Origin of the sequence: Pseudomonas lurida, from assembly GCF_002563895.1 — a bacterium.
GTDB classification, from domain to species: Bacteria; Pseudomonadota; Gammaproteobacteria; order Pseudomonadales; family Pseudomonadaceae; genus Aquipseudomonas; species Aquipseudomonas lurida.
In genome coordinates, this window is record NZ_PDJB01000001.1 from 2,052,383 (window position 1) to 2,108,551 (window position 56,169).

At 61.5% G+C, this 56,169-nt stretch carries 51 protein-coding genes, 4 tRNA genes and 1 pseudogene (2 of these 56 only partly in view); 32 read left to right on the forward strand and 24 right to left on the reverse strand.

Annotated elements, in window-relative coordinates; translation table 11 throughout:
* Window positions 1–1,110: the 3' portion of a branched-chain amino acid transport system II carrier protein gene (brnQ, locus tag ATH90_RS09450; protein WP_034102940.1), read on the forward strand. It extends 204 nt beyond the left edge of the window; only the last 1,110 of its 1,314 coding nucleotides appear in the window; the start codon falls outside the window, past its left edge; it ends in the stop codon at window positions 1,108–1,110.
* A 247-nt stretch (window positions 1,111–1,357) separates the two neighbouring features.
* Window positions 1,358–2,095, forward strand: a complete 738-nt coding sequence (locus ATH90_RS09455; protein ID WP_034102942.1) for a DUF599 domain-containing protein — start codon at window positions 1,358–1,360, stop codon at window positions 2,093–2,095.
* A gap of 90 nt (window positions 2,096–2,185) precedes the next feature.
* Here the strand turns inward: ATH90_RS09455 and ATH90_RS09460 are convergent, their stop codons facing one another.
* Window positions 2,186–2,437: a hypothetical protein gene (locus ATH90_RS09460; RefSeq protein ID WP_010211724.1), complete on the reverse strand. Its 252-nt coding sequence runs from the start codon at window positions 2,435–2,437 to the stop codon at window positions 2,186–2,188.
* Window positions 2,438–2,595: 158 nt separating this feature from the next.
* On the opposite strand from ATH90_RS09460, the gene ATH90_RS09465 reads away from it, so the two are divergent.
* The 4 genes from ATH90_RS09465 (at window position 2,596) to ATH90_RS09480 (ending at window position 6,310) form a co-directional block, all read left to right on the forward strand.
* Complete coding sequence (locus ATH90_RS09465) at window positions 2,596–3,072, forward strand: PaaI family thioesterase (RefSeq protein ID WP_098466137.1); 477 nt, start codon at window positions 2,596–2,598, stop codon at window positions 3,070–3,072.
* Window positions 3,069–3,521 carry a PaaI family thioesterase gene (locus ATH90_RS09470; protein ID WP_034102946.1) on the forward strand — a complete coding sequence of 151 codons (453 nt, stop codon included), beginning with the start codon at window positions 3,069–3,071 and terminating at the stop codon, window positions 3,519–3,521. Before ATH90_RS09465 ends, ATH90_RS09470 begins: the two co-directional genes overlap by 4 nt.
* Before the next feature lie 89 nt (window positions 3,522–3,610).
* A complete protein-coding gene (gene htpG, locus ATH90_RS09475) occupies window positions 3,611–5,515 on the forward strand; it encodes a molecular chaperone HtpG (protein ID WP_025858543.1) in 1,905 nt (634 codons plus the stop codon).
* Window positions 5,516–5,581: 66 nt separating this feature from the next.
* Complete coding sequence (locus tag ATH90_RS09480) at window positions 5,582–6,310, forward strand: dienelactone hydrolase family protein (RefSeq protein ID WP_098466138.1); 729 nt, start codon at window positions 5,582–5,584, stop codon at window positions 6,308–6,310.
* A gap of 99 nt (window positions 6,311–6,409) precedes the next feature.
* Here ATH90_RS09480 and ATH90_RS09485 read toward each other — a convergent pair whose 3' ends face one another.
* On the reverse strand, window positions 6,410–7,276 hold the full coding sequence (locus ATH90_RS09485; RefSeq protein WP_098466139.1) for a pirin family protein: 867 nt from the start codon (window positions 7,274–7,276) through the stop codon (window positions 6,410–6,412).
* A gap of 64 nt (window positions 7,277–7,340) precedes the next feature.
* Window positions 7,341–7,757: an OsmC family protein gene (locus ATH90_RS09490; RefSeq protein ID WP_034102952.1), complete on the reverse strand. Its 417-nt coding sequence runs from the start codon at window positions 7,755–7,757 to the stop codon at window positions 7,341–7,343.
* Between the two features lie 170 nt (window positions 7,758–7,927).
* Between ATH90_RS09490 and ATH90_RS09495 the strand changes: the two genes are divergently transcribed.
* Together ATH90_RS09495 and ATH90_RS30040 are read left to right on the forward strand one after the other, a co-directional pair.
* Window positions 7,928–8,920: an amidohydrolase family protein gene (locus ATH90_RS09495; RefSeq protein WP_189663428.1), complete on the forward strand. Its 993-nt coding sequence runs from the start codon at window positions 7,928–7,930 to the stop codon at window positions 8,918–8,920.
* Window positions 8,921–9,015: 95 nt separating this feature from the next.
* A complete protein-coding gene (locus tag ATH90_RS30040) occupies window positions 9,016–10,641 on the forward strand; it encodes a methyl-accepting chemotaxis protein (protein WP_098466141.1) in 1,626 nt (541 codons plus the stop codon).
* A 189-nt stretch (window positions 10,642–10,830) separates the two neighbouring features.
* Here the strand turns inward: ATH90_RS30040 and fabB are convergent, their stop codons facing one another.
* The 5 genes from fabB to ATH90_RS09525 form a co-directional block, all read right to left on the reverse strand.
* Window positions 10,831–12,051 (reverse strand): beta-ketoacyl-ACP synthase I, encoded by a 1,221-nt coding sequence (gene fabB, locus ATH90_RS09505; protein WP_017134470.1) that lies wholly within the window; start codon window positions 12,049–12,051, stop codon window positions 10,831–10,833.
* Window positions 12,052–12,062: 11 nt separating this feature from the next.
* On the reverse strand, window positions 12,063–12,578 hold the full coding sequence (fabA, locus tag ATH90_RS09510; protein ID WP_010211704.1) for a 3-hydroxyacyl-[acyl-carrier-protein] dehydratase FabA: 516 nt from the start codon (window positions 12,576–12,578) through the stop codon (window positions 12,063–12,065).
* A gap of 249 nt (window positions 12,579–12,827) precedes the next feature.
* Window positions 12,828–14,729, reverse strand: coding sequence for an ATP-binding protein (locus tag ATH90_RS09515; protein WP_034102960.1), 1,902 nt, complete (start codon window positions 14,727–14,729; stop codon window positions 12,828–12,830).
* On the reverse strand, window positions 14,726–15,655 hold the full coding sequence (locus tag ATH90_RS09520) for an ABC transporter substrate-binding protein (RefSeq protein WP_098466142.1): 930 nt from the start codon (window positions 15,653–15,655) through the stop codon (window positions 14,726–14,728). The genes ATH90_RS09515 and ATH90_RS09520 overlap by 4 nt, the downstream gene beginning before the upstream one ends.
* Window position 15,656: 1 nt before the next feature.
* Window positions 15,657–17,789, reverse strand: coding sequence for a TonB-dependent receptor plug domain-containing protein (locus ATH90_RS09525; protein WP_316249714.1), 2,133 nt, complete (start codon window positions 17,787–17,789; stop codon window positions 15,657–15,659).
* A gap of 195 nt (window positions 17,790–17,984) precedes the next feature.
* On the opposite strand from ATH90_RS09525, the gene ATH90_RS09530 reads away from it, so the two are divergent.
* The 9 genes from ATH90_RS09530 to ATH90_RS09570 all read left to right on the forward strand — a co-directional run bounded on the left by ATH90_RS09530 (window position 17,985) and on the right by ATH90_RS09570 (window position 25,830).
* Complete coding sequence (locus ATH90_RS09530; RefSeq protein ID WP_034102966.1) at window positions 17,985–19,010, forward strand: NAD(P)H-dependent glycerol-3-phosphate dehydrogenase; 1,026 nt, start codon at window positions 17,985–17,987, stop codon at window positions 19,008–19,010.
* 10 nt (window positions 19,011–19,020) lie between these two features.
* Window positions 19,021–19,368: a DUF4389 domain-containing protein gene (locus ATH90_RS09535; protein ID WP_034102968.1), complete on the forward strand. Its 348-nt coding sequence runs from the start codon at window positions 19,021–19,023 to the stop codon at window positions 19,366–19,368.
* Entirely contained in the window at window positions 19,365–19,814 is a 450-nt protein-coding gene (gene sixA / locus ATH90_RS09540) for a phosphohistidine phosphatase SixA (RefSeq protein ID WP_098466143.1), read from the forward strand. The genes ATH90_RS09535 and sixA overlap by 4 nt, the downstream gene beginning before the upstream one ends.
* A gap of 85 nt (window positions 19,815–19,899) precedes the next feature.
* Window positions 19,900–21,549 (forward strand): AMP-binding protein, encoded by a 1,650-nt coding sequence (locus tag ATH90_RS09545; RefSeq protein ID WP_098466144.1) that lies wholly within the window; start codon window positions 19,900–19,902, stop codon window positions 21,547–21,549.
* Window positions 21,550–21,579: 30 nt separating this feature from the next.
* On the forward strand, window positions 21,580–22,023 hold the full coding sequence (locus tag ATH90_RS09550) for a hotdog fold thioesterase (protein ID WP_034102975.1): 444 nt from the start codon (window positions 21,580–21,582) through the stop codon (window positions 22,021–22,023).
* A 97-nt stretch (window positions 22,024–22,120) separates the two neighbouring features.
* Window positions 22,121–22,924 (forward strand): alpha/beta fold hydrolase, encoded by an 804-nt coding sequence (locus ATH90_RS09555; RefSeq protein WP_034102977.1) that lies wholly within the window; start codon window positions 22,121–22,123, stop codon window positions 22,922–22,924.
* Window positions 22,921–23,775 (forward strand): alpha/beta hydrolase, encoded by an 855-nt coding sequence (locus tag ATH90_RS09560; RefSeq protein ID WP_034102979.1) that lies wholly within the window; start codon window positions 22,921–22,923, stop codon window positions 23,773–23,775. Before ATH90_RS09555 ends, ATH90_RS09560 begins: the two co-directional genes overlap by 4 nt.
* A 102-nt stretch (window positions 23,776–23,877) precedes the next feature.
* A complete protein-coding gene (locus tag ATH90_RS09565) occupies window positions 23,878–24,696 on the forward strand; it encodes a DUF4892 domain-containing protein (protein WP_098466145.1) in 819 nt (272 codons plus the stop codon).
* A gap of 72 nt (window positions 24,697–24,768) precedes the next feature.
* Complete coding sequence (locus tag ATH90_RS09570; protein WP_034102983.1) at window positions 24,769–25,830, forward strand: AI-2E family transporter; 1,062 nt, start codon at window positions 24,769–24,771, stop codon at window positions 25,828–25,830.
* Window positions 25,831–25,863: 33 nt separating this feature from the next.
* Here ATH90_RS09570 and ATH90_RS09575 read toward each other — a convergent pair whose 3' ends face one another.
* Both ATH90_RS09575 and ATH90_RS09580 read right to left on the reverse strand, forming a co-directional pair.
* The gene (locus tag ATH90_RS09575) at window positions 25,864–26,904 is read right to left on the reverse strand and encodes a sensor histidine kinase (RefSeq protein ID WP_098466146.1); all 1,041 of its coding nucleotides are present in this window, start codon (window positions 26,902–26,904) and stop codon (window positions 25,864–25,866) included.
* Entirely contained in the window at window positions 26,904–27,668 is a 765-nt protein-coding gene (locus ATH90_RS09580) for a response regulator (RefSeq protein ID WP_034102988.1), read from the reverse strand. Before ATH90_RS09580 ends, ATH90_RS09575 begins: the two co-directional genes overlap by 1 nt.
* 260 nt (window positions 27,669–27,928) lie before the next feature.
* Here ATH90_RS09580 and pyrF point away from each other — a divergent pair, with 260 nt between their 5' ends.
* Window positions 27,929–28,627 (forward strand): orotidine-5'-phosphate decarboxylase, encoded by a 699-nt coding sequence (gene pyrF, locus ATH90_RS09585; RefSeq protein ID WP_010211681.1) that lies wholly within the window; start codon window positions 27,929–27,931, stop codon window positions 28,625–28,627.
* 641 nt (window positions 28,628–29,268) lie between these two features.
* Here the strand turns inward: pyrF and ATH90_RS09590 are convergent.
* The gene (locus ATH90_RS09590) at window positions 29,269–30,276 is read right to left on the reverse strand and encodes an NADP-dependent oxidoreductase (protein ID WP_098466147.1); all 1,008 of its coding nucleotides are present in this window, start codon (window positions 30,274–30,276) and stop codon (window positions 29,269–29,271) included.
* A gap of 228 nt (window positions 30,277–30,504) precedes the next feature.
* On the opposite strand from ATH90_RS09590, the gene ATH90_RS09595 reads away from it, so the two are divergent.
* The 4 genes and pseudogenes from ATH90_RS09595 to ATH90_RS29895 all read left to right on the forward strand — a co-directional run bounded on the left by ATH90_RS09595 (window position 30,505) and on the right by ATH90_RS29895 (window position 34,964).
* Window positions 30,505–31,266: an SDR family oxidoreductase gene (locus ATH90_RS09595; protein ID WP_034106546.1), complete on the forward strand. Its 762-nt coding sequence runs from the start codon at window positions 30,505–30,507 to the stop codon at window positions 31,264–31,266.
* A 203-nt stretch (window positions 31,267–31,469) separates the two neighbouring features.
* Entirely contained in the window at window positions 31,470–32,882 is a 1,413-nt protein-coding gene (locus ATH90_RS09600) for an aminotransferase-like domain-containing protein (protein ID WP_098466148.1), read from the forward strand.
* A 1,023-nt stretch (window positions 32,883–33,905) separates the two neighbouring features.
* Window positions 33,906–34,106, forward strand: a pseudogene (locus ATH90_RS29890) (HAMP domain-containing protein); the annotation flags it as partial.
* A 15-nt stretch (window positions 34,107–34,121) separates the two neighbouring features.
* Entirely contained in the window at window positions 34,122–34,964 is an 843-nt protein-coding gene (locus tag ATH90_RS29895; protein ID WP_420884286.1) for a methyl-accepting chemotaxis protein, read from the forward strand.
* 36 nt (window positions 34,965–35,000) lie between these two features.
* Here ATH90_RS29895 and ATH90_RS09610 read toward each other — a convergent pair whose 3' ends face one another.
* Window positions 35,001–35,813 carry an alpha/beta fold hydrolase gene (locus ATH90_RS09610; RefSeq protein ID WP_034106540.1) on the reverse strand — a complete coding sequence of 271 codons (813 nt, stop codon included), beginning with the start codon at window positions 35,811–35,813 and terminating at the stop codon, window positions 35,001–35,003.
* Window positions 35,814–36,287: 474 nt separating this feature from the next.
* Window positions 36,288–37,058 carry a hypothetical protein gene (locus ATH90_RS09615; protein WP_098466150.1) on the reverse strand — a complete coding sequence of 257 codons (771 nt, stop codon included), beginning with the start codon at window positions 37,056–37,058 and terminating at the stop codon, window positions 36,288–36,290.
* Window positions 37,059–37,417: 359 nt separating this feature from the next.
* Here ATH90_RS09615 and ATH90_RS09620 point away from each other — a divergent pair.
* The 4 genes from ATH90_RS09620 to ATH90_RS09635 all read left to right on the forward strand — a co-directional run bounded on the left by ATH90_RS09620 (window position 37,418) and on the right by ATH90_RS09635 (window position 37,832).
* Window positions 37,418–37,493 (forward strand) — tRNA-Glu (locus tag ATH90_RS09620).
* Window positions 37,494–37,497: 4 nt separating this feature from the next.
* Window positions 37,498–37,573, forward strand: a tRNA-Gly gene (locus ATH90_RS09625).
* A gap of 104 nt (window positions 37,574–37,677) precedes the next feature.
* Window positions 37,678–37,753: transfer RNA gene (locus ATH90_RS09630), tRNA-Glu, on the forward strand.
* Window positions 37,754–37,756: 3 nt separating this feature from the next.
* Window positions 37,757–37,832 (forward strand) — tRNA-Gly (locus ATH90_RS09635).
* Between the two features lie 89 nt (window positions 37,833–37,921).
* Here the strand turns inward: ATH90_RS09635 and ATH90_RS09640 are convergent.
* Window positions 37,922–38,713, reverse strand: coding sequence for a helix-turn-helix transcriptional regulator (locus tag ATH90_RS09640; RefSeq protein ID WP_098466151.1), 792 nt, complete (start codon window positions 38,711–38,713; stop codon window positions 37,922–37,924).
* 139 nt (window positions 38,714–38,852) lie between these two features.
* Between ATH90_RS09640 and ATH90_RS09645 the strand changes: the two genes are divergently transcribed.
* Both ATH90_RS09645 and ATH90_RS09650 read left to right on the forward strand, forming a co-directional pair.
* Window positions 38,853–39,956 carry a polyamine ABC transporter substrate-binding protein gene (locus ATH90_RS09645; protein WP_098466152.1) on the forward strand — a complete coding sequence of 368 codons (1,104 nt, stop codon included), beginning with the start codon at window positions 38,853–38,855 and terminating at the stop codon, window positions 39,954–39,956.
* 74 nt (window positions 39,957–40,030) lie between these two features.
* Window positions 40,031–40,282 (forward strand): hypothetical protein, encoded by a 252-nt coding sequence (locus tag ATH90_RS09650; protein WP_034106532.1) that lies wholly within the window; start codon window positions 40,031–40,033, stop codon window positions 40,280–40,282.
* An 11-nt stretch (window positions 40,283–40,293) separates the two neighbouring features.
* On the opposite strand, the gene pdxR is transcribed toward ATH90_RS09650, so the two are convergent.
* On the reverse strand, window positions 40,294–41,799 hold the full coding sequence (pdxR, locus tag ATH90_RS09655) for a MocR-like pyridoxine biosynthesis transcription factor PdxR (protein WP_098466153.1): 1,506 nt from the start codon (window positions 41,797–41,799) through the stop codon (window positions 40,294–40,296).
* A 78-nt stretch (window positions 41,800–41,877) separates the two neighbouring features.
* Between pdxR and ATH90_RS09660 the strand changes: the two genes are divergently transcribed.
* On the forward strand, window positions 41,878–43,539 hold the full coding sequence (locus ATH90_RS09660) for a M24 family metallopeptidase (RefSeq protein WP_098466154.1): 1,662 nt from the start codon (window positions 41,878–41,880) through the stop codon (window positions 43,537–43,539).
* A 43-nt stretch (window positions 43,540–43,582) separates the two neighbouring features.
* On the opposite strand, the gene ATH90_RS09665 is transcribed toward ATH90_RS09660, so the two are convergent.
* From ATH90_RS09665 to ATH90_RS09690, 6 genes are all read right to left on the reverse strand, one after another.
* Entirely contained in the window at window positions 43,583–45,322 is a 1,740-nt protein-coding gene (locus ATH90_RS09665; RefSeq protein ID WP_098466155.1) for a dipeptidase, read from the reverse strand.
* A gap of 95 nt (window positions 45,323–45,417) precedes the next feature.
* The gene (locus ATH90_RS09670) at window positions 45,418–46,635 is read right to left on the reverse strand and encodes a phospholipase D-like domain-containing protein (protein ID WP_098466156.1); all 1,218 of its coding nucleotides are present in this window, start codon (window positions 46,633–46,635) and stop codon (window positions 45,418–45,420) included.
* Between the two features lie 52 nt (window positions 46,636–46,687).
* Complete coding sequence (locus tag ATH90_RS09675) at window positions 46,688–47,335, reverse strand: MotA/TolQ/ExbB proton channel family protein (protein WP_034106522.1); 648 nt, start codon at window positions 47,333–47,335, stop codon at window positions 46,688–46,690.
* A 17-nt stretch (window positions 47,336–47,352) separates the two neighbouring features.
* Window positions 47,353–49,635, reverse strand: a complete 2,283-nt coding sequence (locus ATH90_RS09680) for a TonB-dependent receptor (protein ID WP_069022620.1) — start codon at window positions 49,633–49,635, stop codon at window positions 47,353–47,355.
* A 24-nt stretch (window positions 49,636–49,659) separates the two neighbouring features.
* Complete coding sequence (locus ATH90_RS09685) at window positions 49,660–50,388, reverse strand: energy transducer TonB family protein (protein WP_098466157.1); 729 nt, start codon at window positions 50,386–50,388, stop codon at window positions 49,660–49,662.
* Between the two features lie 2 nt (window positions 50,389–50,390).
* Window positions 50,391–50,798: an ExbD/TolR family protein gene (locus ATH90_RS09690; RefSeq protein WP_005786670.1), complete on the reverse strand. Its 408-nt coding sequence runs from the start codon at window positions 50,796–50,798 to the stop codon at window positions 50,391–50,393.
* Window positions 50,799–50,989: 191 nt separating this feature from the next.
* Here ATH90_RS09690 and ATH90_RS09695 point away from each other — a divergent pair, with 191 nt between their 5' ends.
* Entirely contained in the window at window positions 50,990–51,544 is a 555-nt protein-coding gene (locus ATH90_RS09695; RefSeq protein WP_098466158.1) for a GNAT family N-acetyltransferase, read from the forward strand.
* Complete coding sequence (locus tag ATH90_RS09700; protein WP_098467660.1) at window positions 51,541–53,115, forward strand: alkaline phosphatase D family protein; 1,575 nt, start codon at window positions 51,541–51,543, stop codon at window positions 53,113–53,115. Before ATH90_RS09695 ends, ATH90_RS09700 begins: the two co-directional genes overlap by 4 nt.
* Window positions 53,116–53,193: 78 nt before the next feature.
* Here the strand turns inward: ATH90_RS09700 and ATH90_RS09705 are convergent, their stop codons facing one another.
* Window positions 53,194–53,820 (reverse strand): serine-tRNA(Ala) deacylase AlaX, encoded by a 627-nt coding sequence (locus ATH90_RS09705; protein ID WP_034106513.1) that lies wholly within the window; start codon window positions 53,818–53,820, stop codon window positions 53,194–53,196.
* An 89-nt stretch (window positions 53,821–53,909) separates the two neighbouring features.
* Here ATH90_RS09705 and ATH90_RS09710 point away from each other — a divergent pair, with 89 nt between their 5' ends.
* Complete coding sequence (locus ATH90_RS09710; protein WP_069022618.1) at window positions 53,910–54,848, forward strand: LysR family transcriptional regulator; 939 nt, start codon at window positions 53,910–53,912, stop codon at window positions 54,846–54,848.
* Between the two features lie 30 nt (window positions 54,849–54,878).
* On the opposite strand, the gene ATH90_RS09715 is transcribed toward ATH90_RS09710, so the two are convergent.
* Together ATH90_RS09715 and ATH90_RS09720 are read right to left on the reverse strand one after the other, a co-directional pair.
* Entirely contained in the window at window positions 54,879–55,286 is a 408-nt protein-coding gene (locus ATH90_RS09715; protein WP_010211653.1) for a PA2817 family protein, read from the reverse strand.
* Between the two features lie 75 nt (window positions 55,287–55,361).
* Window positions 55,362–56,169 carry the end of an acyl-CoA dehydrogenase gene (locus ATH90_RS09720; protein ID WP_098466159.1) on the reverse strand. It continues 1,640 nt past the right edge of the window, so only the last 808 of its 2,448 coding nucleotides appear in the window; the start codon falls outside the window, past its right edge; its stop codon occupies window positions 55,362–55,364.

Sequence of the window (56,169 nt, forward strand, 5' to 3'; positions counted from 1 at the left end):
ATGGACGCGTTGAGCAGCCCGATCGGCAAGATCGCCGGTGGCCTGCTGGCGGCGGCGGCGTACCTGGCGGTAGGGCCGCTGTTCGCCACCCCGCGTACCGCGACCGTATCGTTCGAAGTGGGCCTGGCGCCGCTGACCGGCGAGAGCCCGCTGGCGCTGTTCCTCTACAGCTCGGTGTACTTCCTGGTGGTGTTCTTTGTCTCCCTGTATCCAGGTCGGCTGTTGGACACAGTGGGTCGTTTTCTCGCGCCGCTGAAGATCATCGCACTTGCCATCCTCGGTATCGCCGCGTTTGCCTTGCCGGCCGGTGAGGTGGGCGTTGCCACCCCGGAATACGTGGCTGCACCGTTCTCCCAAGGCTTCATCAATGGTTACCTGACTATGGATACCCTGGGCGCCCTGGTGTTCGGCATCGTGATCGTCAACGCCATTCGTTCCCGTGGTGTCGAGTCACCGACGTTGATCACCCGCTACGCCATCATTGCCGGCCTGATTGCCGGCGTGGGCCTGGCGCTGGTGTATGTCAGCCTGTTCCGCCTGGGCTCGGGCAGCCATGCCGTGGCCGCCGGTGCCAGTAACGGCGCGGCGGTGCTGCACGCCTATGTGCAACATACCTTCGGGTCCCTGGGCAGCGGTTTCCTGGCCGTGTTGATCTCCCTGGCGTGCCTGGTTACTGCCGTGGGCCTGACCTGTGCCTGCGCCGAGTACTTCAGCAAAATCCTGCCACTGTCCTACAAGACCCTGGTGGTGATCCTTGCGCTGTTCTCGCTGTTCGTATCGAACCTGGGCCTGACCAAGCTGATTGCCTTTTCGATCCCGGTGCTCACCGCGATTTATCCGCCGTGCATCGTGCTGGTGGCGCTGAGCTTCTGCAAAGACTTCTGGCAGGAGCAAGGCCGCATTGTTGGTCCGGTGATGCTGGTGTCGTTCATCTTTGGTTGCATCGACGCGCTCAAGGGCGCTGGCCTGGCCGACTGGCTGCCGTCGCAATTGGCGCACCTGCCATTGAGCGAGCAGGGCCTGGCGTGGTTGGTGCCATCGGTGATGACCCTGGCTGTGGCGGTGGTGGTTGATCGCATGCTCGGTAAGCGCAGCGAAGCCATCGCTTGATCCGCTAAAGGCTTTACCGAAATGCCCTGTATCAATCGATACGGGGCATTTTTTTTGGGTGTCAGGCAGTGTCTTTTCGCCTGAGTTAACGTCGAACAGGTTAAGAAAATTTCAAGTTGAAACGCGGTCAGTGTGGGAGCTGGCTTGCCTGCGACAGCGGTGTGCCAGTTAGCTCAGCAGTGACTGAGCAGACGCCATCGCAGGCAAGCCAGCTCCCACACGGGTCGCGCTCGTCATAGGGACCCGCATGTCGTTCGTCGAAGCCAATCAGATCCACCTGCTTGCCGCGCTCTGGTTCGTCCTGTGCTGGGGCGGCTACACCCGTTATGCCACGTGGAAGGCTCGGGATACAGCGTGCCTGGCCAGTGTGCTGCACCTGTACCGCGAAGACTGGATGCGCCGCATGCTGCTGCGCGACAACCGCATCGCCGACGCGAGTGTGATCGGCAACCTGGAACGCAATGCCTCGTTCTTTGCCTCCAGTACCTTGATCATCCTGGCCGGTATCCTCACCGTGCTGGGTGCCTCCGAGCGCGCGGTGTCGCTGCTGGCAGACATTCCCATGGTGCAGCAGGCCTCCCAGGGCATGTCGGAGATCAAGCTGCTCTGCCTGGCGCTGGTGTTTGTCTATGCGTTCTTCACGTTCAGTTGGTGCATGCGCCAGTACAACTTCGCGGCGGTGCTGGTCGGCTCGGCGCCAATGGTCGGTGAGCGGCATGTGTCGGAGCAGGAACGCAAAGCGTTCGCACTGCGCGCGGCGCGGGTGATTTCCATGGCCGCCAACCAGTTCAACTTTGGCCTGCGTTCTTATTACTTCGGCATGACCATGCTGGCGTGGTTTGTCAGCCCCTGGTTGTTCATGTTGATGAGCAGTGGGGTGGTGCTGGTGCTGTATCGCCGGGAGTTTCATTCCGACGTACTGCAAGTGATGGTGTACACGCAGACGGATACACCGCCGGCGGAAGCGGTTAAAGAGACCGCTTGATTATCCCTGGCGATAAAAACACCAGGCAAAGTAAAGCCCGCTATCTAAGCGGGCTTTCTTTTTGCAGCGAAGCTATTACAAGCCGCGGTCTCAAGAACCGGTGGCAGGGGTAGCAGGTGCTGCTTCTTTCGCGGCGGCTTCGTTCGATTCAGCCTGAGCTTTGGCAGCATCGGCGTTTTCTTTCGCAGCGTCGTTCACTTTATCCTGAGCCTTCGCCATATCTTTCTGAGCTTGCTCGGAGTGCGCAGCAGCGTCTTGGGCTTTGTCTTCGGATTTCTTGTCACAGGCGGCCAGACCGAGGGCAGCGGCCAACATCATGGAAATAGCTAACGTCTTGCGCATGGGGTGTTTCTCCTTATTGAAGATATCTACTGGCCTTTCGAGCATGGGGGTTCAGCATTAGTTCCTTTTATTACGCAGATATATAAACGACGCTCGCCGAGGAACTTCCAGCCGTCACCTCTATTGCGCGGATCCACACAAATAAGAGTCTGTATCGAATGACCGAAAATCCTTTGCTGGCGCGTGCGACGCGCTTTGTGTCCGCCTTGCGCCACTGTCAGGTGCTGGGTATCACCGCTTATCAGGCCAGTGAGGAGGGCATAACGTTGCTCATGCCTTACGCCCCGCATCTGGTCGGCGATCCGCGCACCGGCGTTATCCACGGCGGCGCGCTGACGTCCCTGATGGACACCGCCTGCGGCATGGCCACCCTCTGCGTATTGCCGGAATTCGAGGTGTGCCCGACCCTCGACCTGCGCGTTGACTACATGCATCCCGCTGCGCCACACCAGCCGGTGTACGGCTTCGCCCAATGCTACCGGTTGACCACCGACGTGATCTTCACCCGTGGCTTTGCCTACCAGGATGATCCGCAACAACCCATCGCTCATGTGGTGGGCACGTTTATGCGCATGGGCAAGCGCCTCAAGGGTGCGCAAGGGTTGAGCAATACGGTCAAGGGAGGACAGGCATGACACATCGATTCAAGACGCGCTTGGAGCAGGCCCACGAACGGGGTGATTACGAGGCGCTGCTCAACCTGATCCCCTACGCCAAGCTGATCGGCATTGAATGCACGCGGCTCGGGGATGAGTTGCTGTTCCGCCTGCCGGCCAACAAGGACAATATTGGTAACCCCATATTGCCGGCGCTCCACGGCGGAGTGATCGCCGGCTTCATGGAGCTGTCCGCCGCGCTGCACCTGCTGGTGCTCACCGGTGCGCCAGGCGTTCCGAAAATCATCGATTTTTCCCTGGATTACCTGCGCGCCGGCCAGTTTCGCGACACCTACGCCAAATGCCAGGTGTGGCGCCAGGGCCGGCGCGTGGCCAATGTGGCCATCACCGCCTGGCAAAGCACGGCGGCCGAGCCGATCGCCACCGCCCGCGCGCATTTCAAGATCGAGGAATCGAGCCGCCCTTGAAATCCTGGTCTTAGCCCCCAACTTTGATGACAACCCGCCGCTAACCCTCACGGATGCGGCCACTGCCATCCAATTGGAGTTTGATGACCATGAGTGTGGAAACTCAAAAGGAAACCCTGGGCTTCCAGACCGAGGTGAAGCAACTGCTGCACCTCATGATCCATTCGCTGTATTCCAACAAGGAAATCTTCCTTCGCGAATTGATCTCGAACGCCTCTGACGCTGTCGACAAATTACGTTTCGAAGCCCTGTCCAAGCCTGAGTTGCTGGAAGGTGGCGCCGAACTGAAAATCCGCGTGAGCTTCGACAAGGACGCCAAGACCGTCACCCTCGAAGACAACGGCATCGGCATGAGCCGCGAAGACGCGATCACCCACCTGGGGACCATCGCCAAATCCGGTACCGCCGACTTCATGAAGAACCTGTCGGGCGACCAGAAGAAAGATTCGCACCTGATCGGCCAGTTCGGCGTGGGCTTCTACTCGGCCTTCATCGTGGCTGACAAAGTTGAAGTGTTCAGCCGCCGCGCCGGCCTCGACGCCAGCGAAGGCGTGCACTGGTCGTCCAAAGGCGAAGGCGAATTCGAAATCGCCACGATCGACAAGGCCGACCGTGGCACGCGTATCGTGCTGCACCTGAAATCCGGTGAAGACGAATTCGCCGATGGCTGGCGCCTGCGCAACATCGTCAAAAAGTACTCCGACCACATTGCCCTGCCGATCGAGCTGCCGAAAGAACAGGCGGCCGCTGAAGGCGAAGAAGCGCCTGCCCAGGAATGGGAAGTGGTCAACCGCGCCAGCGCGCTGTGGACCCGTCCGCGTACCGAGATCAAGGACGAGGAATACCAGGAGTTCTACAAACACATCGGTCACGACTACGAAAACCCGCTGAGCTGGAGCCACAACAAGGTCGAAGGCAAGCTGGAATACAGCTCGCTGCTCTACGTACCGGCCCGTGCTCCGTTCGACCTGTACCAGCGTGAAGCGCCAAAAGGCCTGAAGCTCTACGTACAACGCGTGTTCGTGATGGACCAGGCGGAATCCTTCCTGCCGCTGTACCTGCGCTTCATCAAGGGTGTGGTCGACTCCAACGACCTGTCCTTGAACGTGTCGCGGGAAATCCTGCAGAAAGACCCGATCATCGACTCCATGAAGTCGGCGCTGACCAAGCGCGTGCTCGACATGCTGGAAAAACTGGCGAAGAACGAGCCTGAGCAATACAAAGGCTTCTGGAAAAACTTCGGCCAGGTCATGAAAGAAGGCCCGGCGGAAGACTTTGCCAACAAGGAAAAAATCGCTGGCCTGCTGCGTTTTGCCTCGACTCAGGGCGACGACGGCGAGCAGGTCGTGTCCTTGGCCGAGTACCTGGCACGCGCCAAGGAAGGTCAGGACAAGATCTACTACCTCACCGGCGAAACCTACGCTCAGGTCAAGAACAGCCCGCACCTGGAAGTCTTCCGCAAGAAAGGCATCGAAGTGCTGCTGCTGACCGACCGTATCGATGAGTGGCTGATGAGCTACCTCAACGAGTTCGACGGCAAGTCCTTCGTCGACGTGGCCCGTGGTGACCTCGACCTGGGTAACCTGGACTCTGAAGAAGAGAAGAAAGAAGCCGAGGAAGTCGCCAAGTCCAAAGAAGGCCTGGTTGAGCGGATCAAGGCGTCCCTGGGCGATGCCGTCAGCGAAGTGCGGGTTTCCCACCGCCTGACCGATTCCCCGGCGATCCTGGCCATCGGCGAGCAGGATTTGGGCATGCAGATGCGCCAGATCCTGGAAGCCAGCGGCCAGAAGGTTCCGGATTCCAAGCCGATCTTCGAGTTCAACCCGGCTCACCCGCTGATCGAGAAACTCGACGGCGAGCAGAGCGAAGAGCGCTTTGGCGACCTGTCGCACATCCTCTTCGACCAGGCGGCCCTGGCCGCTGGCGACAGCTTGAAAGACCCGGCCGCCTATGTGCGCCGACTGAACAAGCTGTTGGTTGAACTGTCGGTCTGACACCGTTGTAGAAAAACCCGCTTCGGCGGGTTTTTTCGTTCTGACGCACCTCAACTGGAGTAAATGATGAGCCAAGTCACTGTACGTTCCGTGGTCTATCAGATTGATGGCCAGTCTTATGAGAGCCGCCTCGCGTTCGATGCCAGCCACAAGGGCCCGTTGCCGGGCCTGCTGATGGCGCCGAACTGGATGGGTGTGGGGGCGGGTGCCGAAGAGATCGCCAAGAGCGTGGCCGGCAAGGGCTATGTGGTGCTGATCGCCGACCTCTACGGGCAGACCGTGCGCCCGTCGAATGGCGATGAAGCCGGCGCTGCGATGATGCCGTTGAAGAACGACCGTGCATTGTTGAACAAGCGCATGCAGGCGGCGTTCGAGCAACTGCAGGGCCAGACCGAGGCTGGCGTTGATACGTCGAGACTGGCGACCTTCGGTTTCTGTTTCGGTGGTTGCTGTTCCCTGGAACTGGCGCGCACCGGTGCGCCGCTCAAGGCTGCCATCTCGTTCCACGGCACCCTCGACACGCCGAACCCGGCGGACGCGAAAAACATCAAGGGCTCAGTGCTGGTCCTGCACGGCGCTTCCGACCCATTGGTGCCTAAAGAGCAACTGCCTGCGTTCGAAGATGAAATGAATGCGGCCGGCGTGGATTGGCAATTGCTGAGCTACGGCGGCGCGGTACATTCCTTCACCGATCCGCATGCGAATGTGCCGGGCAAGATGATGTATGACGCGAAGACCGCCAAGCGGGCATTCCAGTCGATGCATAACCTGTTGGATGAAGTGTTCAAGGCCTGATTCTTCAGCGCCTGCTGCGGCTTCATCGCGCTCAAGCCCAGCGCCCACATTTTGATCGGTGCACACCGGTAGATGTGGGCGCTGGCTGGCCTGGGATGGCTATCTCAACGGCAGCTCGATTCTTTCAGACTCACCCGGCACCGTCGGCCAATCCCCGGCCGCCCAGCGCTGCCTGGCCTGGTCGATCACCGCCGGATCACTCGCGACAAAATTCCATTTGATCCGCCGAGGCCCATCCAGCGGTGCGCCACCCAACACCACCAGGTGGCAACCACTCTCGGCAAACAGTGTCATCTCCTGACCGGCCGGCAACACCACCAGGCTGTGAACTTCAAGCGCCTCACCGTCCAACTGGGCGTCACCCTCCAGCACATACACCGCGCGTTCTTCATGCTCATCGGCAATCAGCAGGGTCGTGGCCGTTTGCATCTGCACCTCGGCATACAGGGTGGGCGATAGCACTGGCACCGGTGACTTGAGGCAGAACCCGCTGCCTGCAATCAGGCGGATCTGTACACCCAGGTTGTCACTCGCCGGCAGGCTCGCCGCCGGGTGATGGCTGTAGTGCCCGGGGCCCGTCTCGTGGTCCTTGGGGGAGGCCAGCCACACCTGCAGCCCATGCAGGCTGAAACCCTTGGCCCTGACCGCCTCGGGTGTGCGTTCGACGTGGGCAATCGCGCTACCGGCGGTCATCCAGCTGACATCACCGGCCTGCACCACCTGGTCCGAGCCCAGGCTGTCCTTATGCTGCAACGTACCTTCAAACAGATACGTCAGGGTCGACAGCCCGATATGCGGGTGTTGGCGGATGTTCATGCCATCACCCGGCGCGTAGCGGGTCGGCAGCATATGATCGAAGAACACGAAAGGCCCGACGCTGCGGCATTCCCGCGAGGGCAGCGGGCGCAGGATGGGCTGGCCCTCGACATCTTCGGGGCGAGGGCGGATCACGGTGAAGGGGGTCATGGTGCGTCCCAGTCTGAGCGGGTTAGGTACTGCTGAGCATAACCCGCTCGACGGGAGGTTGCCGCTATTGGCTGAACGCGCCTTCCGACAGTTGCGTGTCGATGCTGATTTCGGCTGTGGTCATCAATTTGTGCACCGGGCAGCGATCCGCCACGCGGTGCAGTTCATCACGCTGCTCATCGGTGAGTACGCCCTTGAGCGTCAGCTTGACGTTGAGCGTGTATTTGCCCTTTTGCTCTTCGGCGGCGTCATGGGTGACCTCCACGGTCACGCCGGTGAGCGGGATGTCTTTTTTCTGCGCGTACAGCTTGAGCGTCAGGGCTTTGCACGAGGCCAGGGCGGCGTCGAAGTAGTCATGGGGGGAGGGCGCCGAATCATCCCCACCCAGGCTTTTGGGCAGGTCGGTGAACAACTCGTGGTTGTCGATGTTGAGGCTGTGGCGAAAATTGTCCTGGTTCAGGGTATTTACGGTAACAGGCATGGTAAACCTCACAGGATGGCAGGATGAAGGTCATGCAGTTATAGAGCATGCTGGCACTGCGGTGTTCCGCGTTTTTTGCTGGATGAACCCCGGCGGGGCGCGCAAGGTCTACCCGTATCAGCCCTTATCGAGGTTTTACCGTGCTCTGGACCCGCCTGACTCTTGCCCTGATGCTCGCCGCCAGCAGCCTTGCCGTGCAGGCCCGTGACTATGCCTACAGCGATGCGCACCTGCATTACGTCGACTTCTTCCAGGAAACCGCGGGCATGGACAAGCTGCTCAAGGCGATGGCCGATAACCGCATCGATCACGTGATGATTTCCGGCATACCGGTCGCAAAGAAATGGCACGAAGACGAACCCAAGCGCCCGCGCTATTACGCCGGTGATGACGCGGATGCCTACTGGTACAGCGCCACCGATGTGATCGTGGCCGCAGCGGTCAATAAACTGACCCCCGAGCAGCGCCAGCACTTTCATCCGTTCCTGTCCGGCTTCAACCCCAATGACAAGAACTCCGCTGCCCACATCCAGCGCATGCTCGACCTCAACCCAGGGTTGTGGCAAGGCATCGGCGAAGTCTTCACCCGTCATGACGACCTCACGGCCATCACCGCGGGTGACACACCGCGCGCCAATAACGAAGCCATGACGCGCATCTATCACCTGGCGGCGGAAAACGACCTGCCGGTGATGCTGCACTCCAACATCACCTCCAAGCGCGAGCGCAACCCGCTGTACCTGGCCGAGGTGGAGGAGCCGCTGCGCAACCATCCCCATACCCGCTTCATCTGGGCCCATGCTGGCACCAGCAAGGAAATTCACCGCCACCAGGTGCAGATGGACTTTTTGCTGCCCACCTTGAGCCGCATGCTCGAGGCCTATCCCAACCTGTACATCGACCTGTCCTGGAGCATGCTCACGCCATACTTGCTGGATGACGCGGGTCAGCCACGCCCAGAGTGGGTAACGCTGGTGGAGCGCTTCCCGGAGCGCTTTATGTTGGGTTCGGACGTCGTGGGGCGTTTCAATAAGCTGGGTAATGAAATGCGCCGCTTTGACCCTTTCCTGGATGCATTGCCTGAGGCGGTCGCCCGTAAAGTCGCGCGTGACAACTTCCTGGCCATCCTGCCTGAACCTGCTCGCGATGGTGAGCGGCGTTGATATCGCGTTTTCGTCTTACGCAAAGGCGATAAGGCGCCGATACCTTTCAAGAGCCAGCTGCAATTGGATGCAGCGCAATTGGAAGGAGCCAAGGCATGAGTATCAGAAGTCTGAATATCGCCCCGCGCGCAGGCTTGGGGTTTGGCATATTGGCCTTGATGGTGTTTGCCCTGGGCGGCTTTGCCCTGCTGCAGATGGGCAATATGCGCCAGCAGTCGGACCAGGTGGAAAACAACTGGCTGCCCAGCGTCATGGCGGTGGGGGAGATGAGCCAGGATTTGCTGCGTATTCGTGCACTGACCTTGCGTCTGCTGGTCAACCGCGATCCCCAGGCGCTGGCGCAGAACGAGCAGAAGCTGGGTGACCTGAAAAACGGCCTGCACCAGGCCCAGGCGCTCTACGAGGCGCTGATCGTGTTGCCTGAGGAGCGTACGCTGTTTGATCGCTTCAAGGCCCAGGAGCAGCAATACCTGCAACGCCAGGAGCAGGTCATGGGGTTTTCCAAGGCCAACCAGTTGGACGACGCGATCCGTGTGGTCAATGGCGAGATGAACCAGCTCGCTGATGAGCTGGCGGCGACGCTGCATCAGTTGGTCAACCTCAACAAAGCCAGTGCCAACCAGGCAGCTAGCCTGGCGCAAACCGTGTTCACCCAGTCACGCAGTTGGGTGATTGGCATGATCGCACTCACGGCGCTGATCACCATCGGCCTGGCGGTATGGCTGACGCGCAGCATCGTATTGCCCTTGGCGCAGTCATTGAAAGTGGCCCAAAGCGTAGCCAGTGGCGATTTGACGGGTGAGATCAGCCTCAGTGGCAACGATGAGCCAGCGCGCCTGCAGCAGGCGCTCAAGGGCATGCAGGAGAACCTGCGCGATACCATCCGGCGTATTTCCGAGTCATCCAACCAACTGGCCTCGGCTTCCGAGGAGCTCAACTGCGTCACCGAAGACGCCACCCGCGGGTTGCACCAGCAAAGCCAGGAAATTGAACAGGCAGCTACGGCGGTCAACCAGATGACCGCTGCGGTGGAGGAAGTGGCGAGCAATGCCGTGGCCACGTCCCAGGCGTCACGCGAGTCCGATCGCATTGCCCAGCATGGGCGCGAGCAGGTGCACCAGACGGTGGTGTCGATCGAGGCGCTGGCCACCGATGTCACCGACAACGTGATGCAGGTCGAGGACCTGGCCCAGAAGGTCTACGGCATCAGCAAGGTACTGGACGTCATTCGCTCGATTGCCGAGCAGACCAACCTGCTGGCGCTGAATGCCGCGATTGAAGCCGCACGCGCCGGGGATGCCGGGCGTGGCTTTGCAGTAGTGGCCGATGAGGTGCGCGCCCTGGCCCATCGCACCCAGCAGTCGACCCGGGAAATCGAACAGATGATCAGCGGGATCCAGCAAGGCACCGATCAGGCGGTCAGCTCGATGCAGCAGAGCAACAGCCGCGCACGCTCGACCCTGGACATCGCCAAGTCGGCGGGCACGGCGCTGGAGGAGATTGCCTCGGCGTTCACCTTGATCAATGAGCGCAACCTGGTTATCGCCAGTGCGTCGGAGCAGCAGGCGGCGGTGGCGCGTGAGGTGGATCGCAACCTCATGAATATCCGCGACCTGGCGCACCAGACCTCGACGGGGGCGAACCAGACCAGTGCGGCGAGCCAGGAGCTGTCGCGGTTGGCGGTGGACCTGAACACCATGGTGGCGCGATTCTCGGTGTAGGGCAGTAGACCGAGGTGGCCCCTTCGCGAGCAGGCCCGTTCCTACACTCGAGCGCATTCCTTCAGGATGTACTCGGTCAAATGTGGGGGCGGGCTTGCTCGCCGAGCAGGCAACTCGGTTTTGAATTGAGTCACCCACAAAAAAGCCCCGAACCAGTCGGGGCTTTTTCATGTGATCAACCTGCGGGGTTTATTTACCCTGCCAGCGTTTCAGCACCAGGGTGGCGTTAGTGCCACCGAAGCCGAAGCTGTTGCTCATCACGGTGTCGATTTTCGCGTTCTCAACAGTCTTGGTCAGGATCGGCATGTCAGCCACAACCGGATCAATCTCGTCGATGTTGGCCGAACCGGCCATGAAGTTGCCTTCCATCATCAGCAGGCAGTAGATCGCCTCGTGAACGCCGGCGGCGCCCAGGGAGTGACCGGACAGGCTCTTGGTGGAGCTGATGGCCGGGGCCTTGTCGCCGAATACCGCACGCACGCCTTCCATTTCCTTGGCGTCGCCGACCGGAGTCGAGGTGCCGTGGGTGTTCAGGTAGTCGATTGGGGTGTCTACGGTGGACATTGCCATCTGCATGCAACGGATGGCGCCTTCACCGCTTGGGGCAACCATGTCATAGCCGTCGGACGTCGCGCCGTAGCCAACGATTTCCGCGTAGATCTTGGCGCCACGGGCCAGGGCGTGTTCCAGCTCCTCGACCACCACCATGCCGCCACCGCCGGCGATGACGAAACCGTCACGCTTGGCGTCGTAGGCGCGGGAGGCCTTTTCCGGGGTTTCGTTGTACTGGGTGGACAGTGCGCCCATGGCGTCGAACAGGAACGACTGGCTCCAATGCTCTTCTTCACCGCCGCCGGCGAACACGATGTCCTGCTTGCCCAGCTGGATCTGCTCAACGGCAGTACCGATGCAGTGAGCACTGGTGGCGCATGCGGAGGAGATCGAGTAGTTCACGCCCTTGATCTGGAACGGCGTGGCCAGGCAGGCCGAAACGGTGCTGCCCATGGTCCGCGTGACACGGTAAGGGCCAACGCGCTTCACGCCTTTTTCGCGCAGGATATCCAGCGCTTCCATCTGGTTGAGGGTCGATGCGCCGCCGGAGCCGGCGATCAGGCCGGTGCGTACGTTCGATACCTGGTCTTCGCTCAGGCCTGAGTCGGCAATCGCGTCTTTCATCGCCAGGTAGGCGTAGGCGGCAGCGTGGCCGACGAAGCGATAGATCTTGCGATCGATCAGTTCTTCGAGGGGCAGGTCGATGGAGCCGGAAACCTGGCTACGCAGACCCATTTCGGCATATTCCGGGTTGAAGCGGATGCCAGGGCGACTTGCACGCAGGTTAGCGGTGACGGTCTCTTTGTCATTGCCCAGGCAAGAAACGATACCCAGACCAGTGATAACGACGCGGCGCATGCGGATAACCCTTAAAAGTTGTCAGTGGAAGTGAATACGCCGACCCGAAGGCCTTCGGCAGTATAGATCTCGCGACCGTCGACGCTCACCGAACCATCGGCGATGGCCAGGTTCAGCTTGCCCTTGAGGACGCGCTTGATTTGAATGTTGTAGGTGACTTTCTTGGCGGTCGGCAGGACCTGGCCAAAGAACTTCACTTCGCCCGAACCCAGGGCGCGACCGCGGCCTGGCAGGCCTTGCCAGCCGAGGAAGAAGCCGACCAGCTGCCACATGGCGTCGAGGCCCAGGCAACCTGGCATGACAGGGTCGCCTTCGAAATGGCAGGCGAAGAACCACAGGTCCGGGGTGATATCCAGCTCGGCGACCAATTCACCTTTGCCGTACTTGCCACCCTCTTCACTGATATGGGTGATGCGATCCACCATCAGCATGTTCGGGGCGGGCAGTTGCGCGTTACCTGGGCCGAACAGCTCACCGCGACTGCAGCGCAGCAGGTCTTCCCGAGTAAAGGCGTTTTGTTTGGTCATGCGAGCTCCTCAATAATCCCATGCGGCAGGGTAGGGCAAATCTTCCCGAACCGAATGAAGCGTTCATGCCTCATGTCGGCAGCCTACACATAGACTATTGCGTTGTAGTGAAAGTCACAGCGGCAAGGTACTGAATGTACACTTGTTCACTGAAATTTTAAACCGGGCCTGTTTATGGGCCCGTTCGGGTGCCTAAGACTGCCGCACTTTCGTCTTTCACGCCAGTCGGAGTTGGCTGATGGCGCGGCGCTATTGCACCCAGCGTTGCAGGATTTGCTGCAAATCCGTGCGTTTGAACGGCTTGGCCAGGTAATCGTTCATTCCGGCCGCCAAACAGGCTTCGCGGTCGCCCTGCAAGGCGTTGGCCGTGAGGGCAATGATCGGCAGGTCGGCGCAGCCCGGCAATTGGCGAATCTGCCGGGTGGCTTCGTAGCCATCGATCAGCGGCAGCCGGCAATCCATCAGGATTACCGTGAAAATCAGGCTTTCAGCGCTGCGAATCGCCTCGGCGCCGTCGGCGGCCAGGCTCACTTCAAAGCCCAGGCTGCGCAGCATGGCTTCGACCACGGCGCGGTTGACCGGGTTATCTTCCACCAGCAGGACATGGCGGCCATTGCCAGCGCTGGCCTTGCCGTCAGCGTCGCTGGCAATGGCCGGTACGTTGTGCTGGTCGATGGCCAGGGGGATTTCCAGGGTGAACACCGAACCGCGGGCTTCTTCGCTCTGGGCGCGCAGGGTGCCGCCCATGCGTTCAGCCAGGGTGCGGGCGATGGGCAGGCCCAGGCCGGTGCCGCCGTAACGTCTTGAAATGGAACTGTCGGCCTGCTGGAACGCATCGAACATCAATTCCAGGCGCTCGGCGGAAATCCCGATGCCGCTGTCGCGCACGGTGCAGGTGAACCACACCAGTTCATGGTCAAGGGCCTGCCAATGCGGCTCGATACTGACGTTGCCGTGCTCGGTGAACTTCAGCGCGTTGCCGATCAGGTTCACCAGGATCTGACGGATCCGCGTCGGGTCGCCCTGCACCCGCAAGGTGTCCATCCCTGGCGGAATCGACAGCTCCAGCGCCAACCCGCGCTGCTGGGCGCTGTGCTGGAACGCCTGGGCGCAGCTGTTGATCAGGTCGGCCAGGTTGAACGGAATGTGCTCCAGTTCCAGGGCGGCCCGTTCGATGCGCGAAAAGTCGAGGATATCGTTGATGACCTTGAGCAGATGCTCGGTCGACTCGGAGGCCAACGCCGCGTATTCGGCCTGCTCCTCGGTCATCTCCGTGGTTTCCAGCAACTGCAGCATGCCCAGCACGCCATTCATGGGCGTGCGCAGCTCATGGCTCATCATCGCCAGGAAATCCGACTTGGCATTGTTGGCGCGCTCGGCCTCTTCGCGGGTCTGGATCAATTGGGCCATGGCTTGTTGCTGTTCGCGACTGGCCTGGTTGAGACCTTCGGCGAGGTTGTTGATATGCCGCGACAGGTCGCCCAGCTCCGAGTCATCCACGATCGGCAGCGGCGTCTTGTAGTCACCTTGCTGGATGGCCTTCACCGCATGGCCCATAGCGCTGATCGGCTGCGAAAGGCTGGCGGCGAGGCGCCTGGCGAGCAGGAAGGTAAACAGCAGGGCGAACAGCGCGAGGATGCCAGCCTTGAACAGGATCTCCTGCTGGCGCTGGCTGAACGCGTCGTTGGACATGCCGACGATGACCCGTCCCAGGTAGTCCGCACGGGGTGCCTTGGATTCGTTGAGGTTGTCCTGGAAGAAATCATTGCCCAACTGAATGTGTTGCAGGCGGATCGGCGCCTGGAAGACTTTTACCGACAGCGAGCGGTCGTGTTTCTCCGAGGGTTGCTCGACGTACACCAGGATGTTCTCGCTGCTGTCCTGAATCTCCAGGAAGCGCACGTGAGGCGTGGCCAGCGTGGCGCGCAGCAGGCTGTCGAGCACATCATTGTTGCCGGAAATCACCCCGTACTCGGTGGCAGGCGCCAGTTGGTTGGCGATCAGTTGGCCCGTGTGGTCCAGTTCCTGGCGCAGGTCCTGGATGCGCACGAAGGTGAAGAAGCTGATCAACAGCAACGTCAGCAACAGCGCCGGGCCCAGGGTGATGAGCTGCGTGCGGGTGTTGATGTCCCAGCGACGACGCAAGGTCATGGGCGTTTTTCTCCTTCGGCCAATCGGGTGGCGACGCTGGTTTCGTCCACCTGTTCGATCCCCAGTGAGCGCGCGACTTGCGGGTTGCCCACGACTTTGAAGTGTTCCGGGTAGAGCGAGCGTGGCCAGTTGGCCGGTGAGTGGTCGAGCAGGCGGTCGAGCACGGCCAACCAGTCGGCCTGATCGCTGTAGGTGCTGGCCAGGCTGCCCGCTCGCACGAAGCCCGCATTCGGGCCCACCAGCGGCAATTGCTGGGCATAGCTGCTCAGCAACAGGTTCTTCGCGGTTTTCGGGTTGTACAACTGCGGGTCGTCGAGGCCGAGCAACACGTCACTGTTGCGGAACAGGGTCTGCAGTGGCCGACTGTCATTAATGTTGTCCCAGCGCTGAGGCACGATCTCCAGGCCCAGGGGGGTGGCGTGCTGGCGCAACTCGGGCAGGAGGAACTCACTGTCGTCGCCGTAGAGCACGCCGATCCGCCGCGCCTGGGGCAGGATGCTGGCGATCAGGTGCAGTTGGCGATCCAGCGGCGGGTCACTCCACAGCAGGCTGATGCGCGGGTGCTGCGTGCTGCCCAGGCGCTGGTGGGCCTGCAGCCGGCTGATGCGCAGCACCAGGGTTGGCGGGCCCTGGTTGTCCTGCAGGCGCCAGTCGAGGCCGGGCAGGTCGAGCAGGATCAACCGCGTGTTGGCCGGCAGTCGACCAGGGGCTGGCAAGTCCTTGAGGACCGTGAAGGTGACGTGGTCTTCGGGACGTTGCTGCGCCAGGGCCTGGGCAAAGGCCTGCACCCCAGCGCCGTCTTCGGCGGCGGTCAGCAGGATATCGGCGCTCCAGGCCGGCGCGGGCAATAGCAGGCACACGAGCAGCACCGCGCGTCGCCAGAGCGTGGTGATCAAGAGGCAGGTCATCCGTGACGAGTCGCCCATGTCAGAACTCTAACTCCGCGCTGAAGTAGAGCACGTGGCGATGGTCATAATTGTTATCGGCCCAGGTGGTGGGCTGGTTATCCAGGCGTTCTTGCAACATGCCGGCCAGCTCCACGTTGGCTTTGCCCAGGGCAATGCGCTTGGCCACCCGCAGGTCGACCCGTTCGAAGCGATATTGGTTGAGCGCGTCATCGCCATAGTAGAACAGCGCGCTGGACCAGCCATGGCCCCACTCACGCAACCAGCCGGCGGAGCCGCTATTGCGTGCGGTCTGCGCTTTGTCCCGCGGGTTGCTGGTGTCTGCATCGACGTAAGCATAGGTCAGCCGCAGTCGGTCGGCGTTGCTCACGCGCCAGTCGAACTGGGATTCGGCGCCGGTGAACCGTGCGCTGTTGGCGTTGCTGGCAATGTATTGGTTGTTGCGCAGCGGTGAGCTGATCATGTCGGTGATCTCGTCGTAGAACAACTTCACGTCCATGTTCAGCCCGATGTCGGCAAAGAAGCCGTTGTACCCCAGTTCCCGCGACTTCATCATCTCTTTATCGAGGTTGCCCGGGCCCCGGGTCTTTACGAAGTATTGCCCGGTGGTCTGCCCGTAGGCGGGGGAGCTGAGGTTGGTGACGCGATAACTCCAGTTGACGTTGTTCTCGAACATGTCCGGCGAGCGAATCGCTTCGGAATACACCGCGCGCAAGCCATGGCGCGGGTTGATCAGGTAGTTGACCGCCACTCGAGGCGTCAGCGAGTTGCCGCTCAGGTGAGTGTCTTCATACATGGCGCCGCCTTGCAGCAGCCAATGCTCGCTGGCGCGCCATTCCAACTGGCCGAACAGGCGCCAGGTGGTGTCGTCCAGGGTACCGTCGAAGTAGGTATCGGAGTCTGCCCGGTCGTAGCGGTAGTTCATGCCGCTGACCAGGCGCAGGCTGTCGGACAGGCTGAGGGTGTCCTGAATCTCCAGGTCGTATCGGCTTTCACGGGTGCTCTGGTCGATATCACCGCACACGCTTTGGCTGGCACCGTCGCGCCACTGCTGCAGCACCTGGTTGGCCAGGGCCTGCTCGGCGGCGCTACCTGGTGGCGCGCTGCCTTGACTGTAGGTGTCCATATGCCGTGCGAGCAGTTCGGCGTAGTTGGGGTTCAGCTGCCATAACTGGGTGAGCTCCGGGCTGAAGGACACCTTGGCATCACAGGCCTTCCAGATTTGCCGGCGGTCCCACTGTTGCGCCGAGCCCTGGATGTACAGGCTGTGGTCAGGGTTGAAGTCGAAGTTCCAGCGCAGGGAGCCGGCGTAGTCCTTGGCCGTGACGTCGGAATTGTTGCCACCTTCGGTAATCCCGGCAAATACCGGACTGTAGGTATAAGGACGCTGGTTAGTACCTTCCTTCGCATCCAGTTGCCAGTCGATGCTCTGTTGCGCGTTCAACGTCTGGCTGATCGCCAGGCTGAAGCGGTTGAGGCGGCGGCTGTCACGGCGGTCGGCGCCCGCTGCATCGCTGTCGAAGCCGTCGTCCTGCTGACCGGAGAGGGACAGGCGCAAGTCACCGGTTTCCCAGCCCACGCCCTGGCTGGCATAGAAGTCATTGATCCCGAGTTCGCCGCGCACCACCTTGACCCGCGTGCCGTGGCTGTTGGCCGGTGAGCGCGTAAGAATGTTGACCACCGCCATCAAGGCATTGGCGCCATAGCTGACGGTGTTGGGGCCGCGGAAGACTTCGATCCGCTCGATATCTTCCATGGCCACCGGAATGTCGCTCCAGTCGACGGTGGCCAGGCCCGCGCGGTATACCGAGCGGCCGTCGATCAACACCTGCATGCGCCGCGCATCGCTGGCACTGGTGCCGTGGTAGTTCACGGCCGCCTGGTTGCCGGTGGTGTAGCCGACCATCATCCCGGGTACCAGGCGCAGTAACTCACTGATGTCCCGCGCGCCGCTGGCCTTGATCAGCTCGCTGTCGATCACGGTCATGCTGCCGGGCACGGCGGCGGCCGATTGCTTGAGGCGCGTGGCGGTCAACACTTGGGGCAGCGGCTGGCTGTCGAGGAACAGGTCGTCGGCCAGCGCTGCGCTGCTGCACAACGGCATGCCCAATAGCATCAGCCACACAGATGAACGAGGAGGAGGGCCCAGATACACGGCACGGCCTTGATAATTGCGGATAGCCGCCCATGTTAACTGAGGTGGGGCCTTTTGCCAGTCGTAGGACTTGCAATTACTTCATGTAAACGTGGCATTTTCCGACAAACGCATGAATTCATTCGGGGGCTGGCCGCAAGCGGGTCGGCCCGTATAATGCCGCCATCGCCACTGGTATGGATTAACGGATTGCATATGACTGAACAGCGCCCTATCGCGGTCCTGGGAGGCGGAAGTTTTGGTACCGCCGTGGCAAACCTGCTGGCCGAGAACGGCCACGCTGTGCGCCAGTGGATGCGCGACCCCGAACAAGCCGAGGCCATTCGGGTGCACCGGGAAAATCCGCGTTACCTCAAAGGCATCAAGATTCATCCCGCGGTCGAACCCGTGACGGACCTGCTGGAAACCCTCACGGCCTGCGACCTGTGCTTCGTCGCGTTGCCCTCCAGTGCCTTGCGCTCGGTGCTGGCGCCCCACGCCGAACGTTTGGCGGGCAAGCTGCTGGTCAGCCTGACCAAGGGCATCGAGCCGCAGACCTTCAAGCTGATGAGTGAAATCCTTGAAGAGATCGCGCCCCTGGCGCGCATTGGCGTGCTGTCCGGGCCGAACCTGGCACGGGAAGTCGCCGAGCACGCGCTGACCGCCACGGTGGTCGCCAGTGAAGACGAAGCACTCTGTGAACGTGTCCAGGCCGTGCTGCATGGCCGCACCTTCCGGGTCTACGCCAGCAGCGACCGCTTTGGCGTAGAACTGGGCGGTGCGCTGAAGAACGTCTACGCGATCATTGCCGGCATGGCCGTGGCGCTGGGCATGGGCGAAAACACCAAAAGCATGTTGATCACCCGTGCCTTGGCCGAGATGACCCGCTTTGCGGTGAACCAGGGCGCCAACCCGATGACCTTCCTGGGGCTGGCGGGCGTGGGCGACTTGATCGTCACCTGCTCCTCGCCGAAGAGCCGCAACTACCAGGTCGGGTTCGCCCTGGGCCAGGGCCTGAGCCTGGAAGACGCGGTGACGCGCCTGGGCGAAGTGGCCGAAGGGGTCAACACCCTCAAGGTGCTCAAGGCCAAGGCTCAGGAGGTCGGCGTCTATATGCCGCTGGTCGCCGGGCTGCACGCGATTCTGTTTGAAGGGCGCACCTTGAACCAGGTCATCGAGTTGCTGATGCGCGCCGAACCCAAAACCGATGTCGACTTTATTTCCACCAGTGGTTTCAACTGAGGAACGCGTCATGAACGATCCCAAAGCAGCCCCCACGTACGAATCCATTGCCCTGCGCATCCTTTGGATGCTGGTGTTCGCGCTGGTCTGGCAGGTGGCGCAGTTCCTGCTTGGTGCGCTGGTGGTGGTGCAACTGATCTACCGCCTGGTCTACGGCGCACCGAACCTGGGCCTGATGAACGTGGGCGACAGTCTTAGCCAGTTCCTCGCGCAGATCGGCCGTTTCGGCAGCTTCCATACCGAACAGAAGCCCTGGCCGTTCGCCGACTGGCCAACCCCGCGAGCGCCTGAGGGCGAAGCCGCCCACAGCGTGCCGCCGGCGCCGCACCCGGTGCGCGATGAAGAGCCGAAGCTGTGAAGCTGTGGGTACTGCGCCACGGAGAGGCCGAAGGGCATGCGCGCACGGATGCCGAGCGCAACCTCACTGAGCATGGCCGCGCCGAAGTGTTGCGCAGTGCTGCGCACCTGATCGGCCAGCCGCTCAGCGCCATCATCGCCAGCCCCTATGTGCGAGCGCAGCAGACCGCGCACCTGGTGCGTGAGGTATTGGGCTTCGAACCGGATATTCGCACGGTGCCGTGGCTGACCCCCGAGGGTAACCCGCAGCAGGTGCTGGAGAAACTCGACAGCGATGACAACGTGCTGCTGGTCAGCCATCAACCGTTGGTGGGCAGCCTGATCAGCTTCCTGCAGCATGGCCATCAGCGTCAGCCGCAGCCGATGTACACCGCCAGCCTGGCGGAACTGGAAGGGGATTTCCCGCTGGCGGGGCTGATGAGCCTGGTCGGTGTGAAGAATCCGTAGGCGTTTTCGCTGCTTTGTGTGTGCTATATAGTCAACCGAGCAAGTGCTTGGTTGGCTATCGTCGGACCACAAAGGAGCGCGTCCCATGCCCGTCGCTTTTCGTTTGCCGTTGCAGGTCTTCTTCGAACGTGAAGCGCGACATCCGCGCCAAACCTTTCTGGTCCAACCCGTAGGCGGTGGCGAAGTGCACCGCCTCACATGGGGCGACGTCGGCCACCAGGCGCGTTGCGCCGCGCACTGGCTGCGCGCCCGGGAGTTGCCCCGGGGCTCTCATATTGCGCTGATCTCGAAGAACTGCGCCCACTGGATCATCGCCGACCTGGCGATCTGGATGGCCGGGCATGTCTCGGTGCCGCTGTACCCCAACCTCACTGCCGACTCCGTCGCCCATGTGCTCACCCATTCCGAGGCGGCACTGGTGTTTATCGGCAAACTCGACGACTGGAGCGCCATGGCGCCCGGAGTACCGGCGAGTGTGCCGACAGTCAGCTTGCCGTTGTGCCCGTCGGGCGCATTCGATTTCAGTTGGGCCGACCTGCAAGCCTGCTCACCGATCCAGGACGAGCCACAGCCCGCCGCTGCGGACCTGGCCACGATCATCTATACCTCCGGCACCACTGGCCTGCCCAAAGGCGTGATGCACAGCTTCGGCGCCCTGGGGTTTGCGGCGACCCGTGGCACCGAGTTGTTTGGGTTGGGGGAGGGCGACCGGCTGCTGTCGTACCTGCCGTTGTGTCATGTGGCAGAGCGGATGTTTGTGGAAATGGCGGCGATCTACACGGGACAAACGGTGTTTTTTGCCGAAAGCCTGGACACGTTTCTGGCCGATCTGCGCAGGGCACGTCCCACCGCGCTGTTTGGCGTGCCGCGTATCTGGACCAAATTCCAGATGGGCGTGTACGCCAAAATCCCGGCGAAGCGCCTGGACACGCTGCTGCGCCTGCCTTTCATCGGCAAGCGCGTGGGCCACAAGGTGCTCGCCGGCCTGGGCCTGGACGCATTGCGTATCGCCCTGTCCGGGGCGGCGCCCGTGCCTGAAGCGCTGCTGAGCTGGTATCAACGCCTGGGCTTGGACGTGCTTGAGGTGTATGGCATGACCGAGAGCTGCGGCTACTCCCATGTGTGCCGTCCCGGCCAGCAGACCCTCGGCTGGATCGGCCTGCCATGCCCCGGTGTGGAAGTCCGCATCGATCCCGTGGGCGAAGTCCAGGTGCGCAGTGGTGCGACCATGCTCGGCTACTACAAGGACCCGCAGAAAACCGCCGAGACGATCACCGCCGATGGTTTCCTGCGTACAGGGGACAAGGGCGAACAGGATGCCGATGGCCGCCTGCGTCTCACCGGGCGTCTCAAGGAAATCTTCAAGACCAGCAAAGGCAAATATGTGGCCCCGGCGCCGATTGAAAACCGCCTGGCCGAACATGTGTGTATCGAGCAGGTGTGCGTGGTGGGCGATGGCCTCACCGCACCGATAGGCCTGTGCGTGCTGTCGGCGGTGCACGAGGACCCACATGCGCTGCGCAGCAGCCTTGAACGCTGGTTGGAACAGGTCAACCAGGCGTTGGATAAACATGAACGCCTGCGCCAGTTGGTGGTGGTGAAAGACAACTGGGCGGTAGAGAACGGCTTCCTGACCCCGACCCTGAAGATCAAGCGCAACGTGATCGAATCGACTTACGGTGCACAATTCCAGGCCTGGAGCGAGCGTTCCGAATCTGTTCTGTGGCAGGATTAGGACCATCATAAAACCAAAAAGGACAACGGCATGAGCCTGTGGCGCACCCAACCGAATATCGATCAACTCAATGCGATCCAGAAAAACACCATCGGTGAACTGCTGGATATCCGCTTTGAAAGCTTCGACGATGACTCCCTGACCGCCAGCATGGTGGTCGACCACCGTACCCATCAGCCCTATGGTTTGCTGCATGGCGGTGCGTCGGTGGTCCTGGCGGAGAGCGTCGGCTCGATGGCGGCCTACTTGTGCATCGACGCCAGCAAGTTCTATTGCGTAGGGCTGGAGGTCAACGCCAACCACTTGCGCGGTGTGCGCAGCGGGCGCGTGACGGCGGTGGCCAAGGCGATTCATATCGGTCGCACCACGCAGGTCTGGGACATCCGCTTGACCAGCGACGATGGCAAGGCCAGTTGCGTCTCGCGCCTGACCATGGCCGTGGTGCCGCTGGGCGAGAACCCACCGGCGCGATAGGCGTGGCGTGAGTGTCATCATTCCTGGCAGTTACAGTCATTGCTGTGCCGGCCGGGCATGGTGACAATCAATCTCTGTTTTTTTAGATGGGTCCGGTATGTCGCAGCACGTGTTTTTTGCCCACGCCAATGGGTTTCCCTCGGCCACCTACGGCAAGCTATTTGCCGCGCTGGCCCCGGAATACGCGGTGGCTCACCTGCCGCAGCACGGTCACGACCCCCGTTTTCCGGTGGACGATAACTGGCAGAACCTGGTGGACGAACTGATCCATCACCTGGAGCAGCAACCGGAGCCGGTGTGGGGCGTGGGCCATTCACTCGGTGGCGTGCTGCACCTGCACGCAGCCATGCGTTGCCCGCAGTTGTATCGCGGGGTGGTCATGCTCGACTCTCCGGTGCTGACCCGCGCCGACCGCTGGGTGATCCGCGCAGCCAAGCGCTTCGGGTTCATCGACCGCCTGACCCCGGCCGGCCGCACCCTCGGCCGTCGCGAAGAATTCAGCGACCTGGACGCCGCGCGCAGCTACTTCGCTGGCAAGACCCTGTTCCGTGGTTTTGACCCGGAATGCTTCGACGCCTACCTGCAACACGGGCTGCATCAGGTGGGTGACCGCCTGCGGCTGCGTTTCGACCCGGCCACCGAGATCAGCATCTACCGGGGCGTGCCCCACACCAGCCCCGGCCAGGTGCGCCAGTTGAAGGTGCCGCTGGCGGTGGTGCGGGGCCGGCAGAGCCGGGTGGTGATGCGTCACCATGCCAGTGGTGTCGGGCGCCTGCCCATGGGGGAAATGCTCACCATGCCCGGCGGCCACATGTTCCCCCTCGAACGCCCACAGGACACCGCGACGTTGATCAAGAACCTGTTCTCCCGCTGGGAAGCCCGCGAGCGCAGTTGCGCATGAGCACACCCGTCGAAGAAGTGCGCCTGGGCCTGCCGCATATCGAACTGGCGGCCCATCTGTTCGGCCCTGAAGACGGTTTGCCGGTGATCGCCCTGCATGGCTGGCTTGACAACGCCAACAGCTTTGCGCGACTGGCGCCCAAGCTCCAGGGCTTGCGCATCGTTGCACTGGACATGGCCGGGCATGGGCATTCGGCGCATCGTCCTACGGGCGCCGGTTATGCGCTGTGGGATTACGTCTTCGATGTGCTGCAAGTGGCCGAGCAACTGGGCTGGAAACGTTTTGCATTACTTGGCCACTCCCTCGGCGCCATCGTGTCGCTGGTGTTGGCCGGTGCGTTGCCGGAGCGCGTGACGCACCTGGGATTGATCGACGGTGTGATCCCGCCGACTGCCAGCGGCGAGAATGCTGCCGAGCGCCTGGGCATGGCCTTGCAGGCGCAGCTGAACCTGCAGGACAAACGCAAGCCGGTCTACAACACCCTGGATCGAGCGGTCGAGGCGCGCATGAAAGGCGTGGTGGCGGTCAGCCGCGAAGCCGCAGAGCTGCTGGCCCAACGGGGCTTGATGCCGGTGCCTGGCGGTTACACCTGGCGTACCGACAGCCGCTTGACCCTGGCTTCGCCGATGCGTCTGACCGACGAGCAAGCCATGGCCTTCGTGCGGCGAGTGAGTTGCCCTACGCAACTGGTGGTCGCCGCTGAGGGCATGCTGGCGAAACATTCCGAATTGCTTTCTCAGCTACCTTTTACGGTCACTACGCTGCCGGGTGGCCATCATTTACACCTGAATGATGAGTCCGGCGCGGTCCTTGTTGCAGACTGTTTCAATCGGTTCTTCTCCGCGCCTTGACTTGGGGCGGTCAACTGCCGAGGCTGGGCGGATTGAAAGGGAGTCAACCATGAACCATCTCAACACCGCTGTGCGCACCGATGGCCAGGGCTTATTTATCCGATGAGCCTACGTAAAGGATGTCTCCGTGCCCTCGGGCTGTGCTGTTTCAGCCCCCTGGTGTTCGCCGCCGATGTGCCGGGAAGTCAGGATTTACCTGCAGTGTCCCGGCAGGTCGACTCACAGATCGTCGACTACCGGCCGGCCGAAGAGAAGGAACGCATCTACCCCATGGGCGCGATTCGCAAGATCAGCGGCCAACTGCGTTACGAAGGCCAGGCCACCGCCCGTGGGCAAGCCACGGCCATTACCTATGAACTGCCCGCCGAACACAGCTCCAGCGCGGCGTTTACCGCAACGCGCGAAGCGTTGCAGGCGCAGGGCGCGCAGTTGCTGTTCTGGTGCCAGGCCCGCGATTGTGGCGAAAGCAGCCTGTGGGCCAATGAAGTATTCGGCAACGCCAAGCTGGTCGGTGCCGACGGCCAACAGGAATACCTGCTGCTGCGCCTGGCAGCCCCGCAGGACAACTCCCTGGTGGCGCTGTACGGCATCACCCGCGGCAATCGCCGCGCCTACCTGCATGTGGAGCAACTGGATGCCAGTGCGCCGCTGGGCAACCTGTTGCCCACCTCGGCGACCCTGCTGCGTGAGTTGAAAAGCACCGGTGAGCTGGATTTTCCCGCGCTCGGCGGTGACCCTGACGACACCTGGCTGACCCTGATTTCCCGCGGGTTGAACCTTGACGCGACCTTGCGCGTAAGCTTGACCGGCCCGAACGCCGAAGCGTGGCGCCAGGCCTTGGTCGACAAAGGCGTACGCGCCGCGCGCATGGGAACCGGCACCGCTGAAACCAAAGGCCTGCACCTGCATCTGATACGCTGACCGTTACAGGGCGAACGGACCCGCGCCGTTCGCCTAAGCTCTCTTCCTACAGCCTTTTTTCAGAGATACCCCATGCTCAATAACGATCGCCTGCTGGTGCAAATCCTGCTGCTGGTGCTGTTCGGTGCCAGTTTCTGGGTGATGGCGCCGTTCTGGTCGGCGCTGTTCTGGGGCGCGGTGCTGGCGTTTGCCAGTTGGCCGCTGATGGTCCTGCTCACCCGCTGGCTGGGTGGGCGCGAATCCCTGGCAGCCGGCATCCTCACGTTGTGCTGGATGTTGCTGGTGGCGCTGCCGCTGGTGTGGCTGGGCTTTAACCTCGCGGACCATGTGCGCGATGCAACGGCCTTGATCAAGGATATCCAGGTCGATGGCCTGCCGGAGGCACCCACCTGGTTGGGTTCGATCCCCTTTGTTGGCGAACGGCTGGTGGCGATGTGGGACAGCATCGACCAGCAGGGCGCGGCCTTGATGGTCAGCATCAAGCCGTACTTGGGGCAGGTCGGCAATTGGTTGCTGGCGCGCAGTGCGCAGATCGGCGGTGGCATCCTGGAACTGACCCTGAGCCTGGTCTTCGTGTTCTTTTTCTATCGCGACGGGCCGCGCCTGGCGATGTTTGTCCATCGTCTGCTGGAGCGCTTGATCGGTGACCGTGCCGGCTACTACATCGAACTGGTGGCGGGGACGGTACAAAGGGTGGTCAATGGCGTGATCGGCACCGCCGCCGCCCAGGCCTTACTGGCGCTGATCGGCTTCCTGATCGCTGGCGTTCCGGGTGCATTGGTGCTGGGCATCGTCACCTTCCTGCTCAGCCTGATCCCCATGGGCCCGCCGCTGGTGTGGATCCCGGCCACGGCCTGGCTGGCCTGGAAGGGCGATTACACCTATGCGGTGTTCCTCGGTGTGTGGGGCACGTTCATCATCAGTGGCGTAGACAACGTGCTCAAACCTTACCTGATCAGCCGAGGCGGCAACCTGCCGCTGGTGATCGTGCTGCTCGGGGTGTTCGGCGGCTTGATTGCCTTTGGTTTTATCGGTTTGTTCATCGGCCCGACCTTGCTGGCGGTGGCCTACAGCCTGCTGATGGATTGGAGTGCGACCCAGGCCCAGGGGCGCCGCGAAGACAAGCCGCTGTAACTGTTATGTGAGGGCTAATGTGGGGGTTGGCACTCAGGTCCTTGGCAGCCACATCACCGCAGTCAAGCCACCGCCTGGTGTTTCCTCCAACTCCAGTCGACCGCCGAGGCGTTCGGCCGCTTCCTTGGAAATCGTCATGCCCAGGCCGACGCCGCCGGAGTTGCGATTGCGTGACCCCTCCAGCCGATAGAACGGCTCGAACACGGCCTCACGCTTGTCGGCGGCGATGCCGGGGCCGTGGTCGATCACGCGGATGATCAACGCTTCGCGGCTGTCCGTCAGCTCGATGCGCGCCGTGCCGGCATAGCGCAAGGCGTTGTCGATCAGGTTATTGAGGCACGAACGCAAGGCCATGGGCTGCACTTGCAGTGGCGCGCAGGTGCCGGAAGATTGCACATCGGAGCCTTGGTCCTGGGCGTTTTCGCTCATCGACTCGACCAACGCTTGCACGTCCAGCCAATGCCGGGTTTCGCCGGTGCGTTGTTCGTGCAGGTAGCTCAAGGTGGCGTCGAGCATGCCGATCATGTCGTCCAGGTCCTGCCGCATCTGGCCCTGCAGCTTGGTGTCTTCGATTTGTTCCAGGCGCAGCTTGAGGCGTGACAGCGGGGTGCGCAGGTCATGGGAAACCGCACCGAGCATGCGCGCACGCTGGCTGACCTGCTCGCGGATACGCCGTTGCATCAGGTTGAAGGTCGATGCCGCCTGCCGTGCCTCCTGTGGCCCCGACTCGTCCAGGGGCGGGCTGTCGAGGTCCAGGCTCAAGCGCTCAGCGGCTTCACTCAGGCGCTGGATCGGCCGGCTCAGCAACTTGGCGCCATACCAGGCCGCGATGATCAGCGAGATGAACTGGAACGTCAGCGGCACCACTGGGCCACCGAACCAGGGGCGGCGGTGCTCTTTATGCAGTGGCTTCATGGAGCCGTCCGGCTGCTCGACGAACACTTCCTGAGGCGGTGGTGGAGGGGGCGGGCCGTAATAGCGAAACCAGGAGATCGCCAGCACGTGGGCCAGGACAATGGCCACCAACAACACGCCAAACAGTCGACCGAACAGCGTGTTGAAGGCGTTGCGCATCAGCCGATATCCCGGGCGTCGAACAGGTAGCCTTCACCGCGTACGGTCTTGATCAGTTGCGGTGCCTTGGGGTCATCCCCGAGTTTTTGCCGCAGGCGCGAGACCAGCAAGTCGATGCTGCGATCAAAGGCTTCGATGGAGCGGCCACGTGCCGCATCCAGCAATTGCTCGCGGCTCAACACCCGGCGCGGGCGCTCGATAAACACCCATAGCAAGCGGAATTCCGCGTTGGACAGCGGCACCACCAGGCCATCGTCGGCCACCAGTTGGCGCAGCACGCTGTTGAGGCGCCAGTTGTCGAAGCGGATATTGGCGCGCTGTTCGGTGCGGTCATCGCGCACGCGGCGCAGGATGGTCTGGATACGCGCGACCAGTTCACGCGGTTCGAAGGGCTTGGACATGTAGTCGTCGGCGCCCAGTTCCAGGCCGATGATGCGGTCGGTGGGTTCGCAGCGGGCGGTGAGCATCAGGATCGGGATGTCCGATTCCGCACGCAACCAGCGGCACAGCGACAGGCCATCCTCGCCCGGCAGCATCAGGTCGAGCACCACCACGTCAAAGGTTTCAGCCTGCATGGCCTGGCGCATGGCGGTGCCGTCGGTGACGCCTGTGGCGAGAATGCCGAAGCGCGCGAGGTAGTCGATCAGCAGTTCGCGGATCGGCACATCGTCGTCGACGATCAGCGCGCGGGTGTTCCAACGCTTGTCATCGGCGATCACCGCGCCTTTTTGCTCGTCGTTCATGGAGACGGGAGGGGTATGCATAATGCGATCATCTGCCCTGTTGTTGCGGTCAGCATAGGCGCCCAGCCCCATGGCTGGAAGTGCTGCTCGGTGGGTCGTGCGGGCGAGGCTAGCCGTGGGGCGTGTTGGGGGCATGTCGTGAATGTATCAGCTTTGAAATAATTGCCCGAAAACGCCCGCCTAATGGCGCTTGGTCAGTATTTACCGATCATCGGATCCCGCAACGGCGCTGCTTGCGCTACAATCCGCGCCGATTTCGACTTGCCTGAGAGCCCATTCCAATGTCCGTCTGCCAGACTCCTATCATCGTCGCCCTGGATTACCCCACTCGTGACGCCGCACTGAAGCTGGCTGACCAGTTGGACCCGAAGCTTTGCCGGGTCAAGGTCGGCAAGGAGCTATTTACCAGCTGCGCCGCGGAAATCGTCGGCACCCTGCGCGACAAAGGTTTCGAGGTGTTCCTCGACCTGAAATTCCACGATATCCCGAATACCACTGCCATGGCGGTCAAGGCTGCTGCCGAAATGGGCGTGTGGATGGTCAATGTGCACTGCTCCGGTGGCCTGCGCATGATGTCGGCCTGCCGTGAAGTGCTGGAGCAGCGCAGCGGGCCTAAACCCCTGCTGATTGGTGTGACCGTGCTCACCAGCATGGAGCGCGAAGACCTGGCTGGTATCGGCCTGGATATCGAGCCTCAGGAGCAGGTGCTGCGCTTGGCAGCCCTGGCGCAGAAAGCCGGCCTTGATGGCCTGGTGTGCTCGGCGCTGGAAGCCCAGGCGCTGAAAACTGCGCACCCGTCGCTGCAACTGGTGACCCCGGGGATCCGCCCGGCGGGCAGCGCCCAAGATGACCAGCGCCGCATCCTGACTCCGCGTCAGGCACTGGACGCGGGTTCCGATTACCTGGTGATCGGCCGTCCGATCAGCCAGGCGGCCGATCCGGCCAAGGCGTTGGCGGCAGTGGTCGCCGAAATCGCCTGAAACCTGAGGCGAACACTGTAGAAAATGTGGGAGCGGGCTTGCTCGCGAAGGCGGCCTGACAGCCAACCACTGTCTAACTGTCACCCCGCGTCCCAACTGTGGGAGCGGACTTGCCCGCGAAGGCGCCCTGACAGCCAACCACTCTCTGCCTGACACCCCACGATTCAAAAATGTGGGAGCGGGCTTGCTCGCGAAAGCGCCCTGACAGCCAACCACTCTCTGCCTGTCACCCCGCGTCCCAACTGTGGGAGCGGGCTTGCCCGCGAAGGCGGCCTGACAGCCGACCTGGATGTTGGATCAGACCGGGTACATATCCGTTATTGAGGCAACGGCTGCTATGGGTTCCGCTCTTACAGCGGGTCACTTTGGAAAAGAGCCCCAAAGTAACCAAAAGGCTCTTGCCCCAACACTCGGCACCTCGCCTAGGCTCGGTGTGCCCGTAATCCGACAGTGATTTGGGGGGCCGCCGCCCCGCGCCCTCCATGGCGCGGGGCGGCTAAACCGGCATCCCTGCCGGTTTACCCCCCAAATCCCTGTCGAATTCCGGCCAGCGTGTTTGATGGGGCGCCTGAGATCAAAAGCAAGATCACGATCAACAGCGGCTCGCTTCGCATCGTGGTTAGCGCTGGTTGCGCAGTGTGTCAGCTGACTTTGAGCACCAGTTTGCCGAAGTTTTCCCCGTTGAACAGTTTCATCAACGTCTCCGGGAACGTCTCCAGCCCTTCAACGATGTCTTCTTTGCTCTTGAGCTTGCCCTGGGCCATCCAGCTGGCCATTTCCTGGCCGGCGGCGGCGAAGTTGGCAGCGTGATCCATCACCACGAAGCCTTCCATGCGCGCGCGATTGACCAACAGTGACAAGTAGTTGGCCGGGCCCTTCACGGCTTCCTTGTTGTTGTATTGGCTGATGGCGCCGCAGATCACCACGCGCGCCTTCAACGCCAGGCGGCTGAGCACCGCGTCGAGAATATCGCCGCCGACGTTATCGAAATACACGTCTACACCTTTCGGGCACTCGCGCTTGAGCGCAGCGGGCACGTCTTCGCTTTTGTAATCGATGGCCGCGTCGAAGCCCAGTTCATCCACCAGGAACTTGCACTTGTCTGCGCCGCCAGCAATACCCACTACACGGCAGCCCTTGATCTTGGCGATCTGCCCGGCAATGCTACCCACGGCACCGGCTGCGCCGGAGATCACCACCGTCTCGCCGGCCTTGGGCGCGCCGGTGTCCAGCAGTGCGAAGTAAGCGGTCATGCCGGTCATGCCCAGGGCAGACAGGTAACGGGGCAGGGGTGCCAGTTTCGGATCAACCTTGTAGAAACCCCGTGGCTCGCCCAGGAAGTAATCCTGCACGCCCAAGGCGCCGTTGACGTAGTCCCCGACCGCAAACTTCGGAGTGTTCGAGGCAATCACTTTGCCCACGCCGAGGGCACGCATCACTTCACCGATGCCGACCGGCGGAATATAGGATTTACCTTCATTCATCCAGCCACGCATGGCCGGGTCGAGGGACAGATATTCGTTGCGCACCAGCACCTGGCCGTCCTGGGGCGTGCCCACCGGCACTTCCTGATAGGTGAAGGTTTCCCGGGTGGCCGCGCCGACCGGGCGCTTGGCGAGCAGGAATTGGCGATTGGTCTGGGCGGTCATGGCAGCGACTCTTCTGGAAATGAACCTGAAGTGATAGACCTTGAGCGGGCTGTGAGCAAGGTTCACAGAAGGCGCGAATGCCGCCCGATAGGCGCTGCTGATAGTTGTGCCGTGGCTCTTATCACTGCGATTCATGCAGCCTCACACGGCCTTCTGATAGTGCTGACGCGCCCCATGCTGCGTTGGCTAGACTCGACCCACGGTTATTTTCCCCACAGGACATCCTCCATGAGCATGACGTTTTCCGGCCAGGTCGCCCTGGTAACCGGCGCCGCCGCCGGTATTGGCCGCGCCACCGCGTTGGCCTTCGCCGCCGAAGGTTTGAAAGTAGTGGTTGCCGACCTGGATGTCGCGGGCGGCGAAGGCACCGTCGCATTGATCCATCAGGCTGGCGGTGAGGCGCTGTTCGTTCGTTGCAACGTCACGCTCGAGGCGGATGTGCAGCAATTGATGGCCCAGACCATCGACGCTTATGGCCGCCTGGACTACGCCTTCAATAACGCCGGGATCGAGATCGAGAAGGGCAAGCTGGCGGACGGCAGCCTGGATGAGTTCGACGCGATCATGGGCGTCAACGTCAAAGGCGTGTGGTTGTGCATGAAGCACCAATTGCCGCTGCTGCTCGCGCAGGGCGGCGGGGCGATCGTCAACACTGCGTCGGTCGCGGGTTTGGGCGCGGCGCCGAAAATGAGCATTTATGCGGCGTCCAAGCATGCGGTGATCGGCCTGACCAAATCGGCGGCCATCGAGTATGCGAAGAAGAAAATCCGCGTCAACGCTGTCTGCCCGGCCGTGATCGATACCGATATGTTCCGGCGTGCCTACGAAGCCGACCCACGCAAGGCCGAATTTGCCGCCGCCATGCACCCGGTCGGGCGCATTGGCAAGGTCGAGGAAATTGCCAGTGCGGTGCTGTACCTGTGCAGCGATGGTGCGGCCTTTACCACGGGCCAAGCCTTGGCGGTAGATGGCGGTGCGACGGCTATCTAGGACCTCAGGTTGTCCTCCAATCGAAAAGGTTTGGGGGACTGTGGGGCGTTTCCACAGCTGGCAGTGTGCCCTGTCAGAATGTGTATCAGCAGGTAAATAACTCAATAAAATCAATACTTTAATAAAACTTGGCAAGCGGTCTTCGGGGGCTTCTGTGCTTAACTGTCCAGGGTTGAATAACAGACAGTTGAAGTGAGTGGCGCATGGATTTAGGGATCGATCGACAAGCCCTTGTACCGGTGGTTCAGCAGATCATCAGCGCAGTGGCGCAATGGATTCGCACGAGCGGGGCGAGCCCTGGCACACGCTTACCGTCCGTTCGACAGGTGGCCCTCGATAACCTGCTCAGCCAGTCCAGCGTGATTGAGGCATTCGAGCGAATGGTCGCTCAGGGCATGTTGGTTTCCAAACCGGGGGCAGGTTTCAGCGTGGCCCAGCCGCCGACGCCGCATGAAAGCCAGTGGTACGAAGGTGCCGAGCGAGACTGGGGAGCCTTCGCCGATAACCCATTGGGCGAGCTGAAACTGGGCTGCGGCTGGTTGCCGGATGCCTGGCGCGAAAGCGATGACATCAGCTACGCGATTCGCGAAGTCACCCGTACCGACACGGCGGGCCTGTTCAACTACAGCACCCCGTTGGGTCTGCCGGCGTTGCGCGAGCAATTGCTCAAGCGCCTGACCCAGACCCACATCGCCACCAACCTTGACCGTATCCTCACGACGGCCGGCGCCAGCCATGCCCAGGACCTGCTGATACGCACACTGCTCAAGGCCGGTGATTGCGTGGTGGTGGAAACACCAGGGTACGGCAACCTCTATCGGCAACTGGCGTTCCACGGTGTGCAACTGCTGGAAGTACCGCGTACGCGCGGTGGTCCGGACATCCCGGCGTTGGAAACGCTGCTGCGGCAGCATCGGCCCAAGTGCCTGTTCATCAACAGCCTGTACCACAACCCCACCGGCTCGAGTTTGTGCCGCGCGGTGGCCGAGCGTTTGCTGGAGCTGGCGCGTCGCGAAAACTTCCTGATCATCGAAGAAGATGTTTTCGGCGACTTGCAACATGCCAGTTGCACGCGGCTTTCGGCACTGCCCCATGATGACCGGGTGATTTACGTCGCGAGCTTTTCCAAGACCCTGAGCAGCGCCTTGCGCGTGGGGTATCTGAGCGCCAGCACGGCGATCATCGCGCAGTTGACCTGCCTCAAGACCTTGACCGGCTTTGGCACCTCGCGGTTTGCCGAGGCCGTGGTGGCCACGCTTCTGGCGAATGGCACCTACCGCAAATGGGTGCAGCGTCTGCGCAAGCGGCTGAGTACGCAAATGGCCGCCACGTTGCAGGTGCTCGAAGATGAGGAGTGGGAGGTGTTCGCCACGCCCGCTGGCGGGATGTTCCTGTGGGCGCGGCCGGGGGCTGGGGATCGGTCGCGGTTGCAGGCGTGCGCCCGGCGGCTCGGCGTTTTATTGTCGCCGGGGGCACTGTTCAGCCCGACCAGCGAGCCCAGTGAGTGGCTGCGCATCAATGTGGCCTATGCTGCTGATCAACGCGCCTTGGCGTTTTTCCGAGCCATGGGACCCGTCAGATCGACCTCGACCATTCTGAAAACGACGAGGGTGTAGCTTTTTGCCATTATTGTGGCGCCAACGACTTGTGTTCAGTGCCTTGTGGTTGCGAATCTCGCTTGTATAAACCGGGCTTGATGGCATCTGCCATTGCAAGAGGATTCAAGTGCAATGATTTCGGCCGTGCAACGACGCTTCGCCAACCTCGGTATGGCAAAAAAACTGGGCTTGGGCTTCACCCTGGTGCTGCTGTTGACGGCCTTGGTCGCGGCTATCGGCGTGTGGTCCCTGCAAACCGTTGGCCAGCGCTTCGAAGGGCTCAAGACCATGTCGTCGCTCAACAGTGGCCTGCTCAAGGTGCGCCTGATCGAGCAGGACTACGCGTTGCATGCCGACCCCAAGGCCGTTGACGCCCTGCATGAGAGTGTCGATGCCTTGGCCGCTCTCGCCGCCAGCCTCAAGGCCCAGTCGGCGGCCAACGTGCCGGTCATGACGGATGTCGAACAGGCCCTGGCCGCCTACCGCAAGGCATTCGATGAGTTCGTCGAATTGACCCAGACCAAGGACCTGGCGTTGGAAATGGCCAGTTGGTCTGTGTCCAGCGTGGCCAATAACCTCGACGTATTGCAGGCCGGGTTGGCGGACGACGGCGCCTATGGCCTCAAGGAAAGCCAGGGCAAGGAGGGGGCCGAGTTTATCGAGCAGGCCGGGCAGGTCAGCCAGGTGTCGCGCCTGATGCTGCAAGCCATGAACGAAGCGCGGGTACGCCTGGACCAGAGCCGCAAGGCGAGTGAGGAAGAAACCGAACAGGGCAAGATCGAGCAGGCCGACCAGGCCCTGGCCCAGGTGGAGCAACTGAAGACCTCGGTCAAGGACCCCGGCTACCAGACCGTGCTTAACGAAGTGGCTGGGCATATCGCCGCGTTCAGTGAAAAGCTCGGTGAGTACACCGGCCTGCTGGCCCAGGAGAAAGTGGTCTACAAGCAGTTGCATGATCGGGCAGACCAGGTGGTGAGCCGGGTCAACCAGGCTTATGACGCCGAAGACCAGTCGATGCAGGCGCAGTTGAAGAAAAGCGCAATGCTGATCATCGGCTCTTCGGCCCTGGCGCTGCTGGTGGGGTTGATCGCGGCCTGGGTGATTACCCGGCTGATCGTTGCGCCGCTGCGCAGTGTGATCGCCGTGGCCCAGCAGATTGCCGCCGGCGACTTGAGCGGGCGCATGGAGGTCAGCCGTCGCGATGAAATCGGCCAACTGATGCAGGCGATGCAACAGATGGGCAACGGGTTGAGCCAGATGGTCAGCGGCCTGCAAGCCGGTATCGAGCAACTGGCCAGCTCGGCGCATTCATTGTCCAGCGTCACCGAGCAGACCAATGTCGAAGTCAGCAGCCAGAAAGAAGAAACCGAACAGGTCGCCACGGCGATGAACCAGATGACCGCCACCGTGCACGACGTGGCGCGCAACGCCGAAGAGGCCGCGCAAGCCGCACAGACGGCGGATGACAGAGTCGACAGCGGCCAGCAAGTGGTGCGCCAGAGCCTGCAGCGCATTGAATTGCTCGCCACCTCCAGCACCAGTGCCAGCGCCAGCATCGAGAGCCTGAGCGCAGAAATCCAGCATATCGGCACCGTGTTGAGTGTGATCAAAAGCGTGGCCGAACAGACCAACCTGCTGGCCCTCAACGCTGCCATCGAAGCCGCACGCGCCGGAGAGCAGGGGCGCGGCTTTGCGGTGGTGGCCGATGAAGTGCGGGCCCTGGCCAAGCGCACCCAGCAATCCACCGAGGAAATCGAGCGCCTGGTCAGTACCTTGCGCAGCGCGGCCCAGTCATCGGTGCAGCAGATCCAGCAGAGCGGTGAGCTGGTGAAGCTGGCGGTCAGCGATGCGCTGGAAACCGAGAGCGCCTTGGGCAGCATCGCAGTGGCGGTATCGTTGATCCAGCAGATGAACCAGCAGATTGCCGCTGCGGCCGAGCAGCAAAGCTCGGTGGCCGAAGAGATCAACCGCAGTGTCACCAGTATCCGCGCCAGTGCCGATCAATCGGCGCTAAGCATGCAGGGCAACGCCGCGTCGAGTATTCAACTGGCGCAGTTGGGCGCGGAGCTCAAGGGCATGGTAGGGCACTTCCGCCTGTGATCGCGGCGTTGACGCAGCGACCACAGGGGAGGGCGGTCAGGCGTTGTTGGCGAGGAAGGTCAGCAGCGCTTCGTTGACGAAGTCCGGGTTTTCCCTTGCGCTGATATGGCCCGCTTGCGGGATCAGGATCACGCTGCAGCCAATCAGGCCGGCCATTTCCTCTGATTCGACGGGCGGGCGCGGTTTGTCTTGTTCGCCGCACATCACCAGCGTGGTGTCGGCGTCCAGGCGTGGCAATTGCTCCAGCACATCCTCGCGACTGAAGATCAACCGACCCAGGGGCACGATGCTGTGCAGCAGGCGCTCTTTGGAATAGCCCTGCAATTGCGAGCGAAAATCCTGGTACAGCGCTGATTCTCGGTCGATATCCGGGCGGAAGAAAATCGGTGCGACCACATCCAGCAAGGGCTCGGGGATGGCGCCGGCGTCTTCGATCATCTTGAACAGCGAGAAATAGTACTGGCGCGTGGCCTCGGGCTCGGCACCCAGGTAAGTGTCCATCAGTACCAGGCTGTTGATCCGCTGCGGTGCCAGCAACGCCAGGCGTGCGCCCCACATGCCACCCACGGAGAGCCCCACCAGGTTGATCTGGGGGATATCCAACTGGTCCAGCAAGGCCAGGGCCTGGCGCGCCAGGTCGTCGAGGGCGTGCGTTTGCGCGGGCAACGGACCGGATTCGCCATGGCCCCACAGTTCGGGAACGATGACGCGGTACTGTTGCGACAGGGCTTCGATCTGCGGCGCCCACATATCGGCGCCCCACAGGTAGCTTGAACCCAGCAGGACGACGGGGCCGCAGCCCTGGTCGACGTAGTGCAGCGGTTGTCCATCAATGACGGCGACAGGCATAGCAGGCCTCTGACTTCATGGAGTTAGGGGCACTTTTGTACGCTAGTCGGGGGCGGGGGGATAGATGCAAAGTGATGGCATGTAGCGAACTGGGGGCTACACCGCGCCGGGTACGGTGCTTTGCCTGTGGCGAGGGAGCGTGCTCCCTCCGGCGACCTGACAGCCAACCACTGTCTAACTGTCACCCCGCGATCCAACGGTGGGAGCTGGCCTGCTCGTGAAAGCGGCCTGGCAGCCGACCTGGAGGTTGGATCAGGCCGGGTACCTATCCATTTCTGCGGTAACGGCTGCGATGGGTTCCACTCTTACAGCGGGTCACTTTTGGAAAAGAGCCCGGAATTCCGACCAGCGCGTTTGATGGGGCGGCTCAGATCAGAAGCAAGATCAAAAGCTCGATCAAGGTCGGCTCGGTTCGCATCGCAGTTAGCGTTGGTCGCTAAAGTGTTGTGTAGGTACCTGTGTACAGGAGGGGCATCAGTCGTAGATGACCTTCTTCTTCCACTCGGCGTCGGCGTCGACCACCTTGAGGCCTTCGGTCAGCTCGTTGACCTCGTCTTCGGCCGGCTTGCTGTTGGTCAGCACTGTTGAGTTGGCGCGGGCCAGTTGGCTTTCCAACTGCTGCAGCTGTGCGCTGTAGATCACCGGCTCCGGCTGTTTGCGCAGATACTGCACGCCACGTTCGAAGGCCAGGCGCGCCTGGCCGGGTTGGCCTTGTTGCAGCGCGTGCTGGCCGAGGTTGTTGAAGAACTCGATATGCAGCAACACCAGGATATGGCGGATTTCCCTGATCCAGTGCTTGGCCTCATTGGCCGGCAGGAAGCCGTCCTGGGCAGCACGGGTGACCTGGCCATGCAGGGCTTCAAGCAAGAAACGCACGTCCTTGGCCTTGGCTTCGGTCTGGATCGGCGCGGGCGGGTTGTTCACCGGGATCGATTCGCCCTGGGCCACCAGCGTATTCAGCTCGGTGATGCGGGCCTTGATCGGCGCACTGCCTTTATTGAGGTTCAACAGGCGCTGGTTGACGTTGAGCTCCAGGCGGGTCAGCAACAGTTTGAGCGCCGGGGTCATCAACTGGCCGGGAAAGGTCTCGGTGATTTCACCGCAACGGCGCAGGCGATCGTTTAACTCGATCTCGGTGCGCTTCTTTTCCAGCTTGTTGTTTTCCACCACGTGGTTCATGTAGCCAATGGCGATCAGTATTGCGATCCCGGCTATTACCAGCAGGGTGATCATGAGTGGTGTCACCGGTGTGACCTCTTTATAGGGTTTACAGTGGAGTGTAGTGACTGGGCCTTCCGGCGGATAGGACTGATCGACCAGTTGCCCAGGCAGTGCGCTTCTATATAGGTAGGCGTTGCCTGGGTAGGTGCACATTGCCATCATTTGCCGGAACGAACTATAGCGTCTTGTCGGGCGCCAGAATATAGGCGTCAAAGCCCGGACGGGCACAATCCCCCCGCAAGCCCGTAAAGCAGGGCGAAGTCATTGATTTAAATAAATTTATCCTTGGGGGTTGACGACCTTTCAATCCATCCATAGAATGCGCGCCACTTACAGCGTAAAGCACACAGCGAAACGCGGTAGGGAGTGAATGTTGTACGTGTGTCCCCTTCGTCTAGTGGCCTAGGACACCGCCCTTTCACGGCGGTAACAGGGGTTCGAGTCCCCTAGGGGACGCCATTATGCGGGAATAGCTCAGTTGGTAGAGCACGACCTTGCCAAGGTCGGGGTCGCGAGTTCGAGTCTCGTTTCCCGCTCCAAATTTAAGCAGTGTGGCCCTCGGGCGACACTGAGTGAAACCAGGGCATAATCTTCGGATTTAATCCCTGGACACTGAAATACACACCATGTGTTTCAGTTGTGTGTCCCCTTCGTCTAGTGGCCTAGGACACCGCCCTTTCACGGCGGTAACAGGGGTTCGAGTCCCCTAGGGGACGCCATTTGCGGGAATAGCTCAGTTGGTAGAGCACGACCTTGCCAAGGTCGGGGTCGCGAGTTCGAGTCTCGTTTCCCGCTCCATATTCAACGAAAACGCCGATCAGCAATGATCGGCGTTTTTGTGTGTGCGTGATTTGTGGGGAAACGCCGCAGGCTCGCTGCGGCGCCGCTTAATGCGTTGCCAGGGCGTCCTGCCCGTGCATGAAAAACCGCGCAAACAACTCGGATTGAGACTTGATGCTCAGTTTGTTGTAGAGGTTGCGACGGTGGACTTTTATGGTCTCTGTCGACAGTTTCAATTTGCCGGCGATCTCTTTGTTGGAAAAACCACTTAATAGCAGCCTGAGCACATCTTTTTCACGCGCTGTGATGAGTGCGCCGAGTTGCGCGATCGCTTCTGACCATGGCGGCGGCTCGGCCTGGCTTTTTTCCGCGTCACTTTCAAAGCACATGCGTTGATGCATCAATGCCATCACCCAAGGCTTGATGATGTCCAGCATCGTGATCTGCTGCGGGCTGTACCGCACGTTGCTGCCCAATGAAATACACAGCGTCCTGTCGGCGTCGAGTTGTACGTTGTATTGCACCTCATCCACGCTGACGTACTGGGCGAAATACTGGTGGTAATACTCGGTGGTCAGGAAGTGCTCCGGCGCAATGTCGGACAGGTGAAAAAAACCACTCTGCGGGTTTTCCCGGTTGGCAATGTAGAACGGGTCGAGCAGGTACAGACCTTTTAAATAGCGCTGGATCAGGGCGTCCACTTCTTCCGCATCGGCGACTTCGGTCATGCTGATGACCCGTACCTGCTGATCACTGAAGATCAGCACGACCCAGTTGTCGATCTGGACATATTCCTTTAACACGCGGACCAGTGAGCCCCAGAAGGCTGGGCGGTTCAGCTGCATGATCAGCGTCCCGGCCGACCGGTGCCAGGCGAGGTTATGAAGGTCGAGCGACATTTACTACCTCTTTAGGGTTAGGTATTCCTGGCGTTGAGCTAAGTACTTCTAGGTATTTACTAATCGGACGTGCCGAGTATATTCACCCCCCAGTGGATGAAGGCCATGATGGCCTGTCGTTTTTGACAAGGATAGCTATATGAGTCAACCCCATTTGCGCGCCATTTTTATGTCCGCGTTAATCTGCCTGTGTGCCAGTGCGCCGGCTTCGGCGGCCGAGTCACGGGTCAACCTGTACAACTGGTTCGGCCTGATCGCGCCGGAAACGCCAAAGGAATTTCAGCAGAAGACCGGTACGCGGATGCATATCGATGCCTTCGACAGTGCCGAGATCATGCAGAGCAAGCTCATGGCCGGGCGCACTGGGTATGACGTCGTCGTTGCCACCTCGAATGTCTTGCCAAGCCTGATCCAGGCAGGCGTACTTGCGCCGCTGGACCGCTCTCAACTGAGTAATTTCTCACACATCGATCCGGAGATGCTGGCGCTGCTTGAAGCCAATGACCCGGGTAACCGTTACGCCGTCCCCTACTTGTGGGGCACCACCGGCATTGGTTATGACGTGGATAAGGTCAAGGCCGCCCTGGGTGACGATGCCCCGGTGGACAGCTGGGACTTGATCTTCAAGGAAGAGAACATCAGCAAGCTCAAGTCGTGTGGCGTGGCGATGCTCGACTCCCCAAGTGAAATCATTTCGATTGCCTTGAATTACCTCGGGCTGCCGAGCAACAGCCAGAACCCTGAGGATTACCAGAAAGCCCAGGCGCTGCTGCTGAAGATCCGCCCTTACGTGCTCTACTTCGATTCATCCCGAACGGACGCCGACTTTGCCGATGGCAATATCTGTGTGGTGGTGGGCTGGGCGAACGGGGCGCTGATGGCGCAAACCATCAATGAGAAAAATAACACCGGCCGCAAAATCGCCTACAGCTTGCCTCGCGAAGGTGGGCTGGTGTGGTCGGAAAACTTTGTGCTGCTCAAGGATGCGCCGCATGCCCGCCAAGGTCTGGCGTTTATCAACTACATGCTGGACCCGCAAGTGATTGCCAAGAGCTCCAACCACACGCTGTACCCCAACGCCAACAAGGATGCCACCGCGTTGGTCGAGCAGAAGCTGCGCGACAACCCCTGGATTTATCCGTCCAAAGAGACGATTGCCACCTTGGTTCCCCTTGAACCGCTGCCCTTGAAGTTGGAGCGAATCCGTACGCGGGTGTGGACCAAGGTGAAGAGTGGGACCTGATCGCACGAATCCATAGGCCTGTCGGGCGCTTGGCTCTGCAGCAGTCGCAGATGTTCCAGTGAAGGAGGTCAATCATGGGCCAAGGCTATTATCAGCGTGACGTTAATTCGAACGATGACAAGGCGTACAAGGAAATCGAAGAACAGATCGGCCACTGTACGCCTGAGCAAGCCTGGGCCATGTATTACGTCTCGACGGGCATGGTGCGTGAGTACATTACACGGGCGGTGATGGAGCATATCGGCCGCGGCAACCGCGCGCTGTTGCTGGAGTTTCCGGAACTTGCCCGGGCCGAAGAGAGATCCCGCTTCCTGCTACCGCTCTAACCGAATGCCGATCAGTGATGATCGGCATTTTTGTAGGTGCGCACATTGGCTGCCTTGGCCAGACGCAACGTGGCCTCACGGATTTCTTCCTGATTGAGTGACGCGAAGCCCAGGCGCAGTGCATTTTCCGGCTGGTCCAGTGGCGAAAACTGCCTGCCACTGCGTACCACCAGCCCATGGTCCAGGGCGCTTGCCACCGTCTGATCGACGTTTATCTGATCTTCGAACCGCACCCACAGCGCCAGCCCGCCTTCCGGTTCCCGCACACTGATCCGCTCGCCGAAGGCCTCGTGCAGGCAGGTCTGCAAGGCTTCGCGGCGGGCGCGGTATTCCTTGGAAACACGGCGCAGATGCTTCTTCAATTCGCCATCATTGATCAGGTCCGCGAGCATCTTCTGCGCGATCGCATCGGCATCGCCCAGCATCAGTGCGGCGTTGATGTGCAAGGTTTCAATCACATCAGTAGGTGCAACCACATAGCTGCAGCGAAACGTCGAGCCGAGGGCCTTGGATAACGAACCGACATAGATCACATGACGCTGCGAGCGGTCGCTGGCCAGGGGCAGGTAGGGCCGCCCGTTGAAGTGATACTCGTGGTCGTAGTCTTCTTCGATGATGCAGAAGTCATGCTGCGCCGCCAAGGCCAATAGCTGTTGCCGCCGCGCCGCGTGCAAGCTCACGGTGGTGGGGAATTGGTGGTGTGGCGTGAGATAGATCATCCGCACCTTATGTGCACGGCACAGGCGATCGATCTGGTCCGTGCGACAGCCTTCTTCGTCCAGGTCCACCGTGACCAGTTGCGCGCCCAGTTTGCGGAAAATTTCCCAGGCCGGCGGGTAGCTCAGCCGCTCCACCAGCACCACGTCGCCGGGTTTCAGCAGCAGGCTGGCTGTCAGGTAAAGCGACATCTGGGTGCCTTGGGTCAGGCAGATATTCTCGGCGCTGACCCTCAGCCCCCTGTTGTTGCGCAGCATCTCGGCCAGGGCACAGCGCAAATGGTAGCCGGTGGCCTCACTGCCGTAGCGCACGGAGTTCGAGGCGAAACTGCTGCGCAGGGCATTGCGGTAGTAGCGATGCAGGACGGCTTGGGGCAGCAAGCGGTGGTCGCTGGTGCCGTTATCGAAAAACAGCGCGCCATGTCGATGCTGCAGTGCCGTCACCTGGGCGTTCTGGGCGAAATACGGGACGACCGCCTGCGCCAGGATGGGCGGTGCGAAGGACGGCTGCGCGCGACTCGGCAATTGCTTGGGCGTCAACTGCGCATTGACGAAGGTCCCGCGTCGCGGCTCGCTGACCAGCCAGCCTTTGGTCAGGGCTTCTTCGTAGGCCAGGATCACGGTCTTGCGGTTGACGTCGAGCAACTGCGCCATTTCCCGCGTGCCCGGCAGCAAGGTGCCAGGCGGCAATCGGCCGTCAAGGATCGCGGTCACCAGGCCTTCGGCAATCTTGCGGTAGGACGCCTGGCTGCCACTGTCGTCGAGGTTGAGCAGCGGACGCCATTTACGCATCTGGACCATCTGAAGTATCCAAAACTGGAGGTTCTAATGGGCCTAGTCTAGCGCAACAATCAAGCCTCACTCACCCCCGAGGTTGTTATGAATACACGTCATGTCATCGAACTGTCCCCCTCGGGGAAAACCGTTGAGGCCGGTGACGAGCTGTTGCTGGATGCGATGCTCGCCAATGGCCTGTTCGTGCCGTTCTCCTGCCGGCGCGGTGCCTGTGGATCGTGCAAGGTGGTGGTTGCAGAGGGGGAGTACCGGGCCAAACACCTGGCGCCGGATGCCCCCGCGCCGTGCTATCCGTTGGCGGCCAATGAAATGCTGTTGTGCCAGAGCCATGCCTGCGGCGACATGCGCCTGGAAATTCCCGGCTGGTCATTGGACACGCCTACGTTGGTGGTCGAGGCACAGGTTGTGAGTAAACGCGCGGTGGCACCCGACATCATTGAGCTGGTGGTGATGCCGGACAGGCCGTTGGCAGTGCGGGCTGGCCAATACCTCAAGGTCCGTCTGGTCGATGGCGACTCGCGGTGTTTCTCCATCGCCAACCTGCCGGCTGAAGACGACGGCCGCCTGGTTTTTCAGATTCGACGGGTGAGCGGCGGGCTGTTTTCCGAGGCAATCCTGGACGACCTTGATGCGGGCGACGTGTTGCAACTGGAAGGGCCTTTTGGTGCCTGCACCTGGCAGGACAATGACGCTGCGTCTGTGGTCTTGTTCGCCACCGGCACCGGCTACGCCGGCATCAAGCCGATCCTGCTGACCGCCTTGAAGCGTGATATCGACGTGACGTTGTACTGGGGAGGCGCGCAGCCGGCAGATTTCTACGACCACGCGTTCCTGGACAAATCGGTCATCGACCACCCGCGTTTTCACTGGCACCCGGTGCTCGCTTCGCAGGGGCGGGTGCAGGAAGTCGCGCTGAGCCACGGGCATCACTGGGAAACGGTCCAGCTGTATGCGTGCGGTAACGGCGCAATGATCAGCCAGGTGCGTACGGAGTGCCTTGCATCGGGCTTGCCCAGCCATCGGTTTGTCGCCGAAGCCTTTGTGCCCAGCGGCCGCTCAAGCGCTGAAACGACGCCAAGGCTGCTGCACCCGGTCTGGGAAAAAGTCGGCCCGCGCTACTCTCTCGACGGCATGCTGGCGGCGCGCGAACAGTCCATACGTGCCCTGGCGGCGATTGCCAGCCGACTGCGGGTGGGCATGACCACCGGCGAAGCCCTCGACATGGCCGCCGAACAACTGCAGGCCATGGGCGCATCCCACACGTGGCACCCCACCTATATCCGCTTTGGCGACGACACGGTCCGGCCACCCCGTGAAGGGATTGACCGCCAGCGCAGGCTGCGCGCCACCGATATCGCCGTGGTAGACCTGGGCCCGGTGTGGGACGGCTATGAAGGCGATTATGGCGATACCTTTGTGTTCGGTGACTCACCGTTGCACCTCGCGTGCAGAACCGCACTGCACGCCGTGTTCGACGAAACCCGCGAAGCCTGGTTGCGCGGCCTTACCGGTCGTGAACTCTATGACTTTGCCGAGCAAAGCGCGGAGTCAAAAGGCTGGAGGCTGGCGCGCAACCTCGCCGGCCATCGCCTCGCGGATTTCCCCCACGCGTTGTTCGAGAACAAGGAGCTGGCCGACCTGGAGATCCCCCCGAGCGAAATGGCCTGGGTCCTGGAAATCCAGCTGTGCCATCCCACCGAACCGGTCGGTGGTTTTTTCGAGGATATGTTGATGCTGCAAGCGTGAAGAGCCCGCCGTCGCGGCGGGCTCCTTTACATCAGCGCTTGGTTCAGAGCTTCGGCAGTTGGCCGATACGGCCCATCATTTCAGTCACGATCTGCAGGTCGAGCAGGAACTGGTCGACGGTCTTGAACTCGTTGTCGGTGTGCCCGGTGTATTTCACTTCCGGGCGCGCCAGGCCGAATTGCACGCCGTTGGGCAGTTCATGCACGGAGGTGGCGCCGGCCGAGGTACCGAACTTGTGCTCCATGCCCAGGTTTTCCGTGGACACCGCGAGCAGGGCCTTGACCCATTCGCCTTCCGGGTTACGGTACATTGGCTCGGCCACCGAGTAGGTGAAGTCCACCTTGACCTTGGATTTCTTGTCCCAGGCGCTCAGCTTGTCGGCGATCTCGGCCTTGAGTTTCTCCGGCGACTTGCCCTTCGGCACGCGCAGGTTCACCGCCAGCTTGAAGGCGTTGTCATCCAGGCCGACAAAAGTCAGCGACGTGGTCAGCGGGCCCATGAATTCATCGGAGAAGCCCACGCCCAACTTGCCGCCCAGGTAATCCAGGCCCCAGTTGTCGGACGCATAACGCGCAGCGTCGGTGATGTGGTTGTGCTTGAGGGCGATCTTGCCGTCGACGCTGTGGATCAGCTCCAGCATGCGCGATACCGGGTTAACCCCGGATTCTGGCTCGGACGAGTGAGCGGACACGCCGGTGACGGTCAGCTTGACGTCTTTGCCATCGACCTTGGCGGCCACTTCAAAATCACCACCGTTGCGCTTGGCGTATTCAGTGCCGGCTTTTTGCAGGCTGGCGGCCAATTCGGCAGGTTTGTCGCTGACAAAAGTAGCCACCGACGCCGACGGAATCTGATTGGTGGCCATGCCGCCGGTCATTGCGATGATTTCCGCGCCTTTGCCTTCACCCTGGCGGCGTGGGAACGTCGCCATCACTGTGCCGTAGCCTTTCTCGGCAATCACCACCGGGTAGCCGCCATCCAGCGCCAGGTTGTACGGCGGGGTCGGATTTTTTTCGAAGTAGTAAGGGATCGCGTCGCCGGAGGTTTCTTCGGTGGTGTCCACCAGCAGCTTGAAGGTGCGCGCCAGCGGCAGCTTCTCTTCCTTGATCACTTTCATGGCGTACATGGCTACCACGATGCCGTTCTTGTCATCCTCGGTGCCACGGCCGTACATGCGGTCGCCGATCAGCGTGACCTTGAACGGATCGAGCTTGGTGCCATCTTTCAGCACCCAGTTTTCCGGCGTTACCGGCACCACATCGGCGTGGGCGTGGATGCCGACCACTTCATCGCCGCTGCCTTGCAGGGAGATTTCGTAGACGCGGTTGTCGATGTTGCGAAAGTTCAGGTCAAAGGCCTTGGCCAGGTCCTGGATCTTCCCGGCGATCTTGAGGAATTCCGGGTTTTTGTACTGGGGCAAACCGTCGACGTTAAAGGTCGGGATTTCCACCAGCTCGCGCAGGGTTTCGGTGGCGGCCTTGCCGTATTTCACCCGCGTGTAGAGGCCGAGCAGACGATTGATTTCGTTCTGTTGGTCGGCGCTCAGGGTTTTGTTGTCGAGGAAGGTCTTGATCGCCGGGCCGACATCGCCGGTCTTGCCCAGGTCGCCCTTGGCCACGGCACTGAGGAAACCACGAAAATCGGTGACAGACGTTTCGTTGAAACTCTTGAGAATCGCCGTGCTCTGGTCAGGGGTGATGTTGGCGAAGGCGGAGCTGGTGATGGCCGAGAGGCTCGCCGCGAACAGGGTGGCCGCCGCCAGTTGCTTGAGTGGAAAGTGCATTGAGAGACGCATTCCTTTGCAGGTAGTGAGTAGGAAGTTTCTGATCGAATTGTCAGAAACATTTCCACACACTACCACTACACAGGTGCCCTTGGTCAATGCTGGCCAGGATGCGGTTCTGGGTACTCTTCGGTCACGTTCAAGGCTCTAGCGTAGGGGCCATCCCACAATTGCTGATGCAATTGCCCGACACGTTTGGCCATCGCTTCGCTGTGCATGACCACTTCCAGGTTGCGCGAATTATCCAGGTACCCACCCAGCCAATTGCTGGTGCCGATCCAGGCGACCTGCCCGTCGATCTCCATGGTCTTGCTGTGGATCACCCGCGCGTAGGGGATAAACCCTTGCTTGGCTTGCGGCAGAGTGACGATTTTGATTTGGACGTTAGGCAGCACCGCCAGGCTCTTGAGGTAGGGCAGCTCCCGCTTGTCGGTGTTCCAGTTGGACACCATCAGCTTGACCGACACCCCACGCGCCGCTGCGGCGCGCACGGCGTTGTCGATCACCGCGTAGTACGGACGGGTCTTGTCCGGGCCGTAGGAAAGCGGCGCGTAATCCAGCAGTTGCACACGCACTTCCTGTTTGGCTTCGCCCAGCAACCGTGGCAGTTCCAGCTGTGAATCGCCGACGCCTGGCGGGTTGTAGCGGTGCGGACTGGCGACCAGGTAGTTGCCGGTGCGCGGTGGCTCCTGGCTCGCGGCAGGCAGCGGCACCGGTTGGTTGTCGGTCAGCGCTTGCTGGGCGTTCCAGTCTTGCTCGAAGACCGCCTGCACCTGGCCCACCACGGCTGCATCACTGATACGCAACCCGGTTTCGTGAATATGTTCCAGCGAGCGCCAATCGAAGTTCTGACTGCCGATAAATGCCTGCTTGCCATCCACCACCATGTATTTGGCGTGGATGATGCCACCGCTCACACGGGCGTAGGGCAATACGCGAAAGGTCAGGTTGGGGATCGCGCGCAAGCGCTCAAGCGTGGCCGGTTCCGACAGCTTCAAACCCTTTTCTTCCAGCAGAAAGCGAATCTTCACACCGCGTTTGCCGGCGGCTTCCAGGCGTTCGATCACGTGGTCCATCACCGAGCCCGGGTGGTCGGCGGCGTAGAACTGGCCAATATCAATGCGGCGCTTGGCACCGTCGAAGAGTTCGCTCCATACCGGGCCGGGCTGGCGCAAGTCGTCTGTGCCGAGGGCGGTATCCACCGGCACCGTGTGCACCAGCTCAAACCCTGGAATCGAAAAGTCCGCCTGGGCCAGCGGACTTATCAGCACGCCAGCCAGGCCTGCAACACGCAACTTCAAGGAAACGGACATAGGGATTCCTGTCACAAAAGAAAGCGGGCGCATTGCGCGCCCGCGGGTACGTCTACGCCGTGCGGCTGTGCAAGGGCGTTGGCACCAGGTGTGGTACTTCACTCTGCACGCGCGCGCCGGTGGCGGCGCGGATCAGCAGGATCTTCAGCTGGTCGTTGATGCGCTCCAGGCTGTCCTGGAAGAAGTTATGGAACACCACGCAGAACAGCGCGATGGCGATCCCCAGGCCGGTGGCAAACAGTGCCGTGCCGATGCCACCGGAGATCTGCCCTGGATCGGACACACCCGCCGTGGCCAGCGCCTTGAACGTGTCGATGATGCCGAGAATGGTGCCCAGCAAGCCCAATAGCGGGGCGGCAGTGGTGATGGTCTCGATGATCCACAGGCTGCGTGCCAGCGGTGCGCGGGTGGTCAGGTACTGGGTTTCGATGACGTCATCCAGGTCTTTGCGCGACCCCTGCGACGCTTTCTGTGCCAGGACCGGCAACACCATGTTCAGCGGTAGGCTGTCGCGGCGTTTCAGGTCTTGCGGCAAGTCGCGCTCGCTGTGCACGTGGGCGCCGAGCACGTCGGTCAGCGCTCGGGCCTGGCGGCGTACGTAGGCGAAGTAGATACCGCGCTCGATGGTGATAAAGATGGCGATGGCCATCGCGGCATACATCACATAAAAGGTGATGTCGTGGAGCAGGTTCATGTCCATGTTCAATTACCTCGCCGTTAGAAATTGGCTTCCAGGGAAACCGTCACAGTGCGCTCCAGGCCCACGATGTAGGCCGGGTCGCCATCGCGGAAGCCGCCGTAGGTGGCCGCGTTGGTCTTGGTGGTATACACGCCGTCCAGGTACTTCTTGTCGAACAGGTTGTCGACGTTCAGGCGCAGGGTCGCGTCCTTGACCACCTTCTTGTCCACCGGCAGGTAGATACCGGCGCCGGCGTTGAATACGGTGCGGCCGGAGATGGCTTCATCGTTGGTCAGGTCGCCGTAGAGCTTGCTGGTGTACTTGCCGCCGAAGGTGCCGTAGAAGCGGCCATCGTCGTAACCGATGTTGGCCGCCAGCATGTTTTTCGGCACGTTGGCGAACTGCTTGCCGCTGGTCGGCAAGAGGATGGCCCGGCCCGCGTTGTAGACGGTCAGGTCGTCCTGCTGTTCGGCCTTGGTGTAGGTGTAGGAGGTGTAGTAATTGAAGTGGTTGGGCAGCAGGCCACTCCACTCCAGCTCCAGGCCACTGTTGTTGACGGAACCGGCGTTGATGTCGGCAAAGTCACCGTTGATGTCGCGCGACGACACCTGGCGGTCCTTGAACTGCATGTAGAACAAGGTGGCGGCCACGGTCATGTCTTCATCGGTGTAGCGCCAGCCCAACTCGTGGTTCCAGCTGGTTTCCGGCTTGGCATCGATGGAGCCGGCGCCCTTGTCGTACAGCACGTAGTTCTGCGGGATGCGCATGTTGCGCGACAGGCTGTAGAACAACTGGTCGCGTTCATCCAGCTGGTATTTAAGGCCGACGTTGGGCAGCAGTTTGTTGTAGGTCTGGTTACGTTTTTCCGCCTGTTCGGTGAGGCTGCCGTGGTTGGTGCCGTCACGCTTGACGTTCATGTAGGCCAGGCCGGCCACCAGGGTCCAGTCCGGGTTGAGGTACCAGGTGTCCTGGGCCCAGACCTTCTGTGCCGGGGTGACGGTGAAGCGGTCGCGGCCCTGGACGGTATTGCCGTTGGCATCGACCACGGCGTCGTTGGAGTCCGGCCAGGTGTCGACGGGTTTGCCGCTGGCCTTGAGCGCAATGAAGGGTTGGGTCTGGCTCTGGCGTGCGCGCTCGTACCAGTAGCCCACTTGCACGCTGTGATCGCCCAGGTCCCAGTTCAGCTTGGTGGTGATGCCCGGACGCCAGGTCTGCGTGCGTGAAGGGCGGTAGTACACGCCACTGTTCGGGGTGCCGTCCGCGTTGTACTGGGCGCCGGTGGGCAGGTTGCCCAGGTCGAACACGCCGCCCTGGTTCGAGCCGCGGTTCAGTGCATAGCTGGACGCGCCGACGCCACTGCCGTTACCCCAGTAGTAATACGGAATCACCGACAGCGCGAGGTTGTCTGCCAGTTTGAACTGGGTGTTGAGCACGGCGGTGAACGTCTGGAAAGGATTCTGCGCCAGGGCGTAATAGCTGTTGTACTTGCCGTTGCTGCCCACGGTCGGCGTGGCCGGGTAGGGATCGTACTTGCGGCCGTTCTGCTGGTATTGGGCCTTGGTCAGTTGGCTGTAACTGTTGTTGTCTTGCTCGTGGTACTTGAGGATCAGGTTGGCGGTGTTGCCATCGCCTGCATCGAAGAAGCTGTTCCACTCCACTTTGTCCGCGCGCACGGCGCCCGAGCCACGCCACATCTGGCCTTCGGTATGGGACGCCGACAGCCAGTTGCTCAGGCCATTGATCTCGCCGGTGTTGAGGCGGGCGAAGGTCTTGCGCGTGGCGTTGCTGCCCATGACCTGCTTGACGAACGCACCGGTTTCCTTGGTCGGGCGAATGGTCACGATGCCGATGTTGCCGCCGCTGGAACCAATGTGCGGGCCGTCGGCTTCGGCCGAGCCCTGGGTGACGAAGATCTGCTCGATGTTTTCCGGGTCGCCCAGCAAGTTGGAGTACAGCGCGTAGTTGCCAGAGTCGTTGATCGGCATGCCGTCCACCGACATGCCCACCTGGTCGGAGTTGAGGCCGCGCATGGTGAAGCGGAAGCCCGACAGGCCGGTGGCGTCTTCGCTGGAGATGTTCAAGCCTGGGGTGTACTTGAGCTTGTCCACGGCGTTGCCTGTGGCGGTCTGTTTATCCAGCGCCTCCTTGGTGACGGTGGAGCGGCCCTTGATGCTTTCTTCCTGCACCATGTAGCCGCCACCTGCCGTGGCCTTGCCCTGGACCCCAATGGTCCCGACGTCGCTGTCGCGGGTGTCGGCCATGACCATGCCATGGCCCATGCTTGCGGCAACGAGTGCCAGATGAATCCGTGTGAACCTCATCACTGTCGTCCTGGTGTCGGGTGCTTATTGCACGCTGTAGTTGAAGGTGGCGGTGAAGCGCTGCTCATTGCGCCCCCCGAAGGCTTGCTCGGGGAACGGCTTGACTTGCTTGATACGGCGCAAGCTGTTGGTAGCGGCCCGGTTGAGCAACATGTTCGAGGCCTGGGTCTGCAAGCCGGAATCGAGAACCCGGCCCTGACGGTCTACCAGCAGCCAGACCACCACCTCGCCGGTTGGGCGTTCGAGGGAGGCCTGGCGTCCGGTGGGGTACTGCTTGTAGGTGTCCAACTCGTTGCGCAAACCCTTGAGGTAACCGCCTTCCAGGGCTTGGCCATCGACCTTGGGCGGAGCGGGCGGCGCCGGTGTCGGTGCAACCTGGGCGACAGCCGTCGGTGCGGGTTTGGCCGCGACCGGTGGCGGCGTGGGCGCAGGTGCGGGCTTGGCCACCACCGGCTTGGGCAGCGGTTTTGGCTTGGGCTTGGGCTCAGGTTTTGGCAGCGGTTTGGGCGGTGGTGGAGGCGGGGCGGGCTCGGCCTCTTCATCCTCGATGACCGGCGGTGGTGGCGCTTGTTCCACCACCGGCTGAGGGATCACTTCCGGCTCTGGCTCGACCAGCGCCAACTCCACCGCCGACTCGTCATAGACGGGCTCGACCTTCAACGTCTGGGACTGGATTCCCAGTGCAATCAGCACCAGGGCGATCAGGGCCGGCACACTGCCCAGCAGCTGACGCGCACGGAACAGGACGTACATGATCAGGACTTGCGCGTGGCGATGGACACAGAGGTAAAGCCACCCAGACGCAGGGTGTCCATCACCTCCACCAGGCGCGAAACTTCGACGCCTTTGTCGCTGTTAACGATGATGGTCGACTTGGTGTCGGGCTTTTCTGCGGCTTTCAATGCCGGCACCAGTGCATCGACCGTGAGGTCTTTGCCATCAAGCTGCAACTGACCTTCCAGACCCAGGGTCAGGATGAATTTGTTCTGTGGCTTGAGCTGTTGCGAACTGCTGGCACTCGGCAGTTGGGTCTTCATGCCGAGGGCCGGAATCACGTTCAGGCTCACGAGTACGAAAAACACCAGGAGGAACATCATCACGTCGATCATCGGGATCAGTTCGATGTGCGCCTTGCGTTTTTTCGGTTCGTCCCAGGTTCTCATTCCGTTACCCCGTTATTGAATTAGGGGCGACACGCTAACAACCAAAAATGACCGATTGGTTAACTTTTATTGACGTTTTAAGCGCTCTAGGACGCGTCTTACAGAAGACTCGTCAGTCATTTTAGTGACGTAACAGAATTGAAACCCGGCGGGGCCATTCTCGAAAACTTTACATCGAGGCCCCCCCAAAAATGCGTAGTGAACTGCCACAGTTGTCCACCCCGCGACTGTTAATGCGCGCACTGGAAAACCACCAGGCCGAGACGTTGTGCGCCCTCGCCAACGGCCCGAAGATCGCCGACAACACTGCGAGTATCCCGTCGCCCTACACCCTGGAAACGGCGCTGGATTTTATCGCGGGCATGCAGGCGAAATTTCGCTCGGTAGGGCTGTTGAGCCTCGGTGTGCATGTGCGCGACACCGGCGCGTTGATCGGTATCGCCAGCTTGCGCATCAATGCGACCCATCACTATGGGCACCTTGGCGGCTGGACGGCGGCAGATGCGCGCAACCTGGGGTACGCGACCGAGGCGGCGACCGTGCTGATGGACCACGGCTTCGCCGACCTCGGCCTTCATCGTGTGGGCAGCCAGTGCTTCAGTCGCAACAAGGCGTCGGCACGGGTCATGGAGAAGATCGGCTTGCAGTACGAGGGCTGCCTGCGCGGGGCATTCCTCAAGAACGGCGTGCATGAAGACATGCTGGTGTTCGCCACGCTGCGTGAGGATTGGGAGTGTCGGCGGTGAGGGGCGAGGTTGATCAGGGCCGGCGTCGGGTACTCGCCGGGCTGGCCGTTGCAACCACCTTTTCGATCCTCAGCCCATTCGCCCGCAGTGCCGGGGTGGACTATCCATTCACCCTGGGCGTGGCTTCCGGGGACCCGTTGCCGGATGGTTTTGTGATCTGGACGCGCCTGGCGCCGCTGTTCAATGCCGCCGATGGCCATGGTGGGCTGAGCCGCACGGTGCCGGTGCGTTGGCGGGTCGCCAGCGATGCCGCGATGACCCGCGTGGTGCGCCAGGGTGAGGTCATGGCCAGCGAGCGATGGGCGCACTCGGTGCATGTGGAGGTGGCGGGGCTGCAGCCGGGCAGGCCGTACTGGTATCAGTTCGAAGGGCTCGGCGCGCAAAGCCCGGTGGGGCAGTCGCGCACGGCGCCGGCCTTGGATGCCATGCCGTCGGCGCGCTTGGGGTTTGTCTCGTGCTCGCATTGGGAGCGAGGTTACTTCAGTGCGTATCGCCACCTGGCGCAGGAACAGCCTGACCTGGTGTTTTTTCTGGGCGACTACATCTACGACAGTTCCTACGCGGTGGGCTCGGGCAAGATCATTCGCCCCCATGGCAGCGGCAATGCGGTGAGCTTGAGTGACTACCGCAACCGCTATGCCCTGTACAAAACCGACCCGGACCTGCAAGCCTTGCACGCCGTAGCCCCCAGCGTCGCGACCTGGGACGATCACGAAGTGCAGAACGACTACGCCAACCGCTGGTCCCAGGACCCGAAGATCCCGGTCGGGCAATTTCTGCAACAGCGGGCTGCGGCTTACCAGGCCTATTACGAACACATGCCGCTGCGTGTCAGCAGTGTGCCCAAAGGGCCGGACATGCGCATTTATCGGCGCCTGGACTACGGTCGGTTGGCTCGTTTCCATGTGCTGGACGGCCGACAGTACCGCTCCGAACAACCCTGTATTTTGCCCAATGGCAGCCATCAGGGGCACATCGCCGATGACCTCTGCCACGACTTGCGCGACCCCGGTCGCACGATGCTCGGTTGGCAACAAGAGGCCTGGTTGGATCAGGGCTTTGCCCAGTCGAAGGCGCAGTGGAATGTTATCGCCCAGGACCTGCTGGTAGCGCCGCTGACCCAGCGTGACTTGACCAGCCACACGCCGGGGCGCTGGACCGATGGCTGGGACGGCTACATGGCCAACCGCTCACGGATGCTGGCGTCCATCGTGCGCAATCGGGTTGACAACCCAGTGTTCTGGGGCGGCGATATCCATTCGTTCTGGGTGACGGATGTGCATGCCGATGGCAATAATCCGGATTCGCCCGTGGTCGCCACGGAGTTCGTCGGTACGTCAGTGACGTCGGATGGGCCGCCGTTCGAGGCGTTCAGCAAGATCCTGCCGCTCAACCCCCATGTGAAGTTTTTCGACAGTCGTCAGCGCGGGTATGTATCGGTGGAAGTGGATGAGCACCAGATGCTCACTCAGTTGCGGGTGATCACCGACCCGCGTGATCCGGCGGCCACGGTGTCGACCCTCAAGTCGTTTGTGGTGGCGTCGGGGCGGGCGGGGGCGATGGTGGTGTAGGTGAAAAAGCCTGCTCTGGCAGGCCGGTTTTCTGTGGTGAACGGGGCACACCCGCTCACCAGGGGGCGATGTGCCGTCTCAGGCGATTTCGTAGCGCACCGACAGCGCGCCCTTTTTTTCTGAAAGGGCCAGGATGGTCACCTGGCCAAGTTCGCCCAACGTTTGCACGTGGGTGCCGCCGCAGGCATACGCGGGCAATTGGCCGAAGCCGACTTGGCGGGTGCCGTCTTCCAGGTTCATATGGCGCGGGTAGTCCGCAGCGATCCACTGGTTGACGTGATGCTGGATGGTCTCGGCCTCCATGGCTTGCGCGGCTTCGCCACGGATGAAGGTGATCTTGCCTTCGCCTGGCCAGTGATGGGCCTTGATCGGCATCCAGCCCAACGTCTCGCCCACGTTGCCGATCAAGTGTCCGGCGGAATGCAGCCGAGTGTGCAAGGCGCGACGCTGTTCATCGACCCGCGCGGTGATCGGGCCTGGTTCCAGCGGGCGGTCGACGTAGTGCACTACACGATCGGCCTCCTGGGTGACACGCAGCACAGCACTGTCACCGAGCCAACCGGTATCGAAGGGTTGCCCACCGCCCTGGGGGTGAAAAATCGTCGACTGCAGGATGACCGCAAACTGGTCCTCATGAGGGGTGCAACTCAGCACCTCAAGCTCGGCAGTCAAGTGGTCGTGGGTAAAAAACAGGCGCTCGGTCATGATCTACATCCGCATCAGGGTTCTGCCGGCAGTATAAATAGTGCGCGGATGGGTGATAATCCGCTCATCTATCAATGGACCTGTGCACCATGAGCATCAATCTACCGTTGCCGCTGCTGGGCGAAATGGCGATTTTCGTCAAAGTGGTGGAAACCGGCAGCTTCTCCGAAGCCGCCCGGCAAATGGGCGCCTCGCCATCCTCGGTGAGCCGCAGTATCTCGCGCCTGGAGAAGGCCCTGGCGACACGGTTGCTGCAACGCACCACGCGCAAGTTGCGCCTGAGCGAGGGCGGGGAAGAGGTGTTCAAGCGTTGCCAGGAGATGGTCAACGCGGCGCGCTCGGTGATGGAGATCAGCGGCCAGTTCACCCACGAAGCCGAAGGGCTGGTGCGGGTCAGCGTGCCCAAGGCGGTGGGGCGCTTTGTGGTGCACCCGCATATGCCGGAGTTTTTGCGGCGTTATCCCAAGGTGGACGTGCAGTTGATCCTGGAGGACCGACAGGTGGACCTGATCGATGACAACGTCGACCTGAGCATTCGCATCACTGACAGCCCGCCGCCGGGGTTGGTCGGCCGGCAGTTATTGCCGATCGAGCATCTGCTGTGCGCGACCCCGCAGTACCTGGCCGAGCACGGAACACCGGGCCACCCCCAGGATTTGCTGGCGCACAGTTGCATCTACCTGGGGGAAACCCCGGGGGATTCACGCTGGAAATTTCGCCAGGCTGGCAAGACGGTGACGGTCGCGGTGCGCGGACGCTACGCGGCGAACCACACCGGTGTACGGCTGGATGCGGTGTTGCAGCATCTGGGCATTGGCAGCTTGCCGTACTTTACGGCGCGGCATGCGTTGGAGGAGGGGCGGTTGGTGCAGGTATTGCCGGGGTGGGACTTCATTGCGTCCTACCATGGCGAGGCGTGGTTGCTGCATTCGCCAACGCGGTATTTGCCACCGAAGCTGCGGGTGTTCATTGATTATCTGGTGGCGTGCATGGCGAAGGAACCGACATTGCGCCGACAAAACGGGTAGACGCCGGCAAGCCGGCGCCTACAGGGGGAATCAGTGCTTGCTCTGGTCGTCCGGCATGGCCAGCAGCTGCTTTTCCTGGTTCCAGTCGAACGGTTCGTCGTTCTGTTCGGCTTCGAAGCGACGCTCTTCCAGGGCCTGGTAAAGGTCCAGTTCCTCATCGGGCATGAAGTGCAGGCAGTCACCGCCAAAGAACCACAGCAGGTCGCGCGGGACCAGGTGGGCAATCTGCGGGTAGCGCAGGATGACCTGGCTCATCAGGTCCTGGCCCAGGTACTGGCTTTCGATCGGGTCGATCGGCAGCAAGGCGCGCAATTCGTCGAAACGCTCCAGGAACAGCGAGTGGCTTTCCTCGGGTACCTGTTCGGCTTCGCCGACGGCAACCAGGATGCTGCGCAAGTGGTCGAGCAAGACGAGATGATCGGCAACGACGTTGGACACGAGATAAGTCCTCTAAAGCAAAAACGGGCGCGAGAGTATATAGCTCCCGCGCCCGTATTTATATGACCGCTCGACTCAGCGGACTTTACCCTCAGCCTGGGTCAGTTCTTCCTTGCTGAAATCATCCACGTCGATCACCTTGCGCCGTGCGGCTTCAGCGTCACGCAGCGTCTGCGCTTCAGCCGGTTGCAGCACGCCGGCGTGCAGTGCCGCATCGATGGCGTGTTCCCCGGCCGTCGGTTTGACCTGGCCGCTCTTGAGCGCGGTGTGCAGTTTCTTCTGCAACGGATGGCTGGCGCCGAGCAGGTCGTAGGCATGTTGCAGGGCGCCTACGGGGTCTTCCGACGATTGCGGGCGGTAGCAGCCGGCCAGCAACTCTTCCAGGGTCGGGTCGCCTTTGGCACGGCCGATCACCGCCGCCACTTCGGCATCCAGCGCATCGGACGGCCCGGTATGGCGACGTCCGAACGGGAACACGATCACCCGCAACAGGCAACCCAGCACCTTGTTCGGGAAGTTGCTCAGCAGTTCATCCAGCGCACGCTCCGATTCCCCGAGGCTTTCTTCCATGGCCCAGGCGAACAACGGTTCAAGGTGGTCCGGTGAATCGAGATCGTGATAACGCTTGAGTGCGGCCGATGCCAGGTACATATGGCTCAGCACATCACCCAGGCGTGCCGACAGGCGTTCGCGACGCTTCAGTTCGCCACCCAGCAGCATCATGCTCAGGTCGGCCAGCAGCGCGAACGCGGCAGCCTGACGATTCAATGCGCGGAAATAACCCTGGCTCAAACGGTTGCCCGGGGCCTTCTCGAAATGACCCACCCCAAGGTTCAGTACGAGGGTGCTGGCGGCGTTGCTCACGGCAAACCCGATGTGCTGC

Coding starts and splice junctions, on each gene's coding strand:
- ATH90_RS09455 (WP_034102942.1), top strand. CDS start 1,358: ATGTCGTTCGTCGAAGCCAATCAGATCCACCTGCTTGCCGCGCTCTGG.
- ATH90_RS09460 (WP_010211724.1), bottom strand. CDS start 2,437: ATGCGCAAGACGTTAGCTATTTCCATGATGTTGGCCGCTGCCCTCGGT.
- ATH90_RS09465 (WP_098466137.1), top strand. CDS start 2,596: ATGACCGAAAATCCTTTGCTGGCGCGTGCGACGCGCTTTGTGTCCGCC.
- ATH90_RS09470 (WP_034102946.1), top strand. CDS start 3,069: ATGACACATCGATTCAAGACGCGCTTGGAGCAGGCCCACGAACGGGGT.
- htpG (WP_025858543.1), top strand. CDS start 3,611: ATGAGTGTGGAAACTCAAAAGGAAACCCTGGGCTTCCAGACCGAGGTG.
- ATH90_RS09480 (WP_098466138.1), top strand. CDS start 5,582: ATGAGCCAAGTCACTGTACGTTCCGTGGTCTATCAGATTGATGGCCAG.
- ATH90_RS09485 (WP_098466139.1), bottom strand. CDS start 7,276: ATGACCCCCTTCACCGTGATCCGCCCTCGCCCCGAAGATGTCGAGGGC.
- ATH90_RS09490 (WP_034102952.1), bottom strand. CDS start 7,757: ATGCCTGTTACCGTAAATACCCTGAACCAGGACAATTTTCGCCACAGC.
- ATH90_RS09495 (WP_189663428.1), top strand. CDS start 7,928: ATGCTCGCCGCCAGCAGCCTTGCCGTGCAGGCCCGTGACTATGCCTAC.
- ATH90_RS30040 (WP_098466141.1), top strand. CDS start 9,016: ATGAGTATCAGAAGTCTGAATATCGCCCCGCGCGCAGGCTTGGGGTTT.
- fabB (WP_017134470.1), bottom strand. CDS start 12,051: ATGCGCCGCGTCGTTATCACTGGTCTGGGTATCGTTTCTTGCCTGGGC.
- fabA (WP_010211704.1), bottom strand. CDS start 12,578: ATGACCAAACAAAACGCCTTTACTCGGGAAGACCTGCTGCGCTGCAGT.
- ATH90_RS09515 (WP_034102960.1), bottom strand. CDS start 14,729: ATGACCTTGCGTCGTCGCTGGGACATCAACACCCGCACGCAGCTCATC.
- ATH90_RS09520 (WP_098466142.1), bottom strand. CDS start 15,655: ATGGGCGACTCGTCACGGATGACCTGCCTCTTGATCACCACGCTCTGG.
- ATH90_RS09530 (WP_034102966.1), top strand. CDS start 17,985: ATGACTGAACAGCGCCCTATCGCGGTCCTGGGAGGCGGAAGTTTTGGT.
- ATH90_RS09535 (WP_034102968.1), top strand. CDS start 19,021: ATGAACGATCCCAAAGCAGCCCCCACGTACGAATCCATTGCCCTGCGC.
- ATH90_RS09545 (WP_098466144.1), top strand. CDS start 19,900: ATGCCCGTCGCTTTTCGTTTGCCGTTGCAGGTCTTCTTCGAACGTGAA.
- ATH90_RS09550 (WP_034102975.1), top strand. CDS start 21,580: ATGAGCCTGTGGCGCACCCAACCGAATATCGATCAACTCAATGCGATC.
- ATH90_RS09555 (WP_034102977.1), top strand. CDS start 22,121: ATGTCGCAGCACGTGTTTTTTGCCCACGCCAATGGGTTTCCCTCGGCC.
- ATH90_RS09560 (WP_034102979.1), top strand. CDS start 22,921: ATGAGCACACCCGTCGAAGAAGTGCGCCTGGGCCTGCCGCATATCGAA.
- ATH90_RS09565 (WP_098466145.1), top strand. CDS start 23,878: ATGAGCCTACGTAAAGGATGTCTCCGTGCCCTCGGGCTGTGCTGTTTC.
- ATH90_RS09570 (WP_034102983.1), top strand. CDS start 24,769: ATGCTCAATAACGATCGCCTGCTGGTGCAAATCCTGCTGCTGGTGCTG.
- ATH90_RS09575 (WP_098466146.1), bottom strand. CDS start 26,904: ATGCGCAACGCCTTCAACACGCTGTTCGGTCGACTGTTTGGCGTGTTG.
- ATH90_RS09580 (WP_034102988.1), bottom strand. CDS start 27,668: ATGCATACCCCTCCCGTCTCCATGAACGACGAGCAAAAAGGCGCGGTG.
- pyrF (WP_010211681.1), top strand. CDS start 27,929: ATGTCCGTCTGCCAGACTCCTATCATCGTCGCCCTGGATTACCCCACT.
- ATH90_RS09590 (WP_098466147.1), bottom strand. CDS start 30,276: ATGACCGCCCAGACCAATCGCCAATTCCTGCTCGCCAAGCGCCCGGTC.
- ATH90_RS09595 (WP_034106546.1), top strand. CDS start 30,505: ATGAGCATGACGTTTTCCGGCCAGGTCGCCCTGGTAACCGGCGCCGCC.
- ATH90_RS09600 (WP_098466148.1), top strand. CDS start 31,470: ATGGATTTAGGGATCGATCGACAAGCCCTTGTACCGGTGGTTCAGCAG.
- ATH90_RS29895 (WP_420884286.1), top strand. CDS start 34,122: ATGGTCAGCGGCCTGCAAGCCGGTATCGAGCAACTGGCCAGCTCGGCG.
- ATH90_RS09610 (WP_034106540.1), bottom strand. CDS start 35,813: ATGCCTGTCGCCGTCATTGATGGACAACCGCTGCACTACGTCGACCAG.
- ATH90_RS09640 (WP_098466151.1), bottom strand. CDS start 38,713: ATGTCGCTCGACCTTCATAACCTCGCCTGGCACCGGTCGGCCGGGACG.
- ATH90_RS09645 (WP_098466152.1), top strand. CDS start 38,853: ATGAGTCAACCCCATTTGCGCGCCATTTTTATGTCCGCGTTAATCTGC.
- ATH90_RS09650 (WP_034106532.1), top strand. CDS start 40,031: ATGGGCCAAGGCTATTATCAGCGTGACGTTAATTCGAACGATGACAAG.
- pdxR (WP_098466153.1), bottom strand. CDS start 41,799: ATGGTCCAGATGCGTAAATGGCGTCCGCTGCTCAACCTCGACGACAGT.
- ATH90_RS09660 (WP_098466154.1), top strand. CDS start 41,878: ATGAATACACGTCATGTCATCGAACTGTCCCCCTCGGGGAAAACCGTT.
- ATH90_RS09665 (WP_098466155.1), bottom strand. CDS start 45,322: ATGCACTTTCCACTCAAGCAACTGGCGGCGGCCACCCTGTTCGCGGCG.
- ATH90_RS09670 (WP_098466156.1), bottom strand. CDS start 46,635: ATGTCCGTTTCCTTGAAGTTGCGTGTTGCAGGCCTGGCTGGCGTGCTG.
- ATH90_RS09675 (WP_034106522.1), bottom strand. CDS start 47,335: ATGGACATGAACCTGCTCCACGACATCACCTTTTATGTGATGTATGCC.
- ATH90_RS09680 (WP_069022620.1), bottom strand. CDS start 49,635: ATGAGGTTCACACGGATTCATCTGGCACTCGTTGCCGCAAGCATGGGC.
- ATH90_RS09685 (WP_098466157.1), bottom strand. CDS start 50,388: ATGTACGTCCTGTTCCGTGCGCGTCAGCTGCTGGGCAGTGTGCCGGCC.
- ATH90_RS09690 (WP_005786670.1), bottom strand. CDS start 50,798: ATGAGAACCTGGGACGAACCGAAAAAACGCAAGGCGCACATCGAACTG.
- ATH90_RS09695 (WP_098466158.1), top strand. CDS start 50,990: ATGCGTAGTGAACTGCCACAGTTGTCCACCCCGCGACTGTTAATGCGC.
- ATH90_RS09705 (WP_034106513.1), bottom strand. CDS start 53,820: ATGACCGAGCGCCTGTTTTTTACCCACGACCACTTGACTGCCGAGCTT.
- ATH90_RS09710 (WP_069022618.1), top strand. CDS start 53,910: ATGAGCATCAATCTACCGTTGCCGCTGCTGGGCGAAATGGCGATTTTC.